The sequence below is a fragment of the Blautia sp. MCC270 genome (assembly GCF_018785605.1).
Classification (GTDB): domain Bacteria; phylum Bacillota; class Clostridia; order Lachnospirales; family Lachnospiraceae; genus Blautia_A; species Blautia_A fusiformis.
On record NZ_WQQD01000007.1, the window covers coordinates 115344 to 173014 of the forward strand.

Below are 57671 nucleotides of genomic sequence, written 5' to 3' on the forward strand. Positions count from 1 at the left end.
CCGCATACTGGGAAAAAGGCTCCATTCTTCTTGCAGTTCTCGGATCCATGCGATCCTTTGCCACAAAATCTTTAAGCTCTGCTGCCAGTGTTGCCTTGTATCCGGTCGTATCAAAACGGGTGATCGGTCCGATCCCCACCTTTCCTTCTTTTACTCCGTTCCAGAAACTTTCCACATCATTTCCGATCGGTGTTACTGCTCCAAGTCCTGTTACTACTACTCGTCTTTTCATCAATCTATCCTCCTGACTCCGGGGAGCCTTCTTTACATTGCCATTCCGCCGTCTACGCGAAGTACCTGTCCTGTGATGTAACGTGCACCGTCTGATGCCAGAAATGCAGCTGCCTTTGCCACGTCTTCTGTTGTTCCCATGCTTCCCATGGGGATAGATGCCGCAATATTTTCTTTTACTTTGTCAGAAAGCACGTCCGTCATGTCTGTTTTGATAAATCCCGGTGCAATGGCGTTGACCGTGATCCCTCTGGATGCCAGCTCCTTTGCAGCGGATTTTGTAAGACCGATGATCCCGGCTTTGGATGCCGCATAATTGGCCTGTCCAGCATTTCCACGAAGGCCTACCACCGATGAAAGGCTGATGATCCGGCCGCTTCTCTGCTTCAGCATCATTCTGGACACATGACGGATGCAGTTGAAGGTTCCTTTCAGATTGATGTCAACAACTCTGGAAAAATCTTCCTCACTCATTTTCATGAGAAGTCCGTCCTTCGTAACTCCGGCATTATTTACCAGGATATCAACACGTCCGTATTTCTCTGCAACAGCTTTGAAAAAAGCTTCACATGCATCAAAATCTGCCACATTGCACTGCAGGATATCTGCCTGGCCGCCGGCTGCCTCGATCTCTGCTTTTGTTTCCCGGGCTTTTTCTTCTGAGCCGTTATAATTGATCACTACAAGGTTTCCTGCTTTTGCAAGCTCCAGGGCGATGGCTTTCCCGATCCCACGTGCACCGCCTGTTACAACTGCGATTTTTTTCTCTGACATATGAATTCCTTTCTGATGTTATGCGGTCATCCGTGATCCGCATTTGTTACCTGGCATTTCTGTCTGCTGCACTATGCCTGCTTTATTTTTGATTCTTTATCTTTTTTTCCAATATTTATACCAGTTCCTGGCAGACCTTCTCTGCATCTTCTACGGTCTGGATGTTATATACTTTTACATTTCTGTCGATCTTTCTCATAAATCCGGCAAGGGTTCTTCCCGGTCCGATCTCAATAAATGTATCTACTCCCTGACGGATCATATTTTCCACACTCTGCTGCCAGCGCACGGAAGAAGAAATCTGTTTTTCCAGAAGTGCTTTTGTTTCCGCCGGATCTTCCACATACTCTGCGGTCACGTTTGTCACATACGGGATTTTAAGTTCATGAAGTGTGACACCCTCCAGAACCTTTCCCAGTTCTTTTCCTGCAGTGGCAAGCATTGCGGAGTGGAACGGTCCGCTGACATTTAACGGGATCACTCTTCTTCCTCCGGCTGCCTTCAGCTTTTCAGAGGCTTCCGCAACTGCCTCCGCAAGGCCTGTGATCACGATCTGGCCGGGACAGTTGTAGTTTGCAATGCTTACATCTGCAATGTCTGCAAGCACTTCCTCGATCTTCTCTGTCTCCATTCCCATAACTGCTGCCATGCTTCCCTTACCTGCCGGAACTGCCTGCTCCATAAGGATTCCCCTTTTTCTCACGGTAGTAACAGCATCCTTCAGCTCCATGCCGCCGGCAGCTTCAATAGCGCAGTACTCGCCAAGGCTTAATCCTGCAGTTACATCTGGATGAAGTCCCATCTCCTCTACCACCTTCTCCATGGCAAGACAGGTAGTGACCAGTGCAGCCTGTGTATATTCAGTCAGGTCAAGCCTGTCATTTTCTTCAAAGCAAAGTGCTTTCATATCCAGATCCAGCCACTCACCGGCAGAGTCGAAAACATCCTTTGCTGTATCGTATTTCTCATAAAAATCTTTTCCCATTCCGGCCTTCTGTGCACCCTGGCCCGGAAAGATGAATGCTGTTTTTCCCATTTATTATTCCTCCACAAGAAAACTGTTTTTCTTTACAGTCTCTTTTGTCTCTCTGATCAGTCTTGCCATCAGCTCCTTACAGGTCGGTACATCCTTTACCATACCTGCGATCTGTCCGGACATAACGCTTCCGGTTTTTACATCGCCGTCAACAACAGCCTTCCTGAGGCCACCAAGTGTCAGCATTTCCAGTTCTTCAAAGGATGCACCTGCAGCTTCTTTCTCCAGATATTCCTTTGTCATAGGGTTTCTTAAGGTACGGACCGGATGACCTGTGGTACGGCCGGTTACTCTTGTGTCGATATCCCTGGCTTTCAGAAGGAATTGTTTGTAATTCTCATGTACGTGACATTCCTCTGTTGCCACAAATCGGGTTCCCATCTGTACGGCTTCTGCACCCAGCATAAAGGCTGCCGCGATCCCACGACCGTCTGCAATTCCACCTGCTGCAATTACCGGGATCTTTACTGCATCCACGACCTGCGGTACCAGCGCCATAGTGGTTGTCTCACCGATATGTCCGCCGGACTCGGTTCCCTCTGCTACCACTGCATCTGCGCCACAGCGCTCCATTCTTCTTGCAAGAGCTACAGATGCAACAACCGGGATCACCTTTACTCCGGCAGCTTTCCATGCTTCCATGTATTTTTCCGGGCTTCCGGCACCGGTTGTTACTACCTTGATCCCTTCTTCTACTACGATCTTCGCAACCTCATCGGCACTTGGACTCATCAGCATGATGTTTACACCAAAAGTCTTATCTGTCAGTTTTTTCGCCTCACGGATCTGCTCACGCACCCACTCTGCCGGTGCGTTTGCCGCTGCGATCAGTCCCAAGCCGCCTGCCTCGGATACTGCTGCCGCAATGTGATGATCTGCCACCCAGGCCATACCGCCCTGGATGATGGGATATTCAATACCAAGTAATTCTGTAACTTTTGTTTTCATCTTTTACCTCCGGAAAATTAAATCAAGCGGATAAAAGCATCCGCGGTTTATTTGGATCAAGCGGATAAAAACATCCGCATTCACTACGTAGCCTTATTTTAACAATTCATTAACAGGGGCTTTAATACTCGATCAGGCTTGCTCCGTACGTCAGTCCGCCGCCGAAGCCTGCAAGGACCATTCTGTCACCCCGCTGCAGTTTTCCACTTTTTTTCATCTCATCCAGGAGGATAAGAAGACTTGCGGAAGAAGTATTGCCGTATCTGTCCATATTCATAGGGAACTTGGAAATGTCTTCGCCCAGCCGCCTTGCTGCAGAACGGATGATGCGCTCATTTGCCTGGTGGAGAAGATAATAACTGATATCTTCACAGGAAACCTGCTCTCGGGAAAGAAGCTCCTTCACAGCCTCCGGTACCTTGCTCACGGCAAAGCTGAACACTTCCTTTCCGTTCATCTGTATGTAGGTTTCCTTTGCCTTCGGATCATTTTCATAACGGATCTGATTTCTGCTCTGTAAGGTAAGTGCACCGCCTTTTTTTCCAATGGAATGGGTTACCTGTGCATAGCTTCCACCCTCTTCTGCTCTCAGCACGACTGCTCCCGCACCATCCCCGAAAAGAATGCAGGTGCCACGATCTGTCCAGTCCGTTAAACCGGACAGTTTTTCCGCTCCGATCACAAGGGCATTCCTATATATTCCCTGGGCCAGGTATGCCTGCGCAGTGTTCAGTGCCAGAAGAGATCCTGTGCAGGCGCCGTTCAGATCAAAGCAGGTAGCCTTTTCCGCTCCGAGCCGCTCCTGCACCCCACATGCCACACAGGGCATGATCTCTGTTGGAGAAATGGTTGCCACAAGGATCAGATCGATTTCTTCTGCCTTCATTTCTGCGTCTTCCAGAGCTTTTAATGCTGCCCCCGCTGCCATCGTCACAGTATCTTCGTCCTCTTTTGCAATATGTCTCTGTACCACACCGGTTCTTTCCCGAATCCACTGATCACTGGTTTCCACCATCTTTGCCAGATCGTTGTTATCCCACACTCTGTCCGGTGCCCACGAACCGGTTCCACATATTTTACCTGTCATATTTTTCTCCATGATATCTGTCTTAAATCAGTCTGTATAAATCTGTACTGCTGTTCTCTGAATTATCTTTTATCTTAAAATATTTTGATTATCAAATTATATCATCATAAAAGTATTTGTCAAGAAGGAATTTTTGAGCATCCTTTTATAAAAAAATAACAGCTGCCCCAGGCGTGGAGTATTGGTCTCTCCTCTGTCCTGTGACAGCTGTCTTATTTTTTTCAGACAGGTATTGTATTTATGGTTATTGCATTTATAGTTATTGCCTTCATAGTTTTACTTCATCGCCCACTGTACCAGGCACACCACACCAATCTGCACCAGCAGTATCACCGGTACACCAATTGCAAATCTGGCTTTTCGGGTTTTGTGGTGAAAAAATCTCATGCCAAGGATCGCCCCGACGCTGCCACCAATGACAGCACTTAAGATCAAGGTCTTCTCCGGGATCCGCCATTTATTACGACGGGCTTTCTGCTTGTCAACTCCGAAAAGCACAAAGGCCAGGATATTGACTGCAAGCAGATAATAATATATGTAATCATTCATGATAGCTCCCTCCGGGCTCTGTGTCCTGTATTTCGGACAGTAACCGATTTATGTATTCATTGCAGTTTGATGATCAGCACCGGTATGGGCGGATCATTAGGCCGGTTTGCATATTCCGACAGGATCACCAGATATTTATGAGGATCCAGCTGACGGATAAACGCAAGCATCTCATCCCGTTCCTGATATCCTGTATCCCCGCCACTGTAAATACAAAGTGTCATAAGTCCGCCCTTTTTCAGAAGCTTAAGTCCGCTTTCCACCGCTCTTATGCTGCTGTCTGCTCTGGTCGCCACCGAATGGTCTCCGCCGGGAAGATATCCCAGATTAAAGGTGATGCAGGACACGGTTTCTTCTTCTGCATAAACATCCATATTCTCATGAGACTCCAGAAGAAGCTGATAATTTTCCGGACAGTTATCTCTTTTCAGTCGCTCCTTCGTATGTTCCAGTGCCTGCTTCTGAATGTCAAAAGCCAGAACCCGTCCCCTTTTTCCTGCAAGCTGGCTTAACAGAACCGTGTCATTGCCATTTCCCATTGTTGCATCGATACAGATGTCTCCCGGCATGACCTGCTGCCGTATAAAATGCTGCATGTATGCAGTGATCTGAAGATTTTTCATTTAAAAATCCTTTCAAAATTCTCTTACAGTTCATGATAATACGGACAGATATCCTCATAATGTCCATCCTTCATACGGAACCCCTTCGGGATCACGCCAAGCTGGGTAAATCCAAGTCTCTCATAAAGATGTCTTGCAGGAAGATTGCAGGCCACAACCGCATTAAACTGCAGGACACCAAAACCATGCTCTTTTCCCCGGGTCAGACAGTCGGATACCAGCTTTTCTCCAATGTGAAGTCCTCTGGAATCTCTGCTTACCGCATAGCTGGCGTTACAGATATGACCGCATCTTCCGATATTATTCGGATGAAGAATGTAAAGTCCGTAAACTTTTCCGCTTTCCGCATCTACTGCTGCAGCTGTATAGGTCTGTTCTGAAAAAAAAGCTTTTCCTGTCTCTTCGTTAAGGCATTCTTCCTGTGGAAAAGCCACACCGTCTTCTACAACCTCATTCCATATCCGGATCAGATCCGGAAGATCTTTTTCTTCGTATTTTCTTACTGTAACATTCATGATGATCTTCTCCTCTATTTAAGCAGCTCCACATTCCGTCCATTTCTTCGGATCACACCCTCATCCGAAAGATTTTTGATCTCCCGCATCATGGCACTACGGTCCACACTTAAGTACTGGGCCAGTGCGGTATAGGACATGGGCAGCTTGAATTTCCCGGCATTTTTTTCCGCAGCCAGAGAATGCAGATAAGCTATCAGCTTCTTCCTGGTGGAGGATCGTGAAAGCATGTATATCCGATCCGTCTGCTGCCTGGAACGTAGGGCTGTCATCTGCAGAAGATTACTGACCATCTGGCTGTGATGATGACAGGCATTTTCACAGCGCTTGATCACATGCTCATAATCAATAAACAGCACCTTCGTCACGGTAGTAGCACATACATAATAATGCTGGGAATCTGACGGAAGCAGAAACGGTTCGCCAAATACACTGTCCCTATTCAGTTCATCGATGACATACTCATTTCCATCCTCGTCACAGCAGTAGAGAACTGCTCTTCCCTCCTGGATCAGACCGATCTTTTTCATGGAGCTGGAATATTCCATGATGGTTTCTCCATTCTGAAAAACTTTCTCCCGGACTTTAAAGCAGACACGCATTCTTTCCTGTTCTTCGGGCAAAATATCCGTAAATAAAGTGATATGCTCCATAAATTTTCCTCCCACCGGCAAAATACTCTTCCGCATATCTGTACTTTCCTCTTTGTATACAAGACTATGTAAGAGGACTCTCAAAGCAACTATCCGCATTTTATTTTGCTGCATGTTTCTGATTTTATACCAGCACGAAAAAAATGTAAAGTCTGGAAATTTTTCCTGTTTTGTTGTATTTGCAACAGTTTTTGCCATCAATTTCTGTTATATTTTTATCAAAGTTAAGAAACAAACAAATCACTGAAGCATATAAATAAATCCACCATAGAAAGAAAAGAGGAATCGCTCATGAAAATCACAGATACCATCAAATATGTAGGCGTTAATGATCATCAGGTTGACCTTTTTGAGGGCCAGTACAAAGTTCCGAACGGCATGTCCTACAACTCCTATGTGATCCTGGACGAAAAAATTGCGGTTATGGATACGGTAGATGCAAATTTTACTCACGAATGGCTTGATAATATCCAGAAAGTTCTGGGTGACCGGAAACCGGATTATCTGATCGTACAGCATATGGAACCGGATCACGCAGCCAACATCGCAAACTTCCTGAAGGCTTATCCGGACACCATCGTTGTTTCCAACAAAAAAGCCTTCGCCATGATGCAGAACTTCTTTGACCTGGATCTGGAAGGTCATCAGATCATCGTAGATAACGGCGGAACCCTTTCCCTTGGAAAACACGATCTGACTTTTGTATTTGCACCGATGGTTCACTGGCCGGAGGTTATGGTCACTTATGACAGCACAGAAAAGGTTCTTTTTTCCGCAGACGGCTTCGGAAAATTCGGCGCCCTGGATGCAGAGGAACCATGGGACGATGAGGCAAGAAGATACTATATCGGCATCGTTGGAAAATATGGTGTGCAGGTGCAGAACCTTCTGAAAGTAGCCGCAGCTCTGGATATCCAGACCATCTGCCCGCTCCACGGACCGGTTCTTACTGAAGATCTTGGACATTATATTAGCCTCTATGATACCTGGTCTTCCTACACACCGGAGGATGACGGAATCGTGATCGCCTACACTTCTGTATACGGTCATACAAAAATGGCCGTTCAGCAGTTGGCCGATAAATTCCGCAGCAAAGGATGTCCAAACGTTGTTGTCTATGATCTTGCAAGAGACGATATGTCCCAGGCACTGAGCGATGCTTTCCGTTACTCCAAGCTGGTTCTCGCAACCACCACATATAATGCAGGCATCTATCCGTTTATGAACGACTTTATTACCCGTCTGACAGAGCACAACTTCCAGAACCGCACGGTAGGACTGATTGAAAACGGAACCTGGGCACCGCTGGCAGCGAAGGTTATGAAAGAAATGCTTTCCAAATGCAAAAAGATCAGCTGGCTGAATACCACAGTTAAGATCATGTCTGCAGTAAACGAAGAAAACCGCAGGCAGATGGAAGCTATGGCTGATGAGCTCTGCCAGGAATACATTGCAAAAAGCGATGATCTTGCCAACAAGAATGATATGACTGCTCTGTTCCGCATCGGTTACGGCCTCTATGTGGTAACCTCCAACGATGGCAAAAAGGACAACGGTCTGATCGTCAATACCGTTACACAGCTTACCGACAACCCATATCGCGTGGCTGTCAACATCAACAAGGCAAACTACTCTCACCACGTGATCCAGCAGACCGGTATCATGAACGTAAACTGCCTGTCCACAGATGCTCCGTTCTCTGTTTTTGAGCAGTTCGGCTTCCAGTCCGGCAGAAGCACCGATAAATTTGCCGGACAGAAAGTAAACCACTCCGACAACGGCCTGGTATTCCTGGACAAATATATCAATGCTTTCATGTCCCTGAAGGTAGAAAACTATGTGGATCTCGGCACTCACGGAATGTTCATCTGCAGCGTCACAGAGGCCCGTGTCATGAGCGATCAGGATACCATGACTTACACCTACTACCAGAAACATGTAAAGCCAAAGCCACAGACCGAGGGCAAAAAAGGCTGGGTATGCAAAGTCTGCGGATACATCTATGAAGGCGATGAACTTCCGGAAGATATCATCTGCCCGCTGTGCAAGCATGGCGCTGTGGATTTTGAGCCGATCGAAGGATAAGACTGAAATCCCCATAACATAAATTGATTTAATCCGGTTACAGCTCCCTTATTTTTACAAATTATAAACCACAAAAAAGACAGGCTTCTGAGGTGGCCTGTCTTTTTTGTATTATCATCCAATGTCTTCTCAACGTCTTTCACCAAATTTATTCTTACAGCAGATCAGACACTCACGCTCTGTATTTCTGCAGGAATCCTGAAATTTACGGATCATATGCCTTTTATTTATTTCATCAGTCTGATAACCTGCTCTGCAGTATCTGCCAGATTCTGCTTGGCATTCTCATTTTTCATGGCCTCCTCCAGAGTTACCACTCCGCGGAGGATCGGGAAAAAGGCATCGATCCCTGCATCGTTGCAGGCTCTTGCGTCACGCTGTACGGCACCTGCAAAGGCGATCACTTTTTTGCCATATTTCTTTGCAAGCTTTGCAACACCTACCGGCGCTTTTCCCATGGCTGTCTGTCCATCCATACGTCCCTCACCTGTGATCACAAGATCCGCGTCTTTGATGTAGTCCTCAAGTTTTGTCTCATCCAGCACGATGTTGATCCCGGATTCCAGAACTGCATCGGTAAAGGTCAGGAATGCAAATCCCATTCCGCCGGCAGCACCTGTTCCCGGATACTTTGGATCTGCTTTCGGAAAACGCTCCTTTGCAAGCTCTGCGTAAGCACCCAGCCACTGATCCATGTCCTGGATCATCTCCGGTGTAGCACCCTTCTGCGGTCCGTAGATGGCACTGCATCCAAGCTCTCCGCAAAGAGGATTTGTGACATCGCAGGCAACACGGAATTTACATTCTGCAAGCTCCGGGATCACATAGGCAGCTGTGATCTCTGTGATGTCTTTCAGGCCCCTTGCTCCCGGAAGGACCTGCTTTCCGTCTTTATCCAGAAATGCATAGCCAAGTGCCTGAAGCATTCCCACACCACCGTCATTGGTGGCGCTTCCGCCGATACCCACAATAAATCTGCGGCAGCCTTTTTCGATGGCGTCCTTGATCACCTCACCGACACCGTAGGTTGTGGTATAAAGAGGATTTCTTTTTTCGTCCGGCACCTGCGTGATCCCTGCTGCACCAGCCATTTCGATCACTGCGGTCTTTGTGCTTTCGATGATGCCATACTCACAGATCACCGGCTCGCCAAGAGGCCCCGTAACCTTTACGTGCTCTGTTTTTCCGTTCATTCCTTCGACAAGGGCTTCCACGGTTCCCTCTCCACCGTCTGCCAGTGGTCTTACCTGAACTTCTGCGTCCGCATCCACACGATGGATACCTTCAGCAGCTGCAAAGCCTGCCTCCATGGATGTCATACTGCCCTTAAAAGAATCGATCGCTGTTACTACCTTCATTTTATTTTCCTCCTGTATGATTTTTATGTAAAGCTGATATCCGTACTCTCCGTTCTATCATTCCGTGTACCGGAAATGTGAAATGTTCATTTACGTGTCAGGCGGATATTCTCTGCGCAGCTCAGCAGCCAAATAACTGTTCTGCTGTTTGGTTATCAGCTGTCCCCGGATGAAAAGAACCTTCTGCGAACTTATTTTTCCCTGGAAATGTCTCTGGCTGATGCCGCAGAGAAGCTTTTTCTCCACAAAAATACTCTTCAATATAAATTAAACCACATTTATAAAAAATGTGGTCTCAATCCCCGAAAATTCCGGGACGCTGTTCTGTTGTATCTGGCACTGGAGCTGGAATGAACCGGCCATTTCACTATCCTCTCACATGAAAGCCAAACTCCTCCTCCAGTGGAATTTCCCTCGCTTCAATCCCCTCGATCTCCACAAAGCTCTGCTGAGAAAGGCGTTCTACCATCTCCCGGATTTCTTCTCTGGTTCCCTGTACTTCCATTTCCACACGATCATCCCAGAGATTCCGTACCCAGCCGGTCAGTCCTATGGACTGTGCAATATAATAGGAGCGGTAACGAAAGCCTACTCCCTGTACTCTTCCTGAAAAATAAAAATGTTTCCGAATCTTTTCCATCTGGCACCTCATATTTTCTGTCTTAACTATTCTGTCTCTGTATCTCCACCCGAAATTCTCCCGCATCCGCCGCAGGAATATCATAACCAGATTATATAATATTTCTTTATAAATTGTAAAGTTATATCCTTCTATCTATTGGAAACTATAATCATCTGCGTTATAATGGTTTTTATCAGAATAAAAAGAAATTTACTTTCTTTTGCAGAAAATATTTTCAACAAAATTTAACATCAGGAGGTAATGATCATGAATGAAAGCATCAAAAACCTGTTAGAACGCAGAAGCATCCGCGCCTACAAAAAAGAACTTGTTCCGAAAGAAACTCTGGATACGATCCTGGAAGCAGGAAAATATTCCCCCAGCGGCATGGGACAGCAGAGCACTCTTATGGTAGTGACACAGGATCCGGAGCTGGTTGCAAGGCTTTCCAAAATGAACGCAGCTGTTATGGGCAGCACCTCAGATCCGTTCTACGGCGCCCCAACTGTGATCATTGTCTTTTCCGACAGCAAAATGGGCACCTGTGTGGAAAACGGAAGTCTTGTGATGGGAAATCTCATGAATGCCGCACATGCTCTCGGCGTGGACTCCTGCTGGATTCACCGTGCAAGAGAAGTTTTTGACTCCGAGGAAGGAAAAGAGCTGAAGAAGCAGTGGGGTGTTCCAGAGGAATATATCGGCGTGGGCCACTGTGTTCTTGGATACCGTGACTGTGAGTATCCAACAGCCAAACCGCGTAAGGATGGTTTTGTGATCCGTGTGTGATCGGCTTGCAGAATAAAATTTCCACTGCCAAAAACTTTTAATGTAAATAAAGATCTGACAGATTCCTGCATGATACGCATCGCTACGTATCTGAGAATACACAGGGAAACAACCCTCCGGTATCATAAATACCAGAAGCTTTTCCCGTCTTCTCCGGCAGTGATCTGTCAGATTTTTTTCTCTTATTTCAGTGCTTTATCCTTATATCTGGAAATCTCCTCCAGATATTTTTTCCCAAGGGCACTGATGTTAACACCCTTTCTGGCAACATAACCGATTGTCATGATCTCATCGGAATCCAGCTTCACAGCACAATAATCGGAACCATTAAGATCCTCACAGATAATACCGGAGCATAAGGTATATCCATTCAGTCCTACCATCAGGTTCAGCATAGTAGCCCTGTCATCGGCTTTGATCAGCCGTTTGTATTCATAGGTGCTCAAAACCTCCTCAGCAAAATAAAAAGAGTTATTTCCTCCCTGTTCAAAGGACAGACACGGATATTCCTTCAGTTCTTCCAGCGTGATCTTCTCACGCTTCGCCAGAGGATGCCCCTTCCACATATAAACATAGATCCGACAGTTGAGAAGTTCGTGAAACTCCAGACCATACTCGTGAAACATTTTTGTAAGTACCTTACGGTTAAAATCATTTACGTAGAGGATCCCGATCTCACTCTTGAAATTACGGACATCCTCGATGACCTGATGCGTCTTGGTCTCGTGAACCGCAAATTCGTACTCATCCATGCCGAATTGCTTTACCAGCTCCACAAAGGCATTAACTGCAAAGGTATAATGCTGCATGGAAACACTGAATTTTTTGCGTGACTGTTCCTTGGAAATATATTTGGCTTCCATCAGTTCGTACTGTTCCACCACCTGCCTTGCATACCCCAGAAATTCTTCGCCTGCAGGCGTTACGGCGATTCCTCGGTTCGTTCTTCGGAAGATCTCAACACCGGTTTCTGCTTCCAGCTCCCGGATTGCCGTGGAAAGACTGGGCTGAGAAATATAAAGGCTTTTTGCTGCCTCGTTCATAGATCCGGCTTTTGCAATTGCTATGGTATATCTGAGCTGTGCCAGAGTCATCTTTCTGCCTCCCCGTTTCTTGTTCCGGCTTTCTGTTCCTCTTCAGGCAGATCCGGCAACAAGCATCCTTTATCTTTTTATTTAAGGTAGTTCTTATCTACATATCCTTCTTTTCCAAGCTTCGGAACATATACATACCAGTAAGTACTGTCTTTCTTCTCAATGACTTCTACCGTATCTCCGTTATTCAGCTGGGCGATCTCATTGTCCTTGTCATACGCCTTTGTACTGCGCAGAGCCAGATAGCCGCTTTCCACTTTAACAGTCATGGATGGAGTTGTCGTACCTGAGCCTCCGGTAAGATAGTTCCTGTCAACATAACCGGTCTTATCCAGCTGCGGAACATATACATACCAGTACTGATCGTTGCTGGTGTCCTTCACCTGAACCGTGTCACCGGTATTCAGCTGTCCGATCTCATTGCTTTCATTATAGGCTGCCTTATTGCGAAGGGCAAGATAACCAGTTTCTACTTTGACTGTCCACAGACCACTATTGTAAATATACCGGTTATCCACATATCCGGATTTATCAAGCCCCGGAGCATATACGTACCAGTAAGTAGAATCACTGCTGTCCTTTACAAGAACGACATCTCCGGTATTCAGACGTCCGATCTCGTTACTGTCATTGTAAGCTGCGGTACTTCGAAGAGCCAGATAGCCTTTTTTTACCTTTACTGTCCAGGAATCGTTGGAAGCTGTGGCGTTCTCTGCTATCTGGATATAGTTTTTGTCCAGATATCCGGATTTATCCAGTCTTGGCACGTATGCATACCAGTAGGTAGCGTCCTTCCGATTTGTAACTTCCACAAGATCTCCTGTATTCAGCTGTCCGATCTCATTGCCTTTGTCAAAAGCCTTCTCACTCCGGAGAGCCAGGTATCCATCTGTGACTTTGACTTTAAAAGTGGTTCCTGCTGCTGCCTTTGCCTCCCGGATCGTCGCCGGAAAAGCTGCTGCCAGTATAAGTGTCAGAAGTACCAGCCTTTTTACTGCCTTTATATTGGACAGAAGAGTTCTTTTTCTCATATTATACGCCTCCTTTTCTTTTTTGGATCTTTCTCTAATCTGCGGCTCTCTCTGTTTTTTTTACTGAGCAGACCGCACCGGAATTTATAGTAGTATTATATCATATTTTCAGCTGATAGCTGTAAGAATCATATCTCTCATTGCAGTCCAAAATGTTCTTTTTCGCAATGCAGGTATTGACACTTTTAATTAGTAGTGTTATATTACATGTAGAACAATATAAAAGTAATGCCCCCGGGATTTTTCCCGGGGAATTTTATACGCATACGTTCAATATATGACAGTCCGGGAGATCTGTCCTCTGAGAGGACAGATCGATCATCCGGGACGCTGCAGACTATAATATAAGGGAAGGTGAATACCATGGCAGTAAAAAGAGATTATTACGATGTTCTGGGCATTGACCGGAACGCAGATGAAAAAACAATAAAAAAAGCCTATCGTAAACTGGCTAAAAAATATCATCCGGATACAAACGCCGGTAATGCAGATGCCGCAGATAAATTTAAAGAAGTAAACGAAGCCTACGATGTCTTAAGTGATCCAAAGAAGAAAAAAATGTATGATCAGTTTGGTCATGCCGCATTTGAAGCAGGAGCTGATCCTGGAGCCGGCGCAGGTGCCGGTGGATTCGGCGGATTCCAGGGTGGCGGCAATGGCAGCTATCAGGAATTTCATTTTAACGGTGAAAATATGGACGATATTTTTGGTGATATCTTCGGAAATATGTTCCACGGCAGTCACGGCGAAAGCCGCGGTTTCGGCAGCAATGGCACATATGAGCATTTCACCGGTAACGGTGGCGGCTTTCACAGTGGATTTGGCGGAAGTGGCTTTCACAGTGGCAACGGCTTCGGCGGATTCCATCAACAGGATTTTCCGCAAAAAGGCTCTGATGTGAAGGCCAGCATCAACGTTACCTTTGATGAGGCAGCTTTTGGTGCAGATAAAAGGATCTCTCTGTCCGGTCCGGACGGAAGATCCGGTGCACCGCAGACACTTCAGATTCATATTCCGGCAGGTATTGATACCGGCAAGAGTATCCGTCTGAAAGGAAAAGGCATGCCCGGAACCGGCGGCGGTGAGCCTGGTGACCTTCTTCTGAAGGTTACCGTAGGAACACGTCCTGGCTATGAACGAAAGGGATCGGATGTTTATACCACCATTTCTATTCCTTACACAACCGCTGTTTTCGGCGGTGAAGCCACCGTTCCCACCCTTTACGGAAATGTTATCTGTAAGATCAGGGAAGGTATGCAGTCCGGTTCCAAGATCCGCCTGAGAGGAAAAGGCATTGTTTCCATGAAGAACCCTTCCGTCCGCGGTGATCAGTATGTAACCATTCAGATCCAAGTTCCTCAGAATCTGAATTATTCCGCAAAAGAGAAACTCCATGAATATGCAAAGGCCTGTGGACTGGAACGGAGTAATGCCACCGGATCACATGTAGCATAAAAGTTAAAATAAAAGAGTATCACAAAGCTCATCACTATCAATGAGTTCCTGTGATACTCTTTTTTGATTTTAAAGTAAGATCTGATATAGCTTATGACAGCGTCATATCTCCATCTTTCACCCATCCGAGCTTACGTACAAACATATTGATCAACGGGCAGAGAACTGCCGGGAGAATAAAAGAGATCAGGAAAAGTCCTGCCCAGTCCATAGCTGTAACAGCTGTCTTGGTTCCTTCTGCAATATCATTCATCCATCCTGTATACACACCGATCTGACCTACAAAACCGCAAGTACCCATTCCTGAGGATACAGCAGTTCCGTTCATCTGAAGCCTGAACAAGCAGGTTGCAATAGGTCCTGTGATAGCAGATGTTACGATCGGAGCGATCCAGATCCTTGGATTTCTGACGATATTTCCCATCTGAAGCATGGAAGTTCCAATTCCCTGAGAGACAAGGCCACCCCATTTGTTTTCCCTGAAGGACATGACCGCAAAACCTACCATCTGCGCACAGCAGCCCGCTACTGCAGCGCCGCCTGCCAGTCCGGTAAGTCCCAGAGCCGCGCAGATCGCAGCAGAAGAGATCGGCAGCGTTAGTGCGATTCCAACAAATACAGAAACCAAGATTCCCATAAAGAATGGCTGCAGATCTGTTGCCCACATGATCACGCTTCCTACCTTCATGGCAGCTTTTCCAAGAGCCGGTGCCCACCATGCGGAAAGACCTACGCCCACACCGATGGTTACAAGAGGCGTTACAAGGATATCGATCTTTGTTTCCTTTGAAACTGCCTTACCGATCTCAGCTGCAACAATGGCAACAAACAGTACAGCCAGAGGACCGCCTGCTCCGCCAAGTGCGTTGGAGGCAAATCCAACGGTGATCAGCGAAAACAATACCAGCGGCGGGCAATGCAAGGCGTAACCGATGGCTACTGCCATGGCAGGGCCGCTCATGGCAGATGCCAGAGAACCTACTGTATACTGGGTATCATTGACTGTGGCAACTGCCATAGTCAGAAACGGAATGTGAAACTGTGTGCCAATGGTGTTGATGATCGTACCGATCAGAAGGGAACAGAAAAGTCCCTGTGCCATAGCTCCCAGTGCATCGATACCATATCTCTTCAGAGAGATCTCAATATCCTTCCGTTTCAGAAATGCTTTGAATTTTTCCATTTTTAAACTCTCTCCTTACCCTGATCCGCTTCCTGCCGGATCAGTTCTTTTATTTGCAAAAAGCCTCGCTTACTTTCTCAAGTTCCTCGCGGATGGAAATATGCTGCGGACATACTTCCTCACACTGTCCGCATTTTACACATTCATCTGCACGCTTTCTGCCATGACTGACTACCAGCCAGTCTTCCTGATGCGCTGCGGCGGCTTTATTTCCGTACAATGTCAGATAATTCATTGCTGTAAAAGAACCGGAAATTCCGATTTCCATCGGACAGACCTTTGCACAGTAGTTACAGGTTGTGCATGGGATCAGAGGAATTTTGCTCATAGCCTCTCTTGCCTTATCAAGAGTCTCCTTCTCACTGTCAGTAAGGCCATTGAAATCCTTCATAAAGGAAAGGTTATCCTCCATCTGTGCAACATTGCTCATTCCGGAAAGTACGGTGATCACGCCTTCCAGATTTGCCGCAAAACGGATCGCCCAGGATGCTGTGGATGCTTCCGGCTCTGCTTCCTTCAGAAGCTTTTCCACTGCTTCCGGCGGAGTTACAAGCATGCCGCCTTTTACAGGTTCCATGATAATGACCGGTTTTCCATGTTTTCTGGCTACCTCGTAGCAGGCTCTTGACTGGATCGCCGGATTTTCCCAGTCTGCGTAATTGATCTGCAGCTGTACAAATTCCATTTCCGGATGTGCAGTGAGAAGTGCATCCAGCTCCTCCGGTGTGGAGTGGAACGAAAATCCTGCATGTCTGATCAGACCGGCTTCCTTCTGTTCACGGATCCAGTCCCATAAACCGTACTCATCAAAATATTTTGTTCTGTGCTCTCCAAGATTGTGAAGAAGATAAAAGTCGAAATATCCTGCCTTTGTTCTCTCCAGAGATGTTTTAAACTGTGCAAGAGCTTCATCTCTTGTCTTACAGTTGATCCAGGCTGCCATCTTGGTGGCTAGCTGATATTTTTCTCTCGGATAACGCTCTACCAGCGCTTCGCGGATAGCATCTTCGCTTCCTGCATAAGCCCATGCTGTATCAAAATATGTAAATCCGGCTTCCATAAATTTGTCCACCATGACTTTGGTCTGCTCCACATCGATCACACCTTCTGATTTCTGCGGAAGTCTCATAAGGCCAAAACCAAGTTTTTTGATTTCTTCACCTAAATATGCCATATCTTTCTCCCTTCTTATTACATACCGGAAAATTCCTCATATCATCTGATATATCACCGGATAAGCAATATTTCTGACACAGATATCTCCCGGACCGTTATATTTTTGCCGCAGAGAAACTGCGTTTCTCCTATTATAACGATATTTTTCCTGGTGGTAAACCTTTTTCTTTTACAAGTGTCAAGACAATGCCAGGATATAAAAAACAGCTGCCGCACGTTTATTGCACGGCAACTGTCTTTTGTCCTATCAGTTCATCTTTGTTCTTTACACCTCAGATCAAATATTTTAAACTGATATTACTTATAATAACCATATATCGAAAGGCAGAAAACTCTCATGAAAAACAAGCAGGTCATGAACCGCCAGACTTCATCAAAAGAACTTCATCTTATTTCCTGCGGCTGGGAAAAATGTACACCGGAACAGTCCTACGGCCCTGGTGTCCGGCGATATTACACCATCCATTTTGTGCTGAGCGGACAGGGATATTTCTATATGAACAACCGGAAATATACCTTGAAAGCCGGACAGTGCTTTTTCATTCCTCCTGTGACCAGCTCTCTCTACAAAGCGGAACCTTCTGATCCCTGGACTTATATCTGGATCTGTTTCAACGGGGAAAACGCTCCAACGCTTTGCGAACACTGCCATCTTACCGGGGAAACTCCGGTCCAGCAGCTGAATTCGGTTCTTCCATATCAGGAAACTATTCTTGAAATGATGGCTCATCCACAACTGACGCCTTCCGGTGATGCCTATATCCAGAGCGGTCTTTACCGGATCATTGCCCTGCTGGAGGAAGAATTTCATGCTTCCTACACCACCATGGAATCCAACGATAATTTTTACATCACACAGGCTGTTGATTACATCAAAAAAAGTCCGCTACAGAATATCACTGTGACAGATGTTGCTGACTATCTCCATATCAGCCGCAGCCACCTTTACGGACTTTTTAAAAAACATCTTGGAACCACACCCCAAGCATTCCTGACTTCAGCCAAGATCATCAACGCCCGGGAGCTTCTGACCATCACGGATATCCCTGTCTCCAGCGTGGCGTTCTCCTGCGGATATCAAAATCCATTTGCCTTTTCCCGTGCCTTCAAAAAAGAAACCGGCATGACGCCACGGGAATACCGGGAAAAATATCATCATGCCGAGGATCTTCTGGATTGCTGAACCACTTTTCCTGATTTACGGAACAACTACCTTGGCATTATAGTACTCCACCGTAGCATCCATGGTCGGACCTTCGTTGTCAAACCAGTCATAAGTGATAGTTTCGCCGTTTTCTCCCCATACCTCCGGGCAGTCGATTTCTTCCCAGTCAAGCGGAACAAAATGCTCTTCCTGTTCTGATGCACGCAGCATGATCTGATGCAGCTCCTCAAATTCCTCCGGATTCAAAACTCCAGGTTTTGCGGATACAAACAGTGGTGTACCGCTCTTTGCAAGAACGTCTGCCCACTGACGATTTTTCTCCCATGGGATCATTCCGAAAATACCGACACAGTCTGCATCAATATGGTAAAACGTATTGTGCTGCGGAAGACGGAATGCCAGCGTATTTACGCCCATTCGTCTGGTACGCTCCCAGATACGTCCGCTGGTATCGTCACCGGTCCGATTCAGATGCATCAGGCCTGCGCCGAGATGTCCGATGGTATTGCAGCCGATGATCACTGCGTTGTTGCTCCGGGAAGCATCATAAATCTCCTGATAAAGCATTTTTACGATTTCTGCGCTGGTTTTGGTCTGATCATAAAAATGCCATTTCTCCATGGAATTGTCTCTTAAATTCGCCTCAAATCCCCACTTCCCAAAGAGATCAAAGGTAGAAAAATCATGCTTGATCAGCGTGTATCCCCAATCACAGATCCTCTCGATATCTTTACGGATATATTCCAGTGCATCCGGGTGGGACGGATCGAGACAGTCATTATAGGAAATCCTCCACTCATTCGGGATATTCTCATCTTCATTAAGAAGCAGACGGACCCAGATACCCGGGCGGACACCTTTTTTCTCCAGCTTGTCTGCAAGACCTTTCATATCCGGAAATCTGTCATTGCCTTTTGTCCAGGGTCCACCGTTGTATTCATCCAGGCGGTGATGTTCCTGCCAACAGTCATCAATGACCATGAACGGAGGATTTTTTACACCTTCGGTCAGTTTCAGGATATAATCGGTATCACTTAAGATCTCCTCTTCGGAGCTGTCACCGTAAGCATAGTACCAGTTATTGCTTCCATATACCGGAAACTCTGGGAAGATCGGATCTGCACACATTTTTTCACAGAATTTCTGTGCAGTTTCAAAAGTATCTGCTCCTTCTGCTTCCATGCAGACGATCTGTGCGGCACACAGCTTTCTTCCTTTCAGCTGTACTCCTGTATTTCCGCAGCGAACATCCAGAAACAAAGTAATTCCTTTGGTATCCACCTGCCAGCAGCACATAGCAGAAGGACGGACCTTTACACCAAAGCAGAGAACCTTCTCAGAAAGCTTCGCCAGAAAATACCATGGCAGATAACGGTTTCCGCTCATTCCATGCCATTCCGCATCACCATAGGTACGTTCCCAGGCATCTCCCAGAAATCTGGCTGATTTCGGGATCTTATAGTTCCATCTCAGCTTCACACATCTCACTGCATCCTCGGATGTGACAAATATATCCTCATGTTCACCTGCATCCTGAAATTCCACAGTAGTTGCACCGGCAGCTACTGTCGTCTGCCCTCCCTGGCACACAAGTCTCTCCTCTTCTGTTTCCACTGTTACATAATCCGGTACCCCAAGCTTAAAATCTGCATATTTTTTCTGCATTATTCTCTCCTCCTGTACTTTTTCATTTACATTTTGCTTTACCTGCATACTCATGAACACTGTCTTTCTATCGTCTGTTCAACTCAGAAGAATGTACGAAAAATTTTTTTAATACATTTTGTCTATATGCCTTATTATATTGATTTTTTTGGTTTTTTCTATGCTTTAAAGTTATTATAACATTGCAGAATGTTCAATCTGCATAAGCTTTTCAGACCTTGTCCGATTCGCTTTTTAATATAAGAACATAAAGGGCTAAAGGTGGAAATTAGTTTTTCATTTTACGGAACACAAATTCTTCACAATTTTTTAGCACTCACCTCTTGACTTTGCTAACAACATGTGTTATATTACATATAGAACAAAGGAGAAGATAAAAAAGAACTTCCAGATGTTCAGAATAAAACCAAACGATCACCACTGCGGAATAACCCGAAGTGGTAACTATATACCGGCAACAGTTGGATTTCTTGATCCACCGGAACGGCTTTTCAATTTGAAAGGAGAAATGACTTATGATGTTCCCGAGTGTATTTGGAGAAAACTTATTTGATGACTGGATGGATGATTTTGGATTCAGAGATAATTTCTTTAGCGGAAAGAACCCTCTTTATGGCAAACATGCAAAAAATATCATGAAAACTGATGTACGTGAAACAGATAAAGGCTATGAGCTGGATGTAGATCTTCCAGGATTTAAGAAAGATGAAGTACAGGTACAGCTGAAGGATGGTTATCTTACCATCTCTGCTGCCAAGGGTCTTGACAAAGACGAGGAAGACAAGAAAGGCAATTATATCCGCCGTGAACGTTATGCCGGCAGCACAAGCAGAAGCTTCTATGTTGGTAATGGTGTAAAAAACGAAGATGTCCATGCAAAATTTGAGAACGGTGTTCTGAGACTTTCTATTCCGAAAAAAGCAGCTGAAGAGATTGAAGCTGATAAATATGTATCTATTGAAGGCTGACATCGACTCACTCTCACAGGGGGAGAATCCATAAGGATTCTCCTCCTCTTTTTTATACGCAATAATACATATGACACTCTCTTTCCAATTTACTACGTACTCACAAGTACTTTCACTCTATAGTAATGATCCTATTGTCAAAGTTTTCATGATATTGGATATTTTTTAACAAATACGCTTGATTTTTTGAATATTTTTTATATATTTTGCATTATATTATTTCATTTTTTTGAAATTAATGGTATAATATGCACAGCTAATCGGATATTTGCAATCCGCATTCGGTTAAATAAATCTGTTTCGTAATCCTTCAGGATAATTCTCCTGAACAACCACGTAAAACACGATCACGACAGGAGGTTTTTATTATGGATCAGGACAACATCATAAAAATTTATGCACGCACTGACAACCGCATACAGCTTAAAATGATTCCGGGACACTTCGTAACATCCCAATCCCATATCACACACTACCTGGATCTCACTACTATGAAATCCAGATGCGCTGAAGCACAGCGTATTGCATCCGCTCTCGCAGCAAATTACGAAGCATCCATTCCGGTAGACACCATCGTCTGCATGGACGGACTTGAAGTGATCGGTGCTTATCTCGCCGAAGAACTGACCAAAGCCGGCGTCCTTTCCATGAACGCACACCAGACCATCTACGTCATCACCCCTGAGTTCAACAGCACCGGGCAGATGATCTTCCGCGACAACTATGAACCAATGATCAATGGAAAAAACATCCTCATCCTAAATGGCTCCATCACCACCGGATCCACATTGAACCGAGCTATCGAAAGCGTTCTGTACTATGGCGGTAAGATCCGCGGCGTGGCAGCCATCTACAGCAGTGTAGACAGTGTAGCCACACTCCCTGTCCACTCTATCTTTCAGGCCAGAGACATCCCGGACTATCACTCCTACCGCTCTGACAACTGCCCACTGTGCAAAAACCGCCAGAAGATCGATGCTATTGTCAGCAGTTATGGATATTCTGTATTATAAGATTCAGATCAATCAACGAATCAACGAATCCCCCATGGATAGCAAAACCAGTGGGGGATTCTCTTTATCTTTTCTTATTATAATTGATATTCTCTGTACATGGCTTCACGCATTTCTTTATCTGTAACAACCTTCTGAATCTCATTACCACGATCATCAAGTATAAGCCTGTTGATCAGAACACTAAGTCGTTCTTCCCCCTGGGCCATTCCCCGGGCCATTCCCTGAGCTATTCCCTGAGCCATTCCCTGAGCCATTCCCTGTTCTCGCCCCAGTGCTTCAGCCTGTTCTTTAGCTTCCGCCATCAGTCTTGCCCTTTTCTCAGATTCCAGTTCCAGAACATGTCCACCCATAATCTCACCTATTCCTTTCCGGACTTTCTCCTCATTTCTGAAAATATGATCAGATATCCGAGTTATCAGTCCAATCAGATCACTGAACAGTTCAGACCTTCCAGATTCAGTGATCTCTACCTCCAGTTTACTCCGGATCACTTCATATTCATTCAGTAATTCCTGAAAAAGTTGTGGATTCTCACTCATCTCATGCCCTCTTTTTTCATATCGCATGATATAAAAAGGAAGCAGCATAAGAAGACTCTTTTCAAATATCTTATCTTTTGTATAATTCTCTACTTTAATGGCAGGCACTCTGTACAAATGACATCCCCCATCCGGAAAAACCACATCCACTTCCAGAAAATCCGGCGTATTCCTACTATTTCTCAGATACAACACACAAGAACGTGGAAACTCCATCCGATACCTCCGTCCCTGCTTTCTGGCAAACTCAACAGCAGTTGCAAAATCATACTCTATCATCCGTACAGCCATTGTCGTGTCATCCGTACTCTGACATTCTATATGATAAATCCTGTTTCCGATCAACAGCCGCGAATCCGTAATAATCTCACCATCCACCCGCTGATACTCATTACGCAACTGCACAATCTCCACATCAGCCGGGTATGATGTATGAAAAACATCATTGATCAAAGGCACGACCAGAAACGTCATTTTCTCCATCATAGTACGAAAAACATCATCAAAAATCGTATTATCTCTCAAACAATACTCCTTCTGGTATATACAATTATACCATCAACCAAACACTTCAGAAACCCTGTATACAGTTTTTATAAATATTTTTTGAAAAAACACTTCAGACATTGAAGCAAAAAGAAACCAAATAAATGGATAGATCTTATAAGATATACAAATCATACCACACATCCCACCACAACACCACAAAAACCCATCTCCAAATTTCGACACCACCTTCCAGCGTCCAGCAACGCACCGACGCTCACAACCTCCCTGACAAACACATAGAATCTCAAGCTTCCTAACTACAAGCGTCCAGCAACGCGCCGACGCTCACAACCTCCCTGATAAACACATAAAATTTCAAGCTTCCTAACTACAAGCGTCCAGCAACGCGCCGACGCTCACAACCTCCCCGGCAAACCACAAGGAAACTCAGCCTTTCCTCCCAGCCATCCAGCGCAGCGCTGATGGCTCATCCAACTCCCGTCAGACCACTCTATCCCTCCCAACATGACCGCACAGTGTGAGGTTTGCAGCAGAAGTCCGGGTGCTTTGGAGTGAGCCTTGGTCCATACTTAGCGTCTGAGGTGGTTCACGGAGAGGTACCCGGCGGCCACAAGCCGCAGGGTAAGGCCCATCTGTCTGAGCCAGGTACGCATCAGCGTACATGGCGAGTTATGGGCCGGCCGCTCCGTGAGACACCTCAGACGCTTAGTATGACCAGGCGAAACGACGGCACCCGGACTTCTGCTGCAAATCTCACACGTCCGTCCGTGTCATCTTGCCCCCACCAAACACCTGTGCTATAATCAAACTAATCAAAAAACCGAGGTAAACCACACATGAACAAAAAAGAAATCGCAGAAATAAAAAAACAATTCACCCCTGACCGCTGCTCCATCACCCGCATCTGCGGCTGCTACGTAGACGGTGAAAAAAACAAAAAAACCGAACTCAAAGAAGCCTTCTTATCCTTATCAGAGGAAGAAACCTTCAAATACTTCGACATCTTCCGAAAAACCCTCACCGGCACCATCGGAAAAAACCTCATCAACATGGAATTTCCTCTGGATCAGGAAACCGAAGGCGGAACCCAAAACTTCCTCATGAAACTCCGCAAAAGCAAACTCACCGACGACACCCTCACCGAAGCCTTCTACGACAGAATCATAGAAAACTACGACTACGGTGAAAACTACTACATCATCCTCATCCACGCAGTCTACGACATCCCCGGCAAATCCTCCGACGGTGCCGAAATGTTCGACGCTTCCGATGAGATCTACGATCACATCCTCTGCAGTATCTGCCCGGTCAAGCTCTCCAAAGCAGGCCTGCATTACAATGCAGAGACAAACAATATTGAAGACCGTATCCGGGACTGGCTGGTAGAAATGCCTGACTGGGGCTTCCTTTTCCCACAGTTCAACGACCGCAGTACCGATATCCACGGACTTCTCTACTACACCAAAAACGCCGAAAATCTCCGCTCCACCATGATGGAAGAAGTCTTCGGCTGCACCACACCACTATCTGCCGGAACCCAGCGTGACTCCTTCAATGCTCTGGTGGAAGAAACCCTTGGTGATGACTGTGCCTACGACACAGTCCTTGAGATCCATGAAAAGCTCAACGATCTCATCGAATCCCAGAAGGACGAACCGGAACCTGTTGTCCTCACCAAATCCGAAGTCAAACGTCTCTTCGAAGAATGCGGCGTAGAAGACGAAAAGCTCCAGAACTTCGATGAACAGTATGAGCTTGCCGCAGGAGAAAAATCAGCTCTGGTAGCATCCAACATCACCAACACCCGGAAATTCGAGATCAAAACCCCTGACGTGGTGATCCACGTAGCGCCGGACCGGGCAGAACTGGTAGAAACCCGCATCATCGATGGCCGAAAATGCCTTGTGATCCCCATGGAAAGTGAAATAGAACTCAACGGCATCCGTGTCAGCACACTGAACTCTGTTGAAGATACATCCGCAGAACCGCTTCCTGTTAATGATATTACTGACATTGATAACAGTAACACCGAAGAAGAAATCCCATTTTAAAGGAGACCATATGAACGATAAAAAAATCCTGTTCTTCGACATAGACGGCACACTGCTTACGCCTCACCCCTTCAAGGTTCCGGAGAGCACCAGCCGCGCCCTCACAAAAGCCCATGAAAACGGTCATCTTCTTTTCATCAACACCGGCCGCACCAAAGTAATGATGCCCTCTGCACTCTCAGAGCTTCATTTCGATGGCTATATATACGGCTGTGGAACCCACATTTACATGGACAACAAATTGCTTTTTTTCCGCACAGTCCCAAATCTTCTGTGCAAGGAAACCGTAGACCTTCTCCGCAAATACAAGATCGAGGCAATTTTTGAATCCAACACTGAGATCCTATATGATGGTGCATCTCCGGCCCAGTCCGAATTCGGAGTCAAAATGCGAAAAGAAATTCCAATGGTCGACATCACGAAATTCAATCGGGAGGATGCCTGCACTTACTCTTATGACAAATTCCTGGTACATATGCTGCCGGATTCCGATGTCGAAAAATTCCGCAGCTTCTGTAATGATCATTACACCTATTTTGATCACGGAGACGGAATCTGGGAAGTCACACAAAAGGGTACCAGCAAAGCCACAGGCATGGAATTTCTCCTGGACCGCCTTTCCATCCCCAGGGAAAACTGCTATGCATTCGGAGACAGTCCCAACGACCTTCCCATGCTGAAAGCTGCCGGAGTCAGCGTTGCTATGGGAAATGCTTACGGAGGCATCGAAAAACACTGCACATACCAGACAAGCGCAGTAGACAGGGACGGGATTCTTCACGCACTGGAGCATCTCGATCTAATCTGACGATCCATAAAGCAGGCATGAGCATTACAAAAAACGAGCCGTGTACGATAAACCCGTACACGGCTCGTTGTCTTTTCTCTTATCATTCCATTGTAAACATGGTATCTTATTTCTCAGCTTCCGGTGTAGCAGCTGCCTCAGATTCTGTACTGTCTGCAGTCTCCTCATCAGCCTTTGCAGAATCTCCCTCTGTCTCCGGTGTCTCAGTCACATCGGTCTGCTCCTCAGCTGCCGGTGTCTCGGTTGCCTCAGCCTCTGCAGAATCTGCTGTCGGTGTCTCAGTTACATCCGGGTCCGGTGTCGGAGTTGGAGTCTGGATCGTAAAGCTATGATTATCTGTGATCTTGATCTTCTTAATCAATTTTTTCTCTTCTTTGATATCAGCTTTCTTCTTCCAGCCATCTGTTGTATCATTATAAAAATCATCCTTCTTGGTGTTTGTCAGAGACTCTTTCTTACTCTCCGTTGCAGTTTTATCATTCTTGGAATCCAGTCTCACAACATACCATACGGAATCTGTCTTTATGATCTCCTCGTTCAGTGCACCCTCGTCCAGCTTTCTTAAAGCGGTACGAACCTCATCCGGATAAGTAGTTCCGTTAGCAGCACTGTCATCACCTTCCTCATAGGTAGGGCATGTTCCGGTTGTTGCGGTCATATCCTTGGAGATCTCATCTCCAAGAGTATTGAAATCTGCAGCCGGATCCTCTTTAACCTTGTCATAGAACTTCTGAAGATTCTCTTTATTCTTCTTGATATCATCATCGGAAAGATCATCTCCGCTGACCTTTGCACTTGCATAGCTGAAAGACATCTGCTGATATTCTTTCTCATCCAGCTTCACGTCCGCTTTGGCTTCAATGGCATCCTTCATCTTCACATCGTATGTTTCAAGCTCGAGGAAAGTCTTCACCATATCTTCATCAACCGCAAGCTCTGCAATTGTCTCATCGGAATTGGCAGCCATAAAGTTCTTGGCAGCTTCCTCAAGAGCCTTCTGCTCATCATCTGTGATTTCAACATCATACTCGGAAGCGTGTTCTTTCTCCAGACACATCTTTTCAACAGTTTCAACAGAAGTTGTTACCGCATTTTCACCGTAAGTCTCATCGGAATCATCATCCATTTTGGTACTCCAGATAGACATATCGCTTCCACCGCCAAGATACATCTTGTACATTGCCTCAGCCTGTGCCTGCTGCATACGTGCTGCCAGACTTACAACGCCAAACGGGATTTCCTGCTTATTGACTGTCACTGCGATCTTTGTACCATCGAGTTTTTTATTTCCGCAGCCTGCCATCATTCCTGCCGCTGTAACGCAGACAAGAGCAGTAACTGCCGCTTTCTTTACTGAATTTCTCATTTCATCCTCCATCTATCCGTCCATAAGAATCACGGTCCGGCTCTTATTCCATAATACTTGATTATAAACGTTTTCACCTTTAAGAGCAAGGAATTTCACGAACTTACACGACATTTCACAAATTATCCACAAGTCTTTCCGGGAAAATATCCGGTATCCACAAACCGGATGTTTTTTCCCGTGGATAACCCTAAGCTTAGCTGATTCTTCCCTTTACTCCAGTGGCTCTGCCAGTTTTGCCAGCTCCCCCGCAAACTTCATCAGCTCTTCGATCAGCCTTCCCTGTGGTGTCAGGATAAATTTCGGCTCATGATCAGCCTTAAACTGCAAACCTCTCCGGTACTGCGCCATAATAGCCGGGATACCTGCGGGATCCAGCTTGGCCTTTTCATAGAGCGTGATCCGGACATCTTTTCCAAGCTGCTTGATCTCCGTCACATATCCCTGATGGGCAAGAGCCTTCAGTCTTGCAATGGCAAGAAGATTCAGCACAGCTTTTGTCGGCTCGCCAAAACGGTCGATCAGCTCCTCCAGCATATCGTCATATTCCTGCTGGCTTTCAATACCGGCAATACGCTTATAAATATCCAGCTTCTGGAACTCGTTGCCGATATAGGAATCCGGGATAAATGCATCAATATTGAGATCAATGGTCGTCTCAAAATCATCCATAGTCCGGATTCCCTTTGCCTCCTTGACAGCCTCACTGAGCATCTTGCAGTAAAGGTCATAACCAACTGCGTTCATATGCCCGTGCTGCTGAGCACCGAGAAGATTTCCTGCTCCACGAAGCTCCAGATCCTTCATAGCTATCTTAAAACCGCTTCCAAGGTCTGAATACTCCCGCATGGCGCTGAGCCGTTTCTCCGCGGTCTCCTGGAGCATCTTGTTTTTGGTATACATCAGGAATGCATAAGCAGTCCTGTTGGAACGTCCTACACGCCCACGGAGCTGATAAAGCTGGGAAAGGCCATATCTGTCCGAATCATGGATGATCATAGTGTTTACGTTGGAAATATCCAGTCCTGTCTCAATAATAGTGGTGGAAACCAGTACATCCACATCTCCATTGATAAAATCATACATTACCTGCTCCAGTTCCCTCTGACTCATCTGTCCATGTGCAAAATCCACTCTGGCCTCCGGCACAAGTCTGGATATCCGAAGGGCTACTTCGGCAATGTCATTGACTCGATTATATACGTAATACACCTGTCCCCCCCGGCGAAGCTCCCTGCGGATGGCTTCCCGAACAGTCTCCTCATCGTACTCCATAACGTATGTCTGGATCGGCACACGATCCATCGGCGGCTCTTCCAGAACGCTCATATCACGGATACCGATGAGACTCATATGAAGAGTTCTCGGAATCGGCGTTGCCGTCAGCGTCAGTACATCCACATCTTTTTTCATCTGCTTGATCTTCTCCTTGTGAGTAACACCAAAGCGCTGCTCCTCATCAATGATCAGAAGTCCAAGATTTTTAAATTCCACATCTTTTGAAAGAACTCTGTGGGTGCCGATCACAATATCTACCTGCCCCTTTTTGATCCCTTCGATGGTCTTTTTCTGCTGGGCAGATGTCCGGAAACGGCAGAGAAGCTCCACCTTCACCGGAAATTCTTTCATACGCTGTACAAAGGTATTGTAATGCTGCTGGGCAAGAATGGTAGTAGGGACCAGATAAACCACCTGCCGGCTTTCCTGTACTGCCTTAAACGCAGCTCTTAAAGCCACCTCCGTCTTTCCGTAACCAACGTCACCACACACAAGACGGTCCATGATCCTAGTGCTTTCCATATCTCTCTTGGTATCCTCAATGGCTGCCAGCTGATCCTCTGTCTCCTCATAGGGAAACATCTCCTCAAATTCCTTCTGCCATACGGTATCCGGTCCGCAGACATACCCCTCTTTCTCCTGGCGGACTGCATAAAGCTCTACCAGCTCTTTTGCGATATTTTTTACCGCACCCTTAACACGGCTCTTGGTCTTATTCCACTCCTGACCGCCAAGCTTGTTCAGCTTAGGCGTTTTTGCATTTTCGGAGGATCCTGAATATTTCTGCAAAGCATCCAGCTGGGTTGCCAGGATATAGAGATTACTGCCGCCCCGGTATTCGATCTTGATGTAATCCTTCACAACACGGTCAACCTCTACCTTTTCGATTCCACGGTAAATACCCAGTCCGTGCTTTTCATGAACAACAAGATCACCAATGGAAAGCTCTGCAAAATCCTGGATCCTGTTTCCGCTGTACTTTTTCTTTTTTTTACGCTTTTTCTGCTCTTTGCCGAAAATATCGGTTTCCGTCATCACTGCAAATTTGATTAGCGGATACTGGAAGCCACGTCTTGCGTGACCATAGACAACCATGATCTCCCCGGGACTGATGATACGATCCATGTCCTGGCTGTAAAAAGCATTCAGTCCTTCCTCTGAAAGATCCTTTGCCAGACGCTCCGCCCTGGTCCTGGAACCGGAGAGCAATGCGATCCGGTATCCCTGACTCTTATACTGAAGGAGATCCTTTACCAGAAGTTCAAAGCTGCTGTTATAAGAATCTACAGACTTCACCGTAAGATCAAATTCCTCATTGATCTTCCATCCGGAACGTCTGGGAGAAAGTGCGGATACAGCCACACAATTCCGTCTGTTCAGCTTCTTCTGCAGTTCCTGAAAGCCACATAGCCACTGCTCCGGAAGATTTGCCTCGCCTTTTTCCTCTCTGTGCATACGACTCTGACGGTACTCTTCCTCCACACCCTCGCCGTTTTCTGCCAGGTGGTTCAGTTCATCCAGAAACACCAGTGTTTTTTCTTCCGGAAAATAATCCAGAAAGGATACCATATCTTCTCCGTCCATCTTTTCTGCGGCCGGATAAATCGTAATTTCATCTACATTTTCCAGAGATCTCTGACTTTCCGCATCAAAGCTCCGGATAGAATCCACCTCATCATCCCACAGTTCGATACGCCAAGGATTATCCTCTGTCAGCGGATAGATATCAATGATTCCTCCACGCACAGAAAACTGCCCCGGAAGCTCTACCTGACCGGTGCGTTCATACCCCAGCTCTACCAGCTCTTCCTTCAACTGATCCAGATCGATCACACTGTCACTTTTAAAATGAAGAAGTCTGCTTCTAATCTTTTCCAGCGGCATCAGGAAATCCATACATCCGTCAATGCTGGTAACAACGGTCACTTCTTCCTGTTCCAGAAGTGCCCGGATCACACGCATCCGCTGCCGGATCAGAAGATTTCCGTGTATATCTGCCTGAAAAAACAGAAGATCCTTTGCCGGATAAAAATATACATTTTTGTCATAGAAGCGGTAATCCTCATAGATTTCCTTTGCGTTGCGCTCATCATCCGCAAGGATCAGATGATATGGAAAAAGCCCGGAAAGTCCATACATCAGATGGACCTTCTGGGACTCCATGCATCCGGAAACATTAAGAATTCCGCAGTTTGCGCCACAGCGCTTTTTTATTTCCCCAAACTCTGCAAGACCCTGCAGAGGATGCAAAAATGCTTCCATACAAACCTCAATTCTTAGGCTTTTTCCTGTTATATTTATTCATCGCCGCATCTACGCCCTCGGACAGGATCATCTCCACAGCCTCTGCCGCATCATTGATCCCTTCATCCACAAGCTTGCGGTCACTGTCCGAAAAATGACCCAGCACAAAATCTGCCAGATCCCAGTCTTTCGGTTTTGCACCGACACCAACACGGATGCGGATAAATTTTTCAGTTCCAAGGCGGCGGATGATATCCTTGATCCCTTTATGTCCGCCCGCACTGCCCTTTTTGCGGATACGAAGCTGCCCAGGCTCCAGATCGATATCATCGTAGATCACGATCAGCTCTGTCTCCGGATCGATCTTGAAATAGCCGGACATCTCCTGGATCGGACCGCCGCTTAAATTCATATAGGAAAGCGGTTTCATCAGAATAGCTTTTTCACCGCCGATGATACCTTTTCCATACATGGCATTAAATTTTACGCCGCCCTGCGGGATATTATGCTTCTCCACAAGACAGTCAACTGTGTCAAAGCCCATATTGTGGCGTGTAGCCTCATACTGCTTTCCCGGATTTCCCAAACCTGCAATTAAATACATAAAAACTCCTCAGCTGTAATTTACCTGTTTCAATGTCAGGCCTTCTTATGCCTTAAGGCATACAAATGCTCTGATCGTATCAGTTGAAATATACCATCTCATCAGCAAGTGGCTCACAAACTTCTACATGCTCTGCGTAAAGTACGATTCCCTCTCCCTGATATTCCATTCTCTTCTCAAACGCAACCTTCGCAGTAACATCCACCCACTGGCCTTCTGCGATCTTCGGAGCAAAAGCGCTCTTGCAGATGTAACCAAGGAATGTGGTATCATCTGCACAGCATGTCATGGCTGTTCTTCCGGGAACAAAGAATTTGCTTCCCATTCCACGCGGCTTCAGGGCACGTGCTTTAAAGTGAACGGTTTTTCCGACATAACGGTCCGGATGATCCATGGAATCCACAAACCAGATACCATAATCCTCCGGGAGGATATCGATCACCGGCGCATCAATATCAAATGGCATCTCATCCTCAAAAAGATCACCAAGCTCGCCTTCTTCATCCTCAAAGATGATCTCCGCACGCTGGTTCACCACCTTGATGCTTCTTCTGTAAGAAGGAAGCGGATCGTTCTCCTGGCAGCGGTTAAAGATAACCATATCCGCATTGCGGACCATATCCATAAAAAGGGACTTCATATTCGCCATATAAACCTGGAATGTGCTTGCATCCACACAGGTGATATGCTGCTCCACGCCCCAGCCTTCCGGTTTTTCCATTTCCTCGAATTTACTTACCAGCCACATGCCATTATACTCAATGATCACCCGCTCCGGCTGATGCAGGATCTCCATTGCCGCAAGTCGTTCCGGTGTAAGCTCTTCCTCACTGTCAATGCTCTCCACAACGGTATTGCACTGTTTCAGTGCTTCCTCATCATATTCTTCCTCACCCTCTTCGCAAAGGATCAGCAGTGTTTTTCCATCGATCTGAAAGTAATCCTGCTGCAGGGTAAAGCTCAGGAAAGAGGTCTTGCCGCTTTCCAGAAAACCTGTGATCAGATAAACGGGTACTCTGGTCTCTTCCATAAATCCATCCTATCAGATACTGTACGATTTAATGTACAGTATCTGTTTCCTTTCTGTAACAATCTATATCTGTATTCCGCTTTGGCTTTGCGTCAAAACGGACATTTATTTTATCATATGCTTTATGCGATCCCGAAAAGCTCCTCCAGTGCATGCTCGTCAAGCTTAGAACCGATCACGCACAGACGGCCTGTATATTCCGGTGCACCCTCACGGATCTCAGTTTCTTCCGGAACCATATCAAAATAGATCCATGTTCCGTCTTCTGCCGGAAGCATTCCCTTTGCACGGAGGATGATACCGTATTTATCAGACTCGGAAAGTGCCTCAAGGATCTTCTCAAGTCCCTCACGTGTATATTTTTTAATAGTCTCACGGCCCCAGCTTGTGAAGACCTCATCTGCATGATGATGGTGGTGGTCATGTCCACAGCCACACTCTCCATCGTGGTGATGGTGATGCTCATGCTCTTCATGATCATGGCCACAGCCGCACTCTCCGTCATGGTGATGATGCTCATGCTCTTCATGATCATGGCCACAGCCGCACTCTCCGTCGTGGTGATGGTGATGCTCATGCTCTTCATGATCATGGCCACAGCCACACTCTCCGTCGTGGTGATGATGATGCTCATGCTCCTCCTCAAGCATCTCCTGCTCCAGGGATACCGGATGCTCCATAACCTCTACCAGCTTCTTACCGTCAAGATTCTCGATCGGAGTTGTAATGATAGCAGCATCCTTATTCAGGCTGCGAAGAAGCTCCAGGGACTCCTGAACCTTTTTCTCACTTGCAATATCGGTACGGCTCATGATGATAGCACCTGCATACTGGATCTGGTTATCAAAGAACTCACCGAAGTTCTTCATATACATTTTGCATTTTTTTGCATCAACAACAGTTGTATAGCTGTTCAGTTTAATGTCAACCTCGTCCTGAACACCCTGTACAGCCTTGATAACATCAGAAAGCTTACCAACTCCTGATGGCTCGATCAGGATCCTGTCCGGATCATATTTGGTAACAACCTCTTTCAGAGAGGTTCCGAAATCTCCTACCAGAGAGCAGCAGATACATCCGGAATTCATCTCACGGATCTGGATCCCTGCCTCTTTCAGGAAGCCGCCGTCAATACCGATCTCACCGAACTCGTTCTCGATCAGAACTACCTGCTCACCCTGAAATCCATCCTTCAGAAGCTTTTTGATCAGAGTTGTTTTTCCGGCGCCAAGGAAACCGGAGATAATATCAATTTTAACCATTTTGTATACACTCCTTTTAACGTAGTTTGACCAGGAAGTATTATACCCCCTGGTTGTATCCTGTTATGCTCATGATGACAGAGAAAAAATTACCTGTTTCTGTATCTGCTGTCATTATATCCATTTTACAAAACAGACATTCCTATTCTGCTTTACATTCAGATTAATAGAGGGATGTGAAAAGCTCACATCCCTGAAAATCGTTCTTCCTATCAGCCGTTGATCATAAAGTTCATAAGCTTGTCGATATCCTCTTTCTCTGCTGCAACGATCTCAAGCTCCGGGATCTCACCAGCGGAAAAGATGTTTGCAAGAGATACATACTGGGAAAGCTTGGATTTCAGGTTCAGTCTGTCTCCCTCTCCTGTTACAAGCTCTACTCTACCCTTGCAGCTGTCAATTACCTCAAAAAATTTATCAATATCTGTAATATGTGTTACTTTCATTTTAAAAATCTCCTTTCTTATTAAAGGGCTGTTCTTAACTCTTTCCGTTAGATTATACCCCAGTGTTTTTAAAAAAGCAATCCCTGCCGGGCAAAAACACTTCACAGATATTCTCTACGGATCTATATATATTTCGTCATATTTCTTCAATTTCAACGGTACAGTCTTTTCTTCCTTTGTTCCATTTCATGAGATAAACCTTAAATCCCAGAGAATCTCTGGCAATGGTAAACGGTTCTTCCCTGAGTACTTCGGATCCCATACCCTGCTCTTTCAGCTCTGTCTGCTTTGTCCTGGCTTTTTCTGTAAGAACTCTAAGTTCTTCATCCGCTTCTTTTCCAAAGGAACGATCCCCATATCCGGATGAAGCCTCCCTCAACTTTTCGGAAAGGCACATCGTTACCTGAATGTGTTTTGTACGGTGAAGCATTCCTGCCAATTTCCGTGCTACCCATTTAAACGGAAGTTTCCGGTAAATTTCAAGCCACCTGACAAAGGTACGGTCTCCTGCCTGCCTTGCGATCTCTCCCATTACCTCAAATGCCTTTTCCGAGGGAATCCACGGATTTTCCTTGGGAACAATATACTTTTCCGGAACAGCCGGATAACAGCAGTAATTCAATGGCGGAAATTCCACCAGTGCAGAAAGCTTCTCCTCCAGAGCGTTGCAGCTGTCCCCGCCTATATAATCATATTTGTCGCGGAGGATCGCCAGCCGATATTCCAGCTGCCGTAAATATTCATACCCTTCTACCCAGAAATGACCGATCCGGCTGTAATCGTAGAGATATTTTTCCAGAGACAGGGTTTCAAAAAACAAAGTCACCACCGAATCATCCTGGTGAACCACAAGGATGTATTCTCTACCCTGCCGGCTTAAATCTGCCAGGATCTCGCCCTCGTAATCCGGTTTGTATACACCTGTCATACGGGCATTTCCAAAAACAAGAAAGCTTTCTACCGCATCATTCATAAGATACACAAGACGGATTTCGCCGTTTTTTACATAAGAATCCACTCTGTACATATTGTCATCGGGCTTTTCCGCCATCTCTTCCGAAAAAGCACTCTCTGAAGCTGCTTTCTGATCCTGCGGATCTTTCTCATCATTCACTGCCACCAGTTCAAACTGATCTTCTCCAAGCAGCTCTGCTAGCTTCTGAAAGGTATCTGGCAGCTCTTCAAATGCCTTCTCTGAGACATATCTCTCCGGTGCTGTTTTTCCTGCAGTATTATTTCCAGTATCCATCAATTACCTCTTTATTCAGTTTCTCCCCAATAACGATCATGATCTCCTGTCCCAGCTTTGCCGGCCGGATGCAGATCTCATGGCGGGTAGCATTCAGCTCCAGCCACTGTCCATCTTCTTTTCTGAGAAAACCTTTTACGCGAAAAACATCTCCGCAAGATGGATCATTCAGGATCCTTTCTGCAGTTTCATGAAGTTCCTCCTCGCTTTTATGAACGTTCATAAAAAACAGAGAATCAAATCCGCCGCCTTCCGCATAGGATTCCTTCACGTAATCCTCTGCCACATACCCGCAATCCAGGATCTTTTCCAGGTCTGTGTCTGTGAGATCATCCCAGTTTCCGGTGAGAATCTCACTGTCCAGACGGCGCCTGCACTGGATCTGGCCAAGTGCACGGTTGAGATGCTCTTTTGTGCTGCTGATCTCTTCCACCGTGGCTTCCTGGCTCCTGCTCAGTAATACATAGCCTGCATCTGCCACCTCGGAAGCCAGCAGATAATCCGCTTCCGCTGAAAGATCCTCTGACAGCTTCGCATCCACAATGGCGATCACATTTCCGATCTCATACCATTTATCCAACGGTTCCTCATGGAGGGCGTCAAAGAACTCATCCACATCAAAGATTCCGGATGGTTCTACGATGACACGGTCGTAACCGCACATTCCCATGGCGATCAGCTTTGTCTTAAATCGCCGTCTGTGACAGTCCGCATCACAGCCCCCGGAAACCATCTCCAGCTCACAGTTGTCTCCCATCAGATCCTGAAGCAGCATCATATCCACATTCACTGCCCCGAAATCATTTTCCAGGATCCCGATGTTCATGCCTTTTTTCAGAAGATAGGAGGCATATTTTTTTATAAATGTTGTCTTTCCGGATCCGAGAAATCCGGTTATCAGATCGATCTTTATCATATTTCTTCCTTTACTTTATCAACTCTCCGGAGCATACAGTAAAATAAATGCGAATATATGCTTTACTTATGTTCCGGTCATATTTCAATAATCTCCTGCCCGACAAATGCCGGACTGCTATCAGTATATAATCTTTTTTCCGCAAAGAAAAGAGGCGGTCCTGAAAAATCCTCTCAGAACTGCCTCTTTCCGGCTATTTTATCTTTTTATAAACATATATGAAGATTACTTTGTAAACAGATCTACCAGATCCTGACCATCATTATAGCCCTGTTTTTTCAGTTCCTGAACAAACCAGTCATCTACACCGTCTACTGCTTTCTTAAAGGAATCGATATCCATGTCCTTTTTCTCTGTGAAGGTCACACCGTTTTTGTCTGCCCAGCGTGCTTTGATCTCATCATCACTGGAACGGTTGATGTAACGCTCATACTCAACAGCTTTCTGACCACACTCGTCAACAACAGCCTGCTGCTCCGGTGTCAGCGCATCATAAATATCCTGGTTGATGCAGAAGAACAGGCAGTCATAGATTGCATCCCACATGGAGCAATATGGCTGTACCTCCTGTACACTGGCTGCATCGATGGCGGGCAACGGATTCTCCTCGCCCTCTACCGTATTCTGCTGAAGTGCTGTGTAGGTCTCGGACCAGTTCATATTTGTAGCATCTGCCCCCCATCTCTTATAACACTCCATAAGAAGATTAGAGCCGGCTACACGAACCTTCAGATTCTTCATATCATCTACAGATTTTACCTCATGCTTGCTGTTTGTCAACTCACGAAATCCGTTCTCTGCAATACCCATGCAGTGAAGTCCGTAGCCGTTAAGGATCTCCTTCAGCTTGTCTCCGGCCTCTCCGTCAAACTTCGCATCTGCATCATCGTAGGAATCATAGATGAACGGCAGGGATACCACATTGAAGCGTGGATCAAATGCAGAATAGATCAGATTGGAATGCATGGAGATCTGTACCGGGTCTCCGTTCATCAATGCCTGGATTCCCTCGGACTGATTTCCGTTTGTCAGCTGATCCGCTGCGTAAATGTTAACCTTGACCTTTCCTCCGGTAGCCTTTTCCATGAGTTCACCGAACTTACGTCCTCCATCAGCCCAGGTACTTGTCTCCGTTGTGGAGCATGCAAAGTTCCAGGTTGTCTCAGGCCAGTTCAGATCACTGTAATCCTCCACGGTATCTACCGAATCCTCTGTAAACAGATCTACAAGATCCTGTGCATCGTCATAGCCTGCACTCTTAAGCTCCTTTACAAACCAGTCGTCGATTCCGTCTACTGCTTTCTTGAAGGAATCGATATCCATATCCTCTTTCTTTGTAAAGGTCACACCGTTGCTCTTCTCCCAGCGGCTCATGATCTCCTCGTCGCCGGAACGGTTGATATAACGCTCATACTCAACAGCCTTCTGACCTGCCTCATCAACAACCTGCTGCTGTTCCGGTGTCAGGCTGTCATAGATATCCTGGTTGATACAGAAGAACAGACAATCATAGATTGCATCCCACATGGAGCAGTACGGCTGTACCTCCTGTACACTGGCTGCGTCAATCGCAGGCAACGGATTCTCCTCACCCTCTACCGTATTCTGCTGAAGTGCTGTGTAGGTCTCAGACCAGTTCATATTTGTGGCATCTGCCCCCCATCTCTTATAGCATTCCATAAGAAGGTTGGAACCGGCCACACGAACCTTCAGGTTTTTCATGTCGTCTACTGTTTTTACTTCATGCTTGCTGTTTGTCAGCTCACGGAAACCGTTCTCTGCGATTCCCATACAATGAAGTCCGTACTCACCAAGGATCTCTTTCAGCTTTTCTCCGGCCTCACCGTCAAATTTTGCATCTGCATCATCGTAGGAATCATAGATAAACGGCAGGGATACTACATTGAATCTCGGGTCAAATGCAGAGTAGATCAGATTGGAATGCATGGAGATCTGTACCGGGTCTCCGTTCATCAGTGCCTGGATTCCCTCGGACTGATTTCCGTTTGTCAGCTGATCTGCTGCGTAAATATTAACCTTGACTTTTCCGCCGGTTGCTTTTTCCATAAGCTCACCAAACTTACGTCCTCCGTCAGCCCAGGTACTTGTTTCAGTTGTAGAGCATGCAAAGTTCCATGTCATCTCCGGCCAGTCAAGATCACTGTAATCCGCGATGGTATTAAAGGAATCACTTCCGTCTCCGGAATCCTTGGAACTCTGGCTTTCTGTGTCAGAAGACTGGTCTCCTGTATAGGAGCCCTCTTTTGCAAGAGCCTTCGGAAGAGCTGTGGAAACAGCCGGAATATAAGTGATGATCAGAAGAACTGCAACGGATGCAGCGATCATCGGCATAACTGCTCTGGAGATCTGCTGAAGAGTAACCTCCAGACCTTTTTTGATCTTGATACTGATGGCAACGAAAAGATTTACACCTACCGGAGGTGTTACCTGTCCGATCGCAAGGTTAACTGTTGCCATAACACCGAATGCTACCACATCATAGCCCAGAGCCTTACATACCGGAAGCATGATCGGTATAAAAATGTACATCGCAGAGTTTGCATCAATGAAGCATCCTGCGATCAGGAAAATGATGTTTACGATCAGAAGGAAGGTAAACTGATTATGTGCAATGCCGGCAAGAAGCTCAGATGCCGCATTTGCAATACCAAACTTGGTACATACAAAAGAGAACAGGGAAGCACTCGCTACGATCAGCATGATTCCGCCAGTTGTCTTTGCAGAATCCACAAGAATGTCAAACAGATCTTTGAGCTTAACCTCACGGTAGATCACCATACCAACAAACAGACCGTAAACAACAGATACGGCTGCAGCCTCAGTTGGTGTAAAGATACCGCCGTAAATTCCTCCGAGGATGATAACCGGCATCAGGAATCCCCAGAATGCATCTTTAAATGTATCCCAACGCTCTTTTGCGGAAGCTTTTTCACGGGATGGCTGAATGTTATGTTTCTTTGCCTCGATCATAACGATGATCACAAGAGCAACACCCATCAGAAGTCCCGGAACGATACCAGCCATAAACATATCTGCAATAGATACACCTGTGATGGAAGCGTATACAACGAATGCGATACTCGGCGGTATGACAATGGCGATGGAACTGGAGGTTGCCATCAATGCCGTGGAAAACGGTGCGGAGAAACCGCCCTGCTCAACCATAGCCGGGATCAGAACTGCTCCAAGTGCCGCAACCGTTGCAGGACCGGAACCGGAGATCGCTCCGAAGAAGCAGGCTACGATAACACATACAATGGCGATACCGCCCTTTTTATGTCCTACGCAGGTATCTACGAAGTTGATCAGTCGTTTGGAAATACCGGCTTTTGCCATAATGTTTCCGGACAGAACAAAGAACGGGATAGCAAGAAGCAGGAATTTACTGATTCCGGAGTACATATTTGTAGCTACGATCGTCAGAGATGTACCGGAATAAAGGATGGCACATACAGATGACAGACCTAAGCAGATCGCAATGGGAAGTCCCAGGATCAGGAAAACAAAGAAGGAGATAAATAAGATTGCACTGATCATTTATTTGTCCTCCTTTTCATCATCTTTTTTCAGGCAGAAGTCCAAGCAGTACTCAATAAAATGAAGGATCATACAGCCTGCTCCGATCGGCACGAAGGACCAGAAGATCCACTCCGGCCAGTTCAGTACGAAAGTTCTCTTGCCGTTTGCCAGCTGTGTAAGAACTTTGTCCATTCCATATTTAAATAAAATTGCGGAAAAAACAATACTCAGGACCGTGATCAGGATCACAGATGGTTTTTCCAGTTTTTTCGGAAGACGGTCCGTAACCAGTGTCAGACTTACCAGTCCTCCTTTTTCACGGCAGGCAAGTGCTGCTGCCAGAAGTGTGATGAGAACAAACACCGCTACAACAAGCTCTTCTGTAAAAGACCATGAGCGATGGATGACCTTACGGGAAAATACATTTCCCACAGTCAGCACAAGGATCAGCAGTGTGGAAATGACCAGTACGATTTTTTCTACTGCTGCAAGTGCGTTCATGAGTTTTTTGTACACTTTCATACTCTTTCCCCTTTTGTATATTTTTCCGGTTTCAGATCCTTACCGCGTGGTTTAAAATGTTTTGGATAAAAAAAATCCGTCCCCTTTCAGGGACGGATATAAAATTCCGCAACCACCCTGTTTCTCCATTGAAACAAGCACGATTCTGCAACGTACCGGCATACGCGACTTCTGTAACGGGAAGCACCCGTGAAAACCTACTTACTTGTCTGAAACTTTCGGCTTTCCTTCTCAGGGATGATATTCAAGGCAGTTCCGACGCTGCATCACACCAGTCACAGCTCTCTGAAGACGGTTCCTCTGTCTTTACTGATTCCCTTCATGGAATTTACTTCTGTTATGTGTTAACTCTTTAATGAGTTAAATCAATTCTAACTCTGTTTGTTTTGATAGTCAAGTTTTTTTTTCAAAAACTCCTTCAGGCGTTCTTTCCTTCTCCGGCGAAGTACTCCTTCACAAGCTTTACAACCACACCGGAAAGCAAGAATACTGCGATCAGGTTAGGGATCGCCATCAGACCGTTGAAGGTCTCTGCGATACTCCAGAGAAGTCCAAGGTCAACAGTTGCGCCGATGATCGCTACCAGAGAGTACAGTACCATAAAAGGTCTGATAGCTTTTTCCTTAAAAAGGAACTCCGCACATCTGGCTCCGTAAAGTCCCCATCCAATGATAGTGGAAAATGCGAAGCAGCACATGGCAACTGCTGTAAAGATGGAAACCCAGTTTCCGTATGTACTGGTAAAACCGCTGATGGTAAGCTCCGCTCCTGCTGCTGCACCATAACCAACCGGCACCCCGCTGCAGAGGATGACAAGCGCTGTCAGCGTACAGATCACGATCGTGTCCGTGAATACCTCAAAGATCCCGAAAAATCCCTGTTTTACAGGTTTTCTGGTGTCTGCACAGGCATGTGCGATGGAACCGGTACCAAGACCTGCCTCATTGGAAAAAATACCTCTGGAAACACCTTTTTTCATACTCATGAAAAAGCTTCCTACTACGCCGCCTGTCACAGATGCCGGATTAAATGCCCCTCTGATGATAGCGCTGAAAACACCCGGAACATTTTTCCAGTTGATGATAACTACACCGACGGCAAGAATAATATAAAACAATGCCATAAACGGTACCAGCTTTTCTGTAACCTGGCCGATCCTTTTGATTCCGCCAAGCAGGATCATTGCCACAAGAATCGCAAGGATGATCCCCATAACAAGGTTTACCGTAGAAGTATTGTCTGCAGCGATCACATTGTAATTGATCAGTGCAGAATCAATGGCTGTTGTAATGGTATTAACCTGGGTTGCATTTCCGGTTCCGAAAACAGTAAGCACACCAAAAGCGGAAAACAGATATGCCAGCCAGTGCCAGTGTTTTTTTAGACCATTCTTAATGTAATACATTGGTCCTCCAACCAGATCTCCGTTGGCATTGGTTTCGCGGAAATGTACCGCAAGTGTTACTTCTGAAAACTTTGTACACATTCCAAGAAGTGCGGAAATCCACATCCAGAATACGGCTCCCGGTCCTCCGATGGCAATAGCACCTGCCACACCTGCAATATTTCCCGTTCCCACGGTAGCAGCTAACGCCGTACAAACAGCCTGAAACGGTGTCAGACTTCCATCGGAAGCTTCTCTTTTCCGAAGCATACGTCCGATAGTGACCCTGATGGCATAGGGAAATTTCCGAATCTGGAGAAAATTCGTGCGGATACTTAAATAAAGACCTACACCAATAATACAGATCATCGCAGGAACGCCCCAGATAAAATTGTTTACGGCAGCATTCACTGATTCAATAACAGATAACATTCTATAATCCTTCCCTTATTTAATTTTGTCTTTTTGGATTGTACGTTTGTCTGTACAAAAAGACGATTCGTTAGATTATATCACATTTTTTGTCGAATGTATAAGAGAAAAGCTTTATAATTTTACTATGATAAAGAAAGAAAGTGAATAAAAGCTGCCAATCCTGTTGTTAAATATGTGATATACCTGTAGTAAAAATACTTATCTGTGATCAATATCATTTTCCGTGTCGTCCAGGAATGTAAATATATATCCCCAGTATTTCTCCAGGATCTTACCTCTGCTTCCATAGATCTCATGCTTTGTTCCGATCATATGGATATAATCACAGCTTGTTTTTCCCTGGCGATTGATCTTTCCAGCAAAATTTTTCAGGGCACGGACAGACACCAGATCTTCCGTCTGGGCCTGGATGAGCAGCATTGGTGCCGTATATTTTTTCCATCCGTAGAGACGCAGATACCAGCTCATTTCCGCAGAAGCCCAGAGCCAGCCGTAGGATGGAGACCAGGTCTGGAGCTCCTTATGTTCTGCACGGAGATTTTTGTATCGCTCGTATCTTGGTTTTGATGTTGCGGAGCTTGTCTCAAAAGAACCGCTGCCATCGTAAGGCTTTCGGCCAGCTACATATTCCTCATCTTTTCCGAAAATGCATTTCTCCAGAGCTATGCCGGTGGCTGCCGGCCACGGAACATTATCTGTAAGAGGACGGATCATCGGAGAAGAAAGGATCACCTTGTGAAACCAGTCCGGCTCCCAGGCTGCAGCAATACCACCGATGGCACCACCCATGGAATGTGCATACAAGTTAAGTGACAGATCCGGATGTGCTTTCTTTATGTAGCGGCATGCTTTCAGAAAATCGCGGATATATCTTCGCCATGTATCGATATGGACCAGAGACGGGTCTGCGGTAAGACGATAGCTGCTGCCATGGCCGCAATGCTCCGGAATATATACATGATAGCCTTCTTTAAGAAAATAATAGGCCACTTCATCATATTTTACTGCTGATTCTGTGAATCCGTGGCTGATGACTACCACACCTTTAGGCATATCAATATCAGACAGATACTGCAGCATATGGATCTTACCTGTGATCCGTTTGCTTTTGTTACGAAACGGATAATCCGCACCCGGTACATAAAGTTCCCTTCTGTGAGACAGAAGATATGGCGTTACGATATTTTTCATGGTTTCTTCGTATTCATTTTCATGTATGATCTGCATATTGGTTAAAAACCTCCCTTGCTTTTACTGTATTGCTTTTTTGCTTCTCCCAAACTCTGCTTTTCAAAACCCTTCCATGTTGTCACAGCTGTTTTCTTACAGGATAACAGAATTCACTCCTCCAGGCAATCCTTTTCAGACCATTTTGCTCTTTAATTTCCATTAAAAAATGCCCGAACATTTTGATATGTACCGGGCATTTCTTCTATTATTTAATAAAATCTCACAATATCTTCCACATCTTTACGTTTCGGTCTTGCAGGCTCTTCGGCTGCTTTTCCGATGGCGATCACTGCCATTACCGTTTCTGTTTCCGGAATGGAAAGGATCTCACGGAGCTTGTCTCCGGCACGAAGTCCCATGATCAGGGTTCCATATCCAAGCTCCTTTGCCTTCAGGATCAGATTCTCGTTCTGAAGTCCCAGATCATAGCAGCCCCAGCCGTTTCCAAGCTCATTATCCGGTGTTCCGTCTTTCTGAAATCCGGCATGGTTATGTACAAAGGTTGTAACGATCAGGGATGCATTCTCTGCTTTTGCCTGGTTCATTTCCGGCAGACATTCTCTGCTGACCTTCTCCACCATCTCTTCGGACATTACACAGTAATATCTTCCGGTCTGGGAGTTTTTCCAGCTGGGTGCTTCCTGAGCGGCCCGGATCACTGCAAGAAGATCTTCTTTTGTGATCCTGCTCTCCGGGCTGTATTTACGGATGGTCCTTCTCTCTTCGATCAGTTTCTGAAATTCCATATTTTTCCTCCTTACTGTCCGGTGCAGGATCTGCTTCCGGATCCTGCAGTTATTCCGGCATGGATTTTTATGTTCACACTTTTTATGGAGCTATTTTAACACAATGCCGTATTGAAATCAATTTCAAAACTCCGGCATCGTTACTGTTCATTCTGCGACCGTTACTGTTCACTCCGTTCTCAGCAACACGTTTCAAAAAATATTGCCTGGGAACAATAACTGCAATACCACTTATGAAGATTTTTTTTGATTTACCACATAAATTCCCACACAGACAAGAAACAGTGCGATGAGACTTCCCATATTAAATGCCTGACGTACCTCTCCCAGAACCAGTGCAGACAGGATCACACTGAACAAAGGATTTACAAAGCCAAAGATCGCTACCTTGGATACATCATTCCAGGCAAGCAGCACTGACCACAGTGTATAGGCCACTGCAGACACCATTGCCAGATAAAAGATGATCCCAATACCGGCGGCATTTACCACTCCGAAATGTCCTCCCATCCCTTTTCCGATCAGGAACAGAATGATCCCGCCCATGGTAAACTGCGTTCCGCTGAGTACCACCGGAGATACCTTTCTGGAAAAAATATTGATCAGCACCGTGGACATTCCGTAAGAAAACTGCGCGATCAGAATAAATCCTTCTCCTGTGAGCCTAAAACCTGCATCCAGAGAATTTCCCATGAGATTGATCACGACCACGCCGGCAAAACCGAGGATACAGCCGAGCATCTTTCGCCCGGTCATTTTTTCCTTGTGAAAAACAAGGCAGGACAGCAGGATCGCAATAAAATTCCCAAGACCTGTGATAATAGCGCCTTTTACACCGGAGGTATGTGCCACACCTATATAAAAGAAGAAATACTGACATACCGTCTGAGCCATACATACCGGCACCGCATATTTCAGAACAGTTCGATCCGGAAGCAGAACCTTGCGCTCACGCAAAGATGCAAAGATCAGTACAAGGATTCCTGCCAGTGCAAAACGCACACCTGCAAAAACGATCTGACTTGCCGTATCTGCAGAATCCATCTGCATCAGACGGTATCCTGTCTTGATCAGCGGGATCGCACTCCCCCAGAGAAGACAGCAGACACAGGCAAGCGCTGCCACCACCCAGGTTTTTTTTAATATTGTTTTTGTTTGTTCCATTTGTTTATTCTCTCTTTCTCAAAACTTCTTCCATCTGACTGATCACAGCTTTTATTTCATTTATTGCACTGATACTTACGTCCCGGAAATCAAGCTTTTTCCCCTTTCCGTATAATTCCGTCTCATAAGCACTGGCTTTCTCTTCATCTTTATCCTTGTATCGGGCTTTTCCGATCAGCCAGGCACTGGAATCCGCACAGTCCGGATATTCCGTATTTCCCCGGATCAGAAAATCCTCTGAAGCTTCCGTCAATGCTGTTTTCAGTTTTTCTGCTTTATCCAGAAATTCTTCCGTTGTCTGCGGATAATGTTCTTTTATATAGAGGAGATTTTTATGAATACAGGTGGCACTTTTTTCCATTAGTTTCCGTTCTTCCGGATCTTTGAAATTATCATATTCCCCAGGCCGGACTTCCCATCCGCGGATGGATTTGCTTAATTCCATCAGCCAGTATACATGACGGGAAACATCGTCCGGAAACATAAAATACGTAGAAAATTCATGATCGATCATAGGTGCAAGACTTATGATCCCGCCATCTTTATCACAGAGAAATGCTACATTTTCATAATGATAATTCTGGTCTCCCTTCAGGACAGAGATCAGTACCTGCATGGCAAGCTGTTCCGCCATTTCCTGATGCTCCTGCAAAAAATCAGCTTCAAAAATATCTCTATAATCATAAAACATCTGACAATAGTTTACATAATTATCTATATCTACCTTTTCATCCGGATATTTCCTGAAAAACTCCAGAAGATTCAAAAGGGATTCCCCTTCTTTATAGGCCATGGGTACTGCCGTTCCGTAGTCAAGATATTTTTCATTTACTGCCTCATACCCTTCACAGATGGCCAGTTCATACCTGGGCGCAGGCATAAAATATTCATTAATGATCGTTGACCAGAACACCTCTGCATAAGCATACAGTGGCGTGGAAAATGGTTTGGATTTCGTCAGTGGCTTGAAAATCATATTTCCAGGAAATATGGGGAAATGTTTTTCCCCGCTTACCACGCCTACAGCTTCAGACTTAAGATTTCCGATTCGATTTTTGTATTGATAGTGTCTGACTTTATAATACATAGCAGTCATATCGTATTGCCTTCCCCTTCAATGTATAAGACGGCTCCCGGCCGGCAAGACATTCACTTTTCAGCGGACGCTTGACGATGATCTTATCCGGATTTGCTCTGATAGCTGCATCAAAAAGATCCTTTTCCCCGGAACACGGTGGTTCCAGCTTCTGGATCAATTGAAGTTTCTTGTTGATCAGGCTGGATTTCTGTCTTGCCGGAAACATAGGATCCAGATAGATCACGTCTACAGGATCAAGAAGCTTTGACATACCTTCTACACTGTTTCCCTCGATCACCTTCATACGACCGGCAATATCTTTCAGATCCATATTTTTCTTGGCACGGCGAATGGCATCTTTAAGAAGGGCTGCGATCACCGGATTCTGCTCGTATAGCGTCACCTCATAGCCCTGGGCTGCCAGAAGAAAGGCATCCTCACCCATTCCTGCCGTAGCATCGATGGCCTTCCTTCCCTCCTTATCTGACTTCACCGCCTTCACCAGCATCTCATGCTGAAGTCTGCCTCTGGTAACTCTGTGAAGCATCGTCTCCACAAAATCCCCCTGATAGGTCAGCCCGAAACCGGACAGCGAAACGCCCCTGGAATCAAACCGCACCGTCAGAAAATCTCCCGGCTTATCCTGAAGCTGCGCTCCGGTCCTCCTGCAAAAGGCTTCCGCCATATCTCTCTGTCCGCCCTTTCCAAGACAGACTGCGATTTTATCATTCATTTCCTGATTCTCTCTTTCATGACTCTTTTTCATAAACTCTTTCATTCTACAATTTTACAAAAAAAATTGCAATTCATCTCAAAAAAAGATGTCCGCAGACGTACCAAAATACGCTGCGGACATCCAATGTCTGATCCATAGTCAGGCGGTTACTTAATGCTTGCTGTCCTAAAACAGAAGATGAAGTCCCATTGCAATGATCCACATATATGCACAGGTCTTTGGGATCATCAGTAATCCGACCTTGGGCTTTGTTTTGCTGAATAAGGTTACCGGAAGATAGCATCCAAAGGAAATGATGATCGCAGCAACCATTCTTGTCATGTGATACCCATTCACATTTCCGGAGATCGCATACAGAATGATCACACCGATACCGGTAACTGCAAAAACTGCATTTCTCAGGATGGATAATTTCATATTTCCATCGTCTGTACACCAGTTATTCTGAGGAAGGAAGCATACCACGATCCTGATGATCGCAGAGATCCAGATCATTGCTTCCACTGCTGCCGGTGCATTCAGCTCCGGGAAGGTAAGCTTCCATACATACAGTAAAATAATATAAAATACAGTCATCGTGATCGAGGATACCTGTAATCCGATTCCCAGCTGTTTCCTGATCTTCTCGCTGCTTCCATGGACAGCTCTGATGATCCTTGGCACCAGATGGAAAGCATCTCCGCCACAAAGTGTCAATGTCAGTACTCCGTAAAGGATAAACAAAGGATTACCCTTCGAAAATACAAAGAAAAGAATTCCTGCGATCAGATCGAATATCAAATATCCTGCGTCAAATATTGCCTCCATTATGTCCGGCATGTTTTTCTTACTATTTTCTCTCATGCTTCCTGCTCCTTTACGATCAATTGTTTATAACAAAAATAATTTCTGGTAAATACCACCCCCGCCAGGGCCAGTGCACAGCCGAGACCGGAATAGAAAAAAGCAACGACCGAAAACAGATACAGATACCACTTCCGATCGATCACCCGGTATGATAATATCCCAAGTCTGGCAACATTAAATCCGGCAATCAGCCATACAATACCCGCGATCAGCAAAAGAGTCCTTTTCTTTACATGAAATCTCTTTTTCATCATCTCACCTCATATATTTATCCGCATTTTCGCAGATCTTATGAAACACCTCTTTACAAATACGCTTCTCTTCCACTGTCAGGCCGTCCAAAGCGATTTTTGCAAATTCCTTCTGTGCTTTTATTCCATCTTCAATGATCCGATCTGCCTTATTTAATAAAACGATCTCGATATGCTTCTTATTATCCGCACTCTGGATCCTTTCGATCAGACCTCTGCTCTCCAGATTTTTCAGAGAAGAGGACACGTGGGATTTCGTCGACTTACGGACCTTAACGATCTCAGCCGCAGTATTATGCTGTGGATTGTTGTGCAAAAACATAAGGATATCATATTCCATATGCGTCAGCTGATATTTCTCACATACACTCCCTGTGACTTTTTCATAACAGCTTGTTATCGTTTTATGCTGATCCCAGAAAAACATAGCCTTCCTCCATATCTTTTCGTTCTATTTAGAACGATTGTATGGCATTGTTCTCTATTTGTCAACTATAAAATATCTTCTTTCACCATTTATATATCTGCCACAAATAAAAGCTGCCGCTTTGCGATCTATCAACCGCTAAAGCGACAGCTTTCTTCTCAGCCGTATATTTATTTTGAATTTCTCTTTCCTTTTCTGACTTTGATCCTGCAGATCATCCTTCGGATCAGAAATACCACAAGCACAATGATCACGATAAAGATCAGACAAATACCTGCGATCATTGCCGAAAACTTATTCGGCTGCTTCACCAGATCAATGATATTTCTGCTGTCCTCCACAACCTTACGTCCATGTGTCGTCTCATAATATTCCGGCACATTGGCAATTCCGTCGCCGTCTGTATCCTCAAAGGACTGCATATATCTTGCGATCGCATCCCAGGCCTTTAATTCCCTGTCATCCTCCATGATCGCCTGATCTTCCAGATTTTCAATAGGATTTCCATCCCTGTCCTTCGGTTCAAGAGACAGCAGTCCATAGGACATTTTCATCACAGAACCAAGCATCTGGCCGGTATACAGATCTGTCACAACATGATACAGCTTGTCATCCTGGATCTCGATCCGCTCTCCGTCTGCCCTGGTGAGATAACAATCTGTCACCTTATTCAGGATCATCCGATGTGGATTGTATGCAAAATTCAATCCACTGCAATATAACCTTGCCGTTGTCATAAAATCCGATACAGAAGCGTCCACCTCCGCTACCAGCTTCAGCTCTTTTCCGGTCAGGTATGCACTGATCAGCGGATATCCGGCAACACCGTCCTTTCCGATCCCCAGTGAAAAGGAATTAAAAACATCCTCTACTGTGATATCGCCCTTTGTGTATGTGTCCCGCACGGTTCCGCTTGGAACAACGGCTACATCAACCGGATCACCATCATAATACTCGGAATTTTCCACTGCATATATGTATGCATCGGACATGATATCACCAAGATTCAACTCTTCGTGCTTCGTGCCCATTTCTTCCAGACTGTTGAATTCAACATCATTTTCAGCAAGAACCTCTTCCCTTGTATAGCCGAAATCGGCAAGATAATTCTTATCCACCGTATCCATCAGGGCATCGATCTGTTCCTGTGTCGCCTGGTCCGGTTTTACATCCTCAGAAACAGGGATCAGCTCATAGGATGTCAGCTCCCACCGTCCGTCCTGTTTCTGTGTCATGGAAAGTGATCCCAGATTTCTTCCGTATTCGCCGCAGGATACGATATATGTGTTCCCATGCTGAATTGCCTCTTTCAGCTCTGTGTGCGTATGTCCGCTGATGATCAAGTCGATATCCGGCACCTCTTTTGCAAGGATCTCATCCTCCGATTTGTTCTCATCCTCCCAGGTTCCTCCATGGGACACACAAGCGATCATATCCACTTTTTCATTTTTTCGGATCTCTTCTACCGTCTGTTTTACGGCCTCAACCGGATCCTTGAACTTTAATTCACAGGTCGGTGCACATTCCAGGGCATCCTTACCGAACACACCGACTACTGCAGCTTTTACATCTCCTTTTTGAACTACTACATAATCCTTCACACCGTAGGCTTCAAATGCCGACCGGATCTGCTTCTGACCATCGCTTAATCCATCCTGCTCCATGCTGTCCCAGTCCACGTTGCACACTACCAGTGCCGGCACTGTCTCACCGGAAGCCTTCGCAGCCTCCAGCATATTTGCCAGTCCCTTTGAACGATAATCATATTCATGATTCCCCAGAGTCGTCACATCATACCCCAGATATCCCAGCATCCGAAGCTCTGCCGCCTCCGTATCGTATACGGTCTGGATCAGTGTTCCCATGGAAAAATCGCCGCCATCCAGCACCAGGGTGTCCGGATCTTCCTGCTTCTTTTCATCGATCAGGGTTTTGATCCTTGCAAATCCGCCAACTTCTTTTTGCTCTCCATCTACGATGGTTGAAAAGCTGTTCAAATGCGAATGTGTATCATGGCTGAACAAAACATCGATCTGTTTTGCCTCGGCTGCTTCCACCGGGACATTCCATGCAAGAGGAAGCAGCAATGCAGCAATAAGCATGATCGCCAACAGCCTTGCTGAAATTTTCTTTCGTGTTTTCATAACACTCTCCTTTTGTATATAGTTTTCTTATGCCTTTTCACAAAACCATCAATAATGTTCCCACACCGATCAAAATACATCCCATCATCGATTTTGCTGTGAATTTCTCATGCAAAAAAACAAATGCCAGTACCAGTGTGATCACGACACTCAGCTTGTCTATCGGCACAACCTTGGATGCATCGCCTATCTGCAGAGCACGATAATAGCATAACCACGAAACACCCGTTGCCAGACCTGAAAGGGTCAGAAACAGCCAGCTTTTTTTGCTGATTGCTGCGATCCCGCCCTGGGTATTTGTGAGGAAAACCATTCCCCAAGCCATAACTAGTACCACTATCGTTCGAATCGCTGTTGCAAGATTCGAATTAACACCGGCAATACCTATCTTGGCCAGTATGGAGGTCAGCGCCGCAAATACAGCAGACAGCAAGGCAAACACAAACCACACAGTAACTCCCCCCTTAAATATAAGATTTTCTTAACTATCCCAATACAAGTCCATCATATCATTTCCCCTCTGATATGTCACTATTTACAATTTCCTCCGCCGTATATTCCTCTATTTCTGTCTTTGTCACCTGTTTGATATGCTTTTTCTTCAGGCGCAGATATACGAATTCCCGAAAGATAGTATAGAATACGGAAAGCAGCGGAATGAAAACAAGCATACCTACAATTCCCATAAGGTTTCCGCCGATCGTAACTGCTGCAAGAACCCAGATCGACGGAAGTCCTACGGATTCACCCACAACATGAGGATAGATCAGATTTCCCTCGATCTGCTGCAGCACCAGAAATACTATAATAAATAAAATTGCCTGTTTCGGATTTACCATAAAGATCAAAAAGCTTCCCACCGCACACCCGATGAAGGCCCCGAAAATCGGAATCAATGCGGTAAACGCAATCAAAACTCCGATCAAAAGTGCATATGGCATCCTCAAAATACTCAGTATCACAACAAACATACAGCCGAGGATCACAGCTTCCAGACACTGACCTGCAAGAAAATTTGCAAATGTCCGATAAGTCAGAGAACAGACTTTAAGAAAAGCATCTGCCTTTTTCTTTGGGAGAAAGGCAAAAAATACTTTTCGGATCTGCACATGCAGCTTCTCCTTCTGAAAAAGGACATAGCAGGCAAATGAAAAAGCAATAAAAAAGGTTGCCAATCCACTGACTATGGAACCCACTGCTGACATTGTGGTATTCATCATATTTCCTGCACCGTTTCCAAGAAGGCTTATCCCCCACTTGATCGCCTGATCCGGATTAAACTGTACCTGATCTACCAGCTTCATGATTTCCTGATTATTATGAGAAAATTCCCGGATCCAGCTTTGCATCTGCGGAATAAAATCAGCGATACTCATCATCAGAGTTCCCATTGTCCGCGTAAGCTGCGGGATCACACCAAACATCACCAGTACGATCACGCCAACCGCAAATACGATCGTAAGGAACAGACTTATCGGTCTTGCCAGTTTTGCACCTATCTTATTTTCTTTTTTTACCCTTCCAAAAATTTTCTTTTCCAAAAAGCTCATTGGCACATTAATCATAAAAGCGAGCGCCCCGCCAAGTACAAAAGGAAATGCGATCCCCCATATTGCTTTCAGCACATCGAGCACCACATCAAACTTCCACAGGGCGACCACAAGAAATGCTGTAAACACAATAAGCTCCCGGATTTTTTTTACAGATATTTTACTTATATCCACTATCATTCTCCTCTTTTTCTTAATTTCATGCGTATCCATTTAAGCAGCTGAATGATCGGAAGACTTGCAAACGCATACAGATATACACAGCCAAGCTGCATCAGATCCAACGTCTCTACTTTAAACAGGAGATGAAATCCTGGAACCGTCAGTACAACGGTAATGAGTACTGCCCCAAGTACAAATGCTCCCTGAAGCCATTTATTATTAAAGAAACGTTTTGTAAAGATAACCGGATGATCCGATTTGCAGTTGAATCCATGGAACAGACGTGCCAGACAAAGTGTTCCGAAGGCATAAGTACTGCCAAGCAGTGCACCATTCTGATGATATCCTGTCAAAAATCCTATCATCGTCATCATACCGATCACCAGTCCTTCCAGACCGATTTTACCAAGAAAATCCTTTGTCAGTATTGACTCGTCTGCTGATCTTGGTTTCTCATTCATCACCTCACTGCTGTGCGGCTCCACGCCTAACGCGATCGCCGGAAGACTGTCTGTCAAAAGATTGATAAACAGCAGATGTACCGGTGCAAAAGGAACCGGAAGTCCTGCAAGGGATGCACAAAGAACTGCCAGGATCGCACCAAAGTTTCCGGACAGAAGAAACTGGATCGCATACTTGATATTCTGATATAAATTTCGTCCGTTTTCCACTGCTTTTACAATTGTTGCAAAATTATCATCTGTAAGCACCATTGCTGCGGCATCCTTTGCGACCTCGGTTCCGGTCACTCCCATTGCAACACCAATATCTGCCTGCTTCAATGCCGGAGCATCATTCACACCGTCTCCGGTCATTGCCACGATCATCCCCTTCTCCTGCCATGCACGGACAATACGGATCTTGTGCTCTGGTGACACTCTTGCATACACAGAAATATTCGGGACAAACTCCTTCAGCTGCTCATCACTCATATTTTCAATATCAGCACCCTCACAGGCCTCCGACAGATCGTGTAAAATTCCGATTCTCTTTGCAATTGCCGCTGCTGTGATCTTATGATCTCCCGTGATCATGACTGGCCGAATCCCCGCTTTTATGCATTCTGCCACTGCAGCCTTTGATTCTTCCCTCGGCGGATCCATCATAGCGATCAGGCCAAGAAATACCAGATGGTTCTCATCTTCTGTCGTCAATACATGCTTCTCCGGAATTTCACGATAGGTAAATGCCAGTACCCGTAACCCTTCCATTGAAAATTCCTGATTCTGGCGCCGGATCTTTTCTTTATCTGCTTCTGTGATTTCCCGAACTCCGTCCTTTGTCCAGATCCTGTCTGTCAGCTCCAGAAGCCGGTCAACCGCACCTTTTACGATCATCCGGTTCTCATCATCAATTCTGTGAAGTGTTGACATCATCTTACGGTCACTGTCAAAGGGAAGCTCTCCTTCCCTTGGATAAAGCTTTCTTACACCAGCAGCCTCGATTCCGTACCGGCTGCCCAGATTGATCAATGCCGTTTCCGTCGGATCTCCGATCTCCACTCCATTTTCGTTTGTTGAATCATTACATAAAATGCTGTAGTCCAAAAGACATCTCTGCGCCGGATCTGCTACATCAATTGCATCTGCTGTGATTCTTTTTCCATCAATATAATAATCTTCTACTGTCATTTTATTCTGTGTGAGTGTTCCGGTCTTATCCGAACAGATAACAGATACGCTTCCAAGACCTTCCACAGCCTGAAGCTTACGAATGATCGCGTGCTCCTTTGCCATCTTCTGTGTTCCGAAAGAAAGGACGATCGTCACGATGGAGCTTAAAGCTTCCGGAATCGCTGCGACTGCAAGTGCTACTGCAAACATAAATGCACTGCTGATCTTCTCACCGCGGAATACACTGATCGCAAACAGAATTCCGCAAAATATCAGGATCAGAATAGAAAGCTTCTTTCCAAAATCATCCAGATTCGCCTGAAGTGGCGTCTGTTTTTCCGAAGTCGATTTCAGAAGTCCCGCAATCTTTCCAACCTCTGTCTGCATTCCTACATTCGTTACAACCGCTCTGCCACGCCCATATGTGACAAAGCTTCCGGAAAACAGCATATTTGTCCGATCACCAAGCGATGCTTCCTCCAAAATAATGTCCCTACTCTTTTCAACCGCAAGACTTTCTCCGGTAAGGGCACTTTCATCGACCTTAAGGCTTGCATTTTCAATCAATCTTCCATCGGCCGGGATCATATCACCTGCTTCAAGAAGGATCACATCTCCTACAACCAGTTCTCTTGCCGGGAGCTGTACCGCCACACCATCACGTAATACCTTTGCCTCCGGTCCGGAAAGCTTCTTTAAGCTCTGCAAGGACTGCTCAGCCTTTACTGTCTGCACAGTTCCCAAAATCGCATTGATCGTAATAACGATCACGATAACTGCTGCACTTTCCACATCTCCAAGCATACCGGATATCACTGCCGATGCGATCAGGATCAGCACCAGAAAATCCTTATACTGTTCAAAGAAGATCTGCAAAATACTTTTTTTCTTTCCTTCTGCAAGCTCATTCCATCCGCACTTCTCTCTGGACCGTCTGACCTGTTCATCGGTAAGCCCTGATTCCCTGCTTTCCACACGCTCGAGAACTTCTTCTGCTGTCTGCTGATAAATTTCTTTCATTACCTTTGCCTCCTTTTTTGCAAATATTCACCAACTGTAATTTTTTTATGCAATAAAGGATTTTTTTGATAAAAGGATATAAAAAAAGAAACCCTTATTGCACAACAAAAAATGCAATAAAAGTCTCACCATTTCCCTGCAGCGCCGGATGTTTCCACCGTACTGACGACACTGCAAACGCAGATTTCCAAACGTAGGTTACTCCCCTTTATCAGTTTTAATAGTATAACAGGATCGGTACCTCTGTCAAGATACTTTATAAATCACACCTTGCAAATATGATACTCCGGTAACAGAAAAACTCCCATTTTTTGAATGGAAGTTTTTCTGTTACCCTGAAAGTATTATAGGCCTGCAGCCGTTTTATTACCTTTTAAGATTTATTACTTTGATCAGCTACAATATTACCCTGCACAACTCTTCCCTGGTCTTTTCCTTTTCTCAGTCCTCGAACTACCTGTACATTTTTTATCACTGCTGATAAAAACAAAAACTCTTTGTAATAATGACTGCAAAACGCCTTTGTACATCCTTGTGTATTATTATTTTTTGCTATTTTTCTTAATGACAGCTATGGCTTCCACATCCATGCTCGCCACATGTATGTCCTTCCCCGTGGCTGTGCTCATGATGAGAACATTTCACATCCGGATTATACTCCAGTGTTTCATTGATAAACGCTTTTACTGCTTCATCCGCATCTCCGGAAACTCCTCCGAAAAGCTTAATGCCGGCTGCCGCTAACGCTGTCTGTGCGCCGCCTCCGATTCCGCCACAGATCAAAACATCTGCATTCAATGCTTTAAGAACTCCTGCCAATGCGCCATGTCCGCTTCCATTCGTATCTACTACTTCTGAATGTACTACTTTTCCTTCCTCTACATCGTAAATCTTAAATGTTTCTGTGTGTCCGAAGTGCTGAAAAATCTGTCCGTTTTCATATGTTACTGCTATTCTCATGATACCCTCTCCTTTTTCTGCTGCATATTTTTGATGAAACTCCTGCTTATAACATCCTCCAAGCCTACAGTTACCGCTCTGACCATCACAGATTTTGAAATCTCCACCTTCAATTTTAAGCGGATATCCATCAATGAGTGCATCTGCTATTTTCTTCCTGGCAATCTCATAAATTCGTTGAACGGTTGTTCTTGCGACTTGCATAGATGCTGCGCACTGCTCCTGACTATAACCTTTCTTGTCCAAAAGACGGATGGTTTCATACTCATCTACCGTCAGAACAATAGGTGTTTTTTTCTCAGTATCATCTGCCGGAAAGAATTCTAAAACATTGGGGAAATGGCAAACTTTTCTGCATTTTACTGGTCTCGGCATAAACTGCTCCTTTCTTGCTTTTCTTATATAATAGTTCTATAAAAGGCATATGTCAATAACATTTTTGACATATGTCCATATAGCTCAGCTAATAGTATTATATACAGCATAAACTTCTCCTCACGACACATATATTTCGATGTTTTCCGCAAATCAACTATTGATAATGGAATAGAAAAAACAGTCTGTCATAACAGAAATTAATCCCATCAAAACAGACTGTTCTTTTTCCTTTACAAATATTACATTAATGAGGTTCCTGCCTCATGCTCATAGAATCTCTTTATTATCACCTGCACCGGTTTCTCACATATTTCATAACTGTCGTCCTTCCATGCCTCGGAAGCAGAAGGCAGCTTTGGTGCCTACTCCCATAAAGCAAAACCACGAAGCCATGGTCGTTTCTTACAGGCCTCAAACATTGCACGATACCATTCACACTGTTCTTCCAGGCGAAGTTCTCCCTGCAATCCCCAGTTATTCGGAATCATCCCGGAACCTTCTCGCGACATACATCCCACTTCGGCAAAGAAAAATGGTTTCTTATATTTTAAGACTGTTTTTTCGATACGATCCAGTTCCTGCTCCCATTGATCAATCGGATAATATCCGCTGGAAGAGATCACATCGACACAGTCCCACCAGGATACATGATCTTCCTGATATTTGTCCGTGTTATAAGACACCAGTCCATGATATTCCATTATTTTTCGTCTTCTCTGCTCATCCAGCGTGCCCACGCTGCAAGGCCTGCAACATGCTTCACTTCCCCTGTTGCCACAAGCGTCTGGAATTCTTTTACTGAAACCTCATGAAGCTTCAATACTTCTGCCGGACCCAATGATTCTTCTCCAGATTTTCCACATCAGATCGCAAAAAGATGGATCTTCATATCCGGTCTCTTCTTTTTATAATTCGACTCCTTTTGTCTCTATCACGTGTTTATACCAGAATGCTGAATCTTTCATAATTCTCTGCTGGTTCCTGTAGTCTACATATACAAGTCCAAATCTGTCTGAGTAACCCTTTGCCCATTCAAAATTATCCATCAAAGACCACTGGAAATATCCTCTGATATCTACTTCCTCTGCTACCTTTTTCAGTTCCTGTAAATATCTTGCAAGAAAATCAATTCTGTTTGGATCATGCACTTTTCCATCTAATG

General features: G+C 45.4%; 53 protein-coding genes and 1 other annotated feature (2 of these 54 cut by a window edge). Of the genes, 9 read left to right on the forward strand and 44 right to left on the reverse strand.

Annotated features, from left to right (window positions below; translation table 11 throughout):
• The 9 genes from fabF to GPK58_RS03095 form a co-directional block, all read right to left on the reverse strand.
• Positions 1-232, reverse strand: the start of a protein-coding gene (gene fabF, locus GPK58_RS03055) for a beta-ketoacyl-ACP synthase II (protein ID WP_015525541.1). The gene continues 1010 nt to the left of window position 1, outside the view; only the first 232 of its 1242 coding nucleotides appear in the window; it begins with the start codon at positions 230-232; the stop codon falls past the left edge of the window.
• Between the two features lie 32 nt (positions 233-264).
• Positions 265-1005, reverse strand: coding sequence for a 3-oxoacyl-[acyl-carrier-protein] reductase (fabG, locus tag GPK58_RS03060; protein ID WP_015525540.1), 741 nt, complete (start codon positions 1003-1005; stop codon positions 265-267).
• A gap of 115 nt (positions 1006-1120) precedes the next feature.
• Positions 1121-2041, reverse strand: a complete 921-nt coding sequence (fabD, locus tag GPK58_RS03065) for an ACP S-malonyltransferase (protein WP_092071748.1) — start codon at positions 2039-2041, stop codon at positions 1121-1123.
• A gap of 3 nt (positions 2042-2044) precedes the next feature.
• Complete coding sequence (gene fabK, locus GPK58_RS03070) at positions 2045-2989, reverse strand: enoyl-[acyl-carrier-protein] reductase FabK (RefSeq protein ID WP_022427173.1); 945 nt, start codon at positions 2987-2989, stop codon at positions 2045-2047.
• 121 nt (positions 2990-3110) lie between these two features.
• A complete protein-coding gene (locus GPK58_RS03075) occupies positions 3111-4076 on the reverse strand; it encodes a beta-ketoacyl-ACP synthase III (RefSeq protein WP_015525537.1) in 966 nt (321 codons plus the stop codon).
• A gap of 276 nt (positions 4077-4352) precedes the next feature.
• A complete protein-coding gene (locus GPK58_RS03080; RefSeq protein ID WP_022427174.1) occupies positions 4353-4625 on the reverse strand; it encodes a DUF1294 domain-containing protein in 273 nt (90 codons plus the stop codon).
• Positions 4626-4681: 56 nt separating this feature from the next.
• The gene (locus tag GPK58_RS03085; RefSeq protein ID WP_215638173.1) at positions 4682-5248 is read right to left on the reverse strand and encodes a class I SAM-dependent methyltransferase; all 567 of its coding nucleotides are present in this window, start codon (positions 5246-5248) and stop codon (positions 4682-4684) included.
• Between the two features lie 23 nt (positions 5249-5271).
• Positions 5272-5763: a GNAT family N-acetyltransferase gene (locus tag GPK58_RS03090; RefSeq protein WP_215638174.1), complete on the reverse strand. Its 492-nt coding sequence runs from the start codon at positions 5761-5763 to the stop codon at positions 5272-5274.
• A gap of 14 nt (positions 5764-5777) precedes the next feature.
• Positions 5778-6416 (reverse strand): Crp/Fnr family transcriptional regulator, encoded by a 639-nt coding sequence (locus GPK58_RS03095; protein WP_022427177.1) that lies wholly within the window; start codon positions 6414-6416, stop codon positions 5778-5780.
• Between the two features lie 291 nt (positions 6417-6707).
• Here GPK58_RS03095 and GPK58_RS03100 point away from each other — a divergent pair, with 291 nt between their 5' ends.
• Positions 6708-8501, forward strand: coding sequence for a flavin reductase (locus GPK58_RS03100; protein WP_021652771.1), 1794 nt, complete (start codon positions 6708-6710; stop codon positions 8499-8501).
• A 227-nt stretch (positions 8502-8728) separates the two neighbouring features.
• Here GPK58_RS03100 and GPK58_RS03105 read toward each other — a convergent pair whose 3' ends face one another.
• Positions 8729-9859, reverse strand: coding sequence for a glycerate kinase family protein (locus GPK58_RS03105; protein ID WP_215638175.1), 1131 nt, complete (start codon positions 9857-9859; stop codon positions 8729-8731).
• A 183-nt stretch (positions 9860-10042) separates the two neighbouring features.
• Here GPK58_RS03105 and GPK58_RS13275 point away from each other — a divergent pair, with 183 nt between their 5' ends.
• Positions 10043-10213, forward strand: coding sequence for a helix-turn-helix domain-containing protein (locus GPK58_RS13275; protein WP_227945638.1), 171 nt, complete (start codon positions 10043-10045; stop codon positions 10211-10213).
• A gap of 13 nt (positions 10214-10226) precedes the next feature.
• Here GPK58_RS13275 and GPK58_RS03115 read toward each other — a convergent pair whose 3' ends face one another.
• Positions 10227-10499: an acylphosphatase gene (locus GPK58_RS03115; protein ID WP_114001527.1), complete on the reverse strand. Its 273-nt coding sequence runs from the start codon at positions 10497-10499 to the stop codon at positions 10227-10229.
• Between the two features lie 249 nt (positions 10500-10748).
• Here GPK58_RS03115 and GPK58_RS03120 point away from each other — a divergent pair, with 249 nt between their 5' ends.
• Positions 10749-11267 carry a nitroreductase family protein gene (locus GPK58_RS03120; protein WP_118514133.1) on the forward strand — a complete coding sequence of 173 codons (519 nt, stop codon included), beginning with the start codon at positions 10749-10751 and terminating at the stop codon, positions 11265-11267.
• 182 nt (positions 11268-11449) lie between these two features.
• On the opposite strand, the gene GPK58_RS03125 is transcribed toward GPK58_RS03120, so the two are convergent.
• The gene (locus GPK58_RS03125) at positions 11450-12361 is read right to left on the reverse strand and encodes a LysR family transcriptional regulator (RefSeq protein ID WP_015525527.1); all 912 of its coding nucleotides are present in this window, start codon (positions 12359-12361) and stop codon (positions 11450-11452) included.
• 77 nt (positions 12362-12438) lie between these two features.
• Positions 12439-13392 carry an SH3 domain-containing protein gene (locus GPK58_RS03130; RefSeq protein ID WP_244092755.1) on the reverse strand — a complete coding sequence of 318 codons (954 nt, stop codon included), beginning with the start codon at positions 13390-13392 and terminating at the stop codon, positions 12439-12441.
• A gap of 363 nt (positions 13393-13755) precedes the next feature.
• On the opposite strand from GPK58_RS03130, the gene GPK58_RS03135 reads away from it, so the two are divergent.
• Positions 13756-14847, forward strand: a complete 1092-nt coding sequence (locus tag GPK58_RS03135) for a DnaJ C-terminal domain-containing protein (protein ID WP_215638176.1) — start codon at positions 13756-13758, stop codon at positions 14845-14847.
• A 91-nt stretch (positions 14848-14938) separates the two neighbouring features.
• Here the strand turns inward: GPK58_RS03135 and GPK58_RS03140 are convergent, their stop codons facing one another.
• Positions 14939-16030, reverse strand: coding sequence for a PTS transporter subunit IIC (locus GPK58_RS03140; RefSeq protein ID WP_015525523.1), 1092 nt, complete (start codon positions 16028-16030; stop codon positions 14939-14941).
• Between the two features lie 49 nt (positions 16031-16079).
• The gene (locus tag GPK58_RS03145) at positions 16080-17204 is read right to left on the reverse strand and encodes an aldo/keto reductase (RefSeq protein ID WP_215638177.1); all 1125 of its coding nucleotides are present in this window, start codon (positions 17202-17204) and stop codon (positions 16080-16082) included.
• Between the two features lie 339 nt (positions 17205-17543).
• Here GPK58_RS03145 and GPK58_RS03150 point away from each other — a divergent pair, with 339 nt between their 5' ends.
• On the forward strand, positions 17544-18389 hold the full coding sequence (locus GPK58_RS03150; protein ID WP_092073565.1) for an AraC family transcriptional regulator: 846 nt from the start codon (positions 17544-17546) through the stop codon (positions 18387-18389).
• Positions 18390-18404: 15 nt separating this feature from the next.
• On the opposite strand, the gene GPK58_RS03155 is transcribed toward GPK58_RS03150, so the two are convergent.
• Positions 18405-20036, reverse strand: a complete 1632-nt coding sequence (locus GPK58_RS03155; RefSeq protein ID WP_252195749.1) for a glycoside hydrolase family 36 protein — start codon at positions 20034-20036, stop codon at positions 18405-18407.
• A 515-nt stretch (positions 20037-20551) separates the two neighbouring features.
• Here GPK58_RS03155 and GPK58_RS03160 point away from each other — a divergent pair.
• Together GPK58_RS03160 and GPK58_RS03165 are read left to right on the forward strand one after the other, a co-directional pair.
• Positions 20552-21004 (forward strand): Hsp20/alpha crystallin family protein, encoded by a 453-nt coding sequence (locus GPK58_RS03160; protein ID WP_015525518.1) that lies wholly within the window; start codon positions 20552-20554, stop codon positions 21002-21004.
• 368 nt (positions 21005-21372) lie between these two features.
• Positions 21373-22017: an orotate phosphoribosyltransferase gene (locus tag GPK58_RS03165; protein ID WP_015525517.1), complete on the forward strand. Its 645-nt coding sequence runs from the start codon at positions 21373-21375 to the stop codon at positions 22015-22017.
• A gap of 77 nt (positions 22018-22094) precedes the next feature.
• Here GPK58_RS03165 and GPK58_RS03170 read toward each other — a convergent pair whose 3' ends face one another.
• Positions 22095-23084 (reverse strand): hypothetical protein, encoded by a 990-nt coding sequence (locus tag GPK58_RS03170; protein ID WP_215638179.1) that lies wholly within the window; start codon positions 23082-23084, stop codon positions 22095-22097.
• Positions 23085-23905: 821 nt separating this feature from the next.
• Between GPK58_RS03170 and GPK58_RS03175 the strand changes: the two genes are divergently transcribed.
• Positions 23906-25120 carry a DUF4317 domain-containing protein gene (locus tag GPK58_RS03175; protein ID WP_059086232.1) on the forward strand — a complete coding sequence of 405 codons (1215 nt, stop codon included), beginning with the start codon at positions 23906-23908 and terminating at the stop codon, positions 25118-25120.
• Between the two features lie 10 nt (positions 25121-25130).
• Positions 25131-25928, forward strand: a complete 798-nt coding sequence (locus GPK58_RS03180) for an HAD family hydrolase (protein WP_215638180.1) — start codon at positions 25131-25133, stop codon at positions 25926-25928.
• Between the two features lie 106 nt (positions 25929-26034).
• Here the strand turns inward: GPK58_RS03180 and GPK58_RS03185 are convergent, their stop codons facing one another.
• From GPK58_RS03185 to GPK58_RS03315, 27 genes are all read right to left on the reverse strand, one after another.
• The gene (locus tag GPK58_RS03185; protein ID WP_049946995.1) at positions 26035-27294 is read right to left on the reverse strand and encodes a hypothetical protein; all 1260 of its coding nucleotides are present in this window, start codon (positions 27292-27294) and stop codon (positions 26035-26037) included.
• A 213-nt stretch (positions 27295-27507) separates the two neighbouring features.
• Positions 27508-30834: a transcription-repair coupling factor gene (mfd, locus tag GPK58_RS03190; protein WP_129975133.1), complete on the reverse strand. Its 3327-nt coding sequence runs from the start codon at positions 30832-30834 to the stop codon at positions 27508-27510.
• A 7-nt stretch (positions 30835-30841) separates the two neighbouring features.
• Positions 30842-31420 (reverse strand): aminoacyl-tRNA hydrolase, encoded by a 579-nt coding sequence (gene pth / locus GPK58_RS03195; RefSeq protein ID WP_215638181.1) that lies wholly within the window; start codon positions 31418-31420, stop codon positions 30842-30844.
• Positions 31421-31499: 79 nt separating this feature from the next.
• Entirely contained in the window at positions 31500-32450 is a 951-nt protein-coding gene (locus GPK58_RS03200) for a TIGR03943 family putative permease subunit (RefSeq protein WP_021651300.1), read from the reverse strand.
• Between the two features lie 122 nt (positions 32451-32572).
• Complete coding sequence (locus tag GPK58_RS03205) at positions 32573-33712, reverse strand: CobW family GTP-binding protein (protein WP_173775496.1); 1140 nt, start codon at positions 33710-33712, stop codon at positions 32573-32575.
• A 212-nt stretch (positions 33713-33924) separates the two neighbouring features.
• Positions 33925-34158 carry a hypothetical protein gene (locus GPK58_RS03210; protein WP_015525508.1) on the reverse strand — a complete coding sequence of 78 codons (234 nt, stop codon included), beginning with the start codon at positions 34156-34158 and terminating at the stop codon, positions 33925-33927.
• Between the two features lie 136 nt (positions 34159-34294).
• Positions 34295-35407, reverse strand: a complete 1113-nt coding sequence (locus GPK58_RS03215) for a DUF3878 family protein (RefSeq protein WP_215638182.1) — start codon at positions 35405-35407, stop codon at positions 34295-34297.
• Positions 35391-36323: a GTP-binding protein gene (locus tag GPK58_RS03220; protein ID WP_215638183.1), complete on the reverse strand. Its 933-nt coding sequence runs from the start codon at positions 36321-36323 to the stop codon at positions 35391-35393. The genes GPK58_RS03215 and GPK58_RS03220 overlap by 17 nt, the downstream gene beginning before the upstream one ends.
• Before the next feature lie 225 nt (positions 36324-36548).
• Positions 36549-39881, reverse strand: a complete 3333-nt coding sequence (locus GPK58_RS03225; RefSeq protein ID WP_173761499.1) for a TRAP transporter large permease subunit — start codon at positions 39879-39881, stop codon at positions 36549-36551.
• Positions 39882-40385 carry a TRAP transporter small permease gene (locus GPK58_RS03230; protein ID WP_015525504.1) on the reverse strand — a complete coding sequence of 168 codons (504 nt, stop codon included), beginning with the start codon at positions 40383-40385 and terminating at the stop codon, positions 39882-39884. It abuts the gene before it with no gap.
• Positions 40386-40470: 85 nt separating this feature from the next.
• Positions 40471-40717: a binding site (T-box leader), on the reverse strand.
• Positions 40718-40803: 86 nt separating this feature from the next.
• Positions 40804-42201 (reverse strand): alanine/glycine:cation symporter family protein, encoded by a 1398-nt coding sequence (locus GPK58_RS03235; RefSeq protein WP_015525503.1) that lies wholly within the window; start codon positions 42199-42201, stop codon positions 40804-40806.
• Between the two features lie 201 nt (positions 42202-42402).
• The gene (locus tag GPK58_RS03240) at positions 42403-43431 is read right to left on the reverse strand and encodes an alpha/beta fold hydrolase (RefSeq protein ID WP_215638184.1); all 1029 of its coding nucleotides are present in this window, start codon (positions 43429-43431) and stop codon (positions 42403-42405) included.
• A 212-nt stretch (positions 43432-43643) separates the two neighbouring features.
• Positions 43644-44180 (reverse strand): nitroreductase family protein, encoded by a 537-nt coding sequence (locus GPK58_RS03245; RefSeq protein WP_015525501.1) that lies wholly within the window; start codon positions 44178-44180, stop codon positions 43644-43646.
• Between the two features lie 231 nt (positions 44181-44411).
• On the reverse strand, positions 44412-45344 hold the full coding sequence (locus GPK58_RS03250) for a DMT family transporter (protein WP_215638185.1): 933 nt from the start codon (positions 45342-45344) through the stop codon (positions 44412-44414).
• A 4-nt stretch (positions 45345-45348) separates the two neighbouring features.
• Positions 45349-46440: a hypothetical protein gene (locus GPK58_RS13050; RefSeq protein ID WP_252195750.1), complete on the reverse strand. Its 1092-nt coding sequence runs from the start codon at positions 46438-46440 to the stop codon at positions 45349-45351.
• Positions 46421-47155, reverse strand: coding sequence for a class I SAM-dependent methyltransferase (locus GPK58_RS03260; protein ID WP_044962204.1), 735 nt, complete (start codon positions 47153-47155; stop codon positions 46421-46423). Before GPK58_RS03260 ends, GPK58_RS13050 begins: the two co-directional genes overlap by 20 nt.
• Before the next feature lie 168 nt (positions 47156-47323).
• A complete protein-coding gene (locus GPK58_RS03265; RefSeq protein ID WP_215638186.1) occupies positions 47324-48001 on the reverse strand; it encodes a hypothetical protein in 678 nt (225 codons plus the stop codon).
• Complete coding sequence (locus tag GPK58_RS03270; RefSeq protein ID WP_330389450.1) at positions 47998-48258, reverse strand: hypothetical protein; 261 nt, start codon at positions 48256-48258, stop codon at positions 47998-48000. The genes GPK58_RS03265 and GPK58_RS03270 overlap by 4 nt, the downstream gene beginning before the upstream one ends.
• Position 48259: 1 nt before the next feature.
• Complete coding sequence (locus GPK58_RS03275) at positions 48260-48682, reverse strand: MarR family winged helix-turn-helix transcriptional regulator (RefSeq protein ID WP_015525496.1); 423 nt, start codon at positions 48680-48682, stop codon at positions 48260-48262.
• A 170-nt stretch (positions 48683-48852) separates the two neighbouring features.
• The gene (locus tag GPK58_RS03280; protein WP_215638187.1) at positions 48853-50826 is read right to left on the reverse strand and encodes a bifunctional metallophosphatase/5'-nucleotidase; all 1974 of its coding nucleotides are present in this window, start codon (positions 50824-50826) and stop codon (positions 48853-48855) included.
• A gap of 37 nt (positions 50827-50863) precedes the next feature.
• A complete protein-coding gene (locus tag GPK58_RS03285; RefSeq protein WP_215638188.1) occupies positions 50864-51277 on the reverse strand; it encodes an EamA family transporter in 414 nt (137 codons plus the stop codon).
• Positions 51278-51335: 58 nt separating this feature from the next.
• Positions 51336-52550 (reverse strand): AI-2E family transporter, encoded by a 1215-nt coding sequence (locus GPK58_RS03290; RefSeq protein WP_330627188.1) that lies wholly within the window; start codon positions 52548-52550, stop codon positions 51336-51338.
• Between the two features lie 2 nt (positions 52551-52552).
• Positions 52553-55171 (reverse strand): cation-translocating P-type ATPase, encoded by a 2619-nt coding sequence (locus GPK58_RS03295; RefSeq protein ID WP_215638190.1) that lies wholly within the window; start codon positions 55169-55171, stop codon positions 52553-52555.
• Positions 55172-55732: 561 nt separating this feature from the next.
• Positions 55733-56506 (reverse strand): NifB/NifX family molybdenum-iron cluster-binding protein, encoded by a 774-nt coding sequence (locus GPK58_RS03300; RefSeq protein WP_215638191.1) that lies wholly within the window; start codon positions 56504-56506, stop codon positions 55733-55735.
• Between the two features lie 365 nt (positions 56507-56871).
• Positions 56872-57210, reverse strand: coding sequence for a glycoside hydrolase family 113 (locus tag GPK58_RS03305; protein WP_252195751.1), 339 nt, complete (start codon positions 57208-57210; stop codon positions 56872-56874).
• On the reverse strand, positions 57210-57347 hold the full coding sequence (locus tag GPK58_RS03310) for a hypothetical protein (RefSeq protein WP_158526480.1): 138 nt from the start codon (positions 57345-57347) through the stop codon (positions 57210-57212). Before GPK58_RS03310 ends, GPK58_RS03305 begins: the two co-directional genes overlap by 1 nt.
• 67 nt (positions 57348-57414) lie before the next feature.
• A protein-coding gene (locus GPK58_RS03315) for a GH1 family beta-glucosidase (RefSeq protein WP_215638192.1) crosses the window boundary here: on the reverse strand, positions 57415-57671 show its 3' portion. Its footprint extends 1126 nt past the window's final position; the window shows 257 of its 1383 coding nt (coding positions 1127-1383); its start codon lies beyond the right edge, outside the window; its stop codon occupies positions 57415-57417.

Coding starts and splice junctions, on each gene's coding strand:
- fabG (WP_015525540.1), bottom strand. CDS start 1,005: ATGTCAGAGAAAAAAATCGCAGTTGTAACAGGCGGTGCACGTGGGATC.
- fabD (WP_092071748.1), bottom strand. CDS start 2,041: ATGGGAAAAACAGCATTCATCTTTCCGGGCCAGGGTGCACAGAAGGCC.
- fabK (WP_022427173.1), bottom strand. CDS start 2,989: ATGAAAACAAAAGTTACAGAATTACTTGGTATTGAATATCCCATCATC.
- GPK58_RS03075 (WP_015525537.1), bottom strand. CDS start 4,076: ATGACAGGTAAAATATGTGGAACCGGTTCGTGGGCACCGGACAGAGTG.
- GPK58_RS03080 (WP_022427174.1), bottom strand. CDS start 4,625: ATGAATGATTACATATATTATTATCTGCTTGCAGTCAATATCCTGGCC.
- GPK58_RS03085 (WP_215638173.1), bottom strand. CDS start 5,248: ATGAAAAATCTTCAGATCACTGCATACATGCAGCATTTTATACGGCAG.
- GPK58_RS03090 (WP_215638174.1), bottom strand. CDS start 5,763: ATGAATGTTACAGTAAGAAAATACGAAGAAAAAGATCTTCCGGATCTG.
- GPK58_RS03095 (WP_022427177.1), bottom strand. CDS start 6,416: ATGGAGCATATCACTTTATTTACGGATATTTTGCCCGAAGAACAGGAA.
- GPK58_RS03100 (WP_021652771.1), top strand. CDS start 6,708: ATGAAAATCACAGATACCATCAAATATGTAGGCGTTAATGATCATCAG.
- GPK58_RS03105 (WP_215638175.1), bottom strand. CDS start 9,859: ATGAAGGTAGTAACAGCGATCGATTCTTTTAAGGGCAGTATGACATCC.
- GPK58_RS03115 (WP_114001527.1), bottom strand. CDS start 10,499: ATGGAAAAGATTCGGAAACATTTTTATTTTTCAGGAAGAGTACAGGGA.
- GPK58_RS03120 (WP_118514133.1), top strand. CDS start 10,749: ATGAATGAAAGCATCAAAAACCTGTTAGAACGCAGAAGCATCCGCGCC.
- GPK58_RS03125 (WP_015525527.1), bottom strand. CDS start 12,361: ATGACTCTGGCACAGCTCAGATATACCATAGCAATTGCAAAAGCCGGA.
- GPK58_RS03130 (WP_244092755.1), bottom strand. CDS start 13,392: ATGAGAAAAAGAACTCTTCTGTCCAATATAAAGGCAGTAAAAAGGCTG.
- GPK58_RS03135 (WP_215638176.1), top strand. CDS start 13,756: ATGGCAGTAAAAAGAGATTATTACGATGTTCTGGGCATTGACCGGAAC.
- GPK58_RS03140 (WP_015525523.1), bottom strand. CDS start 16,030: ATGGAAAAATTCAAAGCATTTCTGAAACGGAAGGATATTGAGATCTCT.
- GPK58_RS03145 (WP_215638177.1), bottom strand. CDS start 17,204: ATGGCATATTTAGGTGAAGAAATCAAAAAACTTGGTTTTGGCCTTATG.
- GPK58_RS03150 (WP_092073565.1), top strand. CDS start 17,544: ATGAAAAACAAGCAGGTCATGAACCGCCAGACTTCATCAAAAGAACTT.
- GPK58_RS03155 (WP_252195749.1), bottom strand. CDS start 20,036: ATGCAGAAAAAATATGCAGATTTTAAGCTTGGGGTACCGGATTATGTA.
- GPK58_RS03160 (WP_015525518.1), top strand. CDS start 20,552: ATGATGTTCCCGAGTGTATTTGGAGAAAACTTATTTGATGACTGGATG.
- GPK58_RS03165 (WP_015525517.1), top strand. CDS start 21,373: ATGGATCAGGACAACATCATAAAAATTTATGCACGCACTGACAACCGC.
- GPK58_RS03175 (WP_059086232.1), top strand. CDS start 23,906: ATGAACAAAAAAGAAATCGCAGAAATAAAAAAACAATTCACCCCTGAC.
- GPK58_RS03180 (WP_215638180.1), top strand. CDS start 25,131: ATGAACGATAAAAAAATCCTGTTCTTCGACATAGACGGCACACTGCTT.
- GPK58_RS03185 (WP_049946995.1), bottom strand. CDS start 27,294: ATGAGAAATTCAGTAAAGAAAGCGGCAGTTACTGCTCTTGTCTGCGTT.
- mfd (WP_129975133.1), bottom strand. CDS start 30,834: ATGGAAGCATTTTTGCATCCTCTGCAGGGTCTTGCAGAGTTTGGGGAA.
- pth (WP_215638181.1), bottom strand. CDS start 31,420: ATGTATTTAATTGCAGGTTTGGGAAATCCGGGAAAGCAGTATGAGGCT.
- GPK58_RS03200 (WP_021651300.1), bottom strand. CDS start 32,450: ATGGAAGAGACCAGAGTACCCGTTTATCTGATCACAGGTTTTCTGGAA.
- GPK58_RS03205 (WP_173775496.1), bottom strand. CDS start 33,712: ATGGTTAAAATTGATATTATCTCCGGTTTCCTTGGCGCCGGAAAAACA.
- GPK58_RS03210 (WP_015525508.1), bottom strand. CDS start 34,158: ATGAAAGTAACACATATTACAGATATTGATAAATTTTTTGAGGTAATT.
- GPK58_RS03215 (WP_215638182.1), bottom strand. CDS start 35,407: ATGGATACTGGAAATAATACTGCAGGAAAAACAGCACCGGAGAGATAT.
- GPK58_RS03220 (WP_215638183.1), bottom strand. CDS start 36,323: ATGATAAAGATCGATCTGATAACCGGATTTCTCGGATCCGGAAAGACA.
- GPK58_RS03225 (WP_173761499.1), bottom strand. CDS start 39,881: ATGATCAGTGCAATCTTATTTATCTCCTTCTTTGTTTTCCTGATCCTG.
- GPK58_RS03230 (WP_015525504.1), bottom strand. CDS start 40,385: ATGAAAGTGTACAAAAAACTCATGAACGCACTTGCAGCAGTAGAAAAA.
- GPK58_RS03235 (WP_015525503.1), bottom strand. CDS start 42,201: ATGTTATCTGTTATTGAATCAGTGAATGCTGCCGTAAACAATTTTATC.
- GPK58_RS03240 (WP_215638184.1), bottom strand. CDS start 43,431: ATGCAGATCATACATGAAAATGAATACGAAGAAACCATGAAAAATATC.
- GPK58_RS03245 (WP_015525501.1), bottom strand. CDS start 44,180: ATGGAATTTCAGAAACTGATCGAAGAGAGAAGGACCATCCGTAAATAC.
- GPK58_RS03250 (WP_215638185.1), bottom strand. CDS start 45,344: ATGGAACAAACAAAAACAATATTAAAAAAAACCTGGGTGGTGGCAGCG.
- GPK58_RS13050 (WP_252195750.1), bottom strand. CDS start 46,440: ATGACTGCTATGTATTATAAAGTCAGACACTATCAATACAAAAATCGA.
- GPK58_RS03260 (WP_044962204.1), bottom strand. CDS start 47,155: ATGAATGATAAAATCGCAGTCTGTCTTGGAAAGGGCGGACAGAGAGAT.
- GPK58_RS03265 (WP_215638186.1), bottom strand. CDS start 48,001: ATGAGAGAAAATAGTAAGAAAAACATGCCGGACATAATGGAGGCAATA.
- GPK58_RS03270 (WP_330389450.1), bottom strand. CDS start 48,258: ATGATGAAAAAGAGATTTCATGTAAAGAAAAGGACTCTTTTGCTGATC.
- GPK58_RS03275 (WP_015525496.1), bottom strand. CDS start 48,682: ATGTTTTTCTGGGATCAGCATAAAACGATAACAAGCTGTTATGAAAAA.
- GPK58_RS03280 (WP_215638187.1), bottom strand. CDS start 50,826: ATGAAAACACGAAAGAAAATTTCAGCAAGGCTGTTGGCGATCATGCTT.
- GPK58_RS03295 (WP_215638190.1), bottom strand. CDS start 55,171: ATGAAAGAAATTTATCAGCAGACAGCAGAAGAAGTTCTCGAGCGTGTG.
- GPK58_RS03300 (WP_215638191.1), bottom strand. CDS start 56,506: ATGCCGAGACCAGTAAAATGCAGAAAAGTTTGCCATTTCCCCAATGTT.
- GPK58_RS03305 (WP_252195751.1), bottom strand. CDS start 57,210: ATGGAATATCATGGACTGGTGTCTTATAACACGGACAAATATCAGGAA.